Below are 57,076 nucleotides of genomic sequence, written 5' to 3' on the forward strand. Positions count from 1 at the left end.
GGCTTGGGAGCAGATCGAACACACCGTGCTGAAAGGCCTGCCCATCTTGCGCGTGCTGGTGACCCACATGCACCCGGATCACATGGGCTTGGCCCATTGGCTGTGCGAGCGCTGGCAAGCGCCTTTGTGGATGAGCACCAGCGAATACCAGTCAGCCCTGTTGGCAAGCAGTGGCTTGTCCAATTTTGGGGGCGAGCCCACGGTGAAGTTTTTCGCCGCTCACGGATGGAACAAAGCCGAAGATCTGGCGGTGGTCGGGTCTCGTGTGGGTTATTACCCCAGCATGGTGCCCAAGGTGCCACGTGCTTATGTGCGATTGATGGCGGGCGCACAAGTGCGCATTGGCGATCGCCTTTGGCAATGCATCAGCGGCTATGGGCACTCACCCGAACACATGGCCTTGCATGATGTACAGGGCCAGCTGATGATCAGCGGCGACATGCTGCTGCCCTCGATTTCGACCAATGTCAGTGTCTATGCGATGGAGCCCGATGGCAACCCTTTGCAGCATTTTTTGGACTCGTTGGACAAGATGCAGCGCCTTCCCGACGACACCTTGATCTTGCCCTCGCATGGACGGCCTTTTCAGGGGGCAGCCGCCCGCATTGCCCAGCTGCGCAGCCACCATGCCGAGCGCTTGGACGAATTGGTACTCGCTTGCAGCGCACAAGCCTTGTGCGCCCACGACGCACTGCCCTTGATCTTCAAACGCGCGCTGGACGTGCACCAAACCACCTTTGCCATGGGCGAAGCCGTGGCCCATCTGAACTTGCTGTGGCTCATGGGCCGGCTCTCGCGCGAACAAGATGCCACCGGCATTTACCGGTTCAAAGGCCGCTGACCTCAGTCATCGGCCAAACCCAGCGGGGATTGACGCAAAGCTTTGCGTCGCTGCGCGTAATCGGGCATGACCTCGCCCACAGTTTCCCAAAAGCGGGGGCTGTGGTTCATTTCGCGCAAGTGGGCCAGCTCGTGCACCACCACATAGTCGATTTGGCTGATGGGCAAATGGATGAGCCGCCAATTCAGTCGAATGTGGCCATCCGTGCGGGCGCTGCCCCAGCGCGTGCTGGCGCTCGACAAACTCAGCTTTTGCCAGCGCACGCCAAGCAAGGGCGCAAAGTGGTGCAGTCGCTGTTCAAACAAGGCCTTGGCTTGCTTTTTGAGCCACACTTGCGCGGCATCGCGCACCTGCGTGACCGATGCGCCGGGCGGCACCGTGACCGGCAAGACCTCGTCAGGCGACAGGTCTTGTCCCAGCACGCGCCCTAAACCCCGCTCCAGCACGCACAACTGCACCGTGCGACCCAAAAAAGGCACTTCGGCCCCGTGCCGCCACTCGATGGCTTTTTGAAACTGCTCGGTCTGCCGCTCTTTGAACTGCTGCAGCTTGGCCACAATCCAAGCGCTTTTTTCTTGCACAGTGGCATCCACCTCGCGCAGCGTCACCCAATTGGGGGCGCGCACCACAAGGCCATCGGCCCCTACCAAAAAGCCAATGCTTTTGCGGCGCGAACGCTCAAACCGAAACGACACCATCACGCCTTGCAGCTGTGCATGGCGGTTGGCGCCAGCATGGACGAAGCCAGCGCTTGGGGGCGGCGCTGCATCTGGGGCCAAGGTAGGCACCCGGCCGATGGGATCGGAAGCCGGTGCCGGTACCCGTGATGGTGCTTGGCTTGAAGCTTGCGCCGATGACGGCGCCGAGGTGGGCACCACCGGGTCTCCACCGGTGAAAAAATCGAGCACAAACTGCAAAGGCGCCCGCATGACTGGCCTCTGTAGAGATCAGTTCCCGGCCAAGGCGGGGTAAGCCTCAGGGTCCAGCCGGTGCATCTCGGATTCGATCCATGTCTCAACCTCGAGCATCAACTCATCGGCGCTGCGCCCTTCGCTGGAGATGGCAGGGCCGATCGAAATGTCCACCACACCCGGTACTTTGACAAAGGCTTTGGTCGGCCAGCAACGCGCTGAAGTGACCGCAATCGGAATAACGGGCACACCCGCAGCAATGGCCAAGCGGGCACCGCCGCTTTTGTATTCGCCTTTTTGACCCCGCGGGATGCGCGTGCCTTCGGGAAACATGATGACCCACACGCCATCGTCCATCAGACGACGGCCCTGCTGCACCACCTTGGCAAAGGCGCGCGAGCGCTGCTTGCGGTCAATGTGGATCATGTCCAAACGGCCCATGGCCCAGCCAAAAAACGGCACATGCAGCAGCTCTTTCTTGAACACATAAGCCAAGGGGTGCGGCATGATGACGGGCATCACAAAAGTCTCCCAAGTGGACTGGTGCTTGACCAACAAAACCGCCGGGTCCTTGCTGCCCAGAGGCAAATTCTCCATGCCCTGAATGCGGTTTTCAATGCCCAAAATCCTGGTACCACTGTTCACCGCCAAGCGCAGCCAACCTACACACAGCCAATACAAGCGCGTGCTGCTGACAAAGTAAGAAACCACCACGACAAACAGTGCCCAAGGCACCACCGTGATGGCCATCCAAAGCACATGGGCCAGTGAGCGAATGAAGTTCATGCAGAAGGCGCTCTGGTGGATTTCAAGGGTTGACCGTCGAGGTCGTGCTGTGCCAAGGCGTCGAAGCCTGGCCCAAAAAATGGTCGACAAAGGCTGCCAAGTCGGCGTGGACTTGGGTCTCGGGCGGGAATCCTGCTGGCAACATGTTGACATCCCCACGGGCGTGGCGTCCGCTCAGCACCCAATGCGGTTCACAACCTGCTGCCTTTGCCGCCTGCATGTCACGCAGCCTGTCGCCGACATAAGGCACGCCCGCCAGGGCAATACCATAGCGCTCTTCAATTTGCAGCAGCAATCCGGGCGCAGGTTTGCGGCAGGTACAGCTCTCATCGGGCGCATGGGGGCAATAAAAAATGGCATCGATACGGCCACCCAAAGCGGCCAGCGACTTGAGCATGAAGGCATGCACCGCATTGAGCGCGGCCATGTCTAAAAGTCCGCGACCTAAACCCGATTGGTTGGTGGCCAACACCACATGGAACCCGGCATGGTTCAGGCGACTGATGGCCTCCAACGCGCCGGGCAGGGGGTGCCACTCCTCGGGCGATTTGACGAACTCTTCACTGGCCCGGTTGATGGTGCCATCGCGGTCCAAAATGACGAGTTTGGTGTGCATGGGCGCTTTCAGTTCAGGTGGCCAGGCGCGACAAATCGGCCACGCGGTTCATGGCCGCATGCAGTGATTTGAGCAGACCCTGTCGGTTCAGGCGCAGGTCCATTTCTTCGGCATTGACCATCACATCGTCAAAGAAGGCATCCACCGGGGCGCGCAACGCAGCCAAGGTTTGCAGGCTGGCTGTGTAGTCACCCGCCTTGAACAGCGCCTCGGACTCGGGCAACAACTTTTGCATGGCGGCGTACAGGCCTTTTTCAGCGTCTTCTTGCAGCAGCGCGGGGTTGACGTGGGCATCCACCTCACCGGCTTTCTTGAGGATGTTGCCGATGCGCTTGTTGGCGGCAGCCAGCGCGGGGCTTTCGGGCAAGGACGCAAAAGCGCGTACAGCTGTCAAGAACAGGTTGACTTGACCCAGACGGGCGGGTCGCAGGGCCATGACGGCATCGACCTCTTGCGCGGTGAACCCTTGCTCGCGCAAGCTACCGGACAGGCGGTCGTAAAAAAACTCGATGAGCGCGTCCGATGTGCCCACGATCTTGTCGCCGAACACCGGGGCAGACAAAGCCAACAATTCGGGCAAGCCCAACGCCAGATCTTTCTCAACCAGCATCCGAATCACGCCCAAAGCGTGGCGGCGCAGCGCAAACGGGTCTTTGTCACCTGTGGGCAGATTGCCAATGCCGAACATGCCCACCAGAGTTTCGAGCTTGTCGGCCAGGGCCACCACCAAGCCGACCGGGTTGCTGGGCAGGTGATCGCCGGCGAAGCGGGGGCAATAGTGGTCGGAGATGGCACTGGCAATTTCTTCGCTCAGACCATCATGGCGAGCGTAATAGTTGCCCATGATGCCTTGCAACTCAGGGAACTCGCCGACCATATCGGTAAGCAGATCGGTCTTAGCAAGCCGCGCAGCAAGCACGGCCTTTTCGGCCAGCTCGGCGCCGCCGATTTGCTCACCGATTGCGCGGGCAATGGCGCACACCCGTGCCATGCGATCGCCCTGGCTGCCCAGCTTGTTGTGATAGACCACCTTGGACAGGCCTTCGACGCGCGACTCGAGCGTCTTTTTGCGGTCCTGGTCGAAGAAGAATTTGGCGTCGGCCAGACGGGGGCGCACCACCCGCTCATTGCCTTGAATCACGGCAGACGCATCATCGGGGGTGATGTTGCTCACCACCAAAAACTGGTGGGTCAGCTTGCCGGCCGCATCGAGCAGCGGAAAGTACTTTTGATTGGCCTTCATCGTCAAGATGAGGCATTCCTGCGGCACATCGAGAAACTGCTTCTCAAACTCGCACACCAGCACATTGGGCCGCTCGACCAGGGCCGTGACTTCGTCGAGCAAAGCCTCATCTTCAATCGGACGCACACCCCCGCCCACCCGGGCCGCAGCGGCCTGCAATTGGCGCAAGATTTCAGCACGGCGATCGGCAAAGCTGGCAATTACCGCACCATCGTTCCTCAGTGTCTCGGCGTACTGGTCGGCATGCTGCAAGACCACGGGTGAGATCTTGGCCTCAAAGCGGTGACCTTGGGTGCTGTTGCCCGCCGTCAGGCCCAGCGCCTTGACCGGCACCACCGCGCTGCCATGCAGGGCGATCAGGCTGTGCGCTGGCCGCACAAAATTGACGCTGCTCCAGCCGGGCAACTCGCAATCGGTTTCCAGCTGGTACTGCATGACTTTGGGAATCGGCAGCTTGGCCAGCGCTTCTTCCAGCGCCTTTTGTAAGCCCGCTTGCAGCGATGCGCCTTTGACGATGCTGTCGTAAAACAAGGCGTCCGCTTTGCCATCGGGCGCGCGCTTGAGCGCGGCCACAGCGGCAGCCGGATCGCTCACGTCGGCCCCAAGGGCCTGCATTTTTTTCAGCAAGGCAGGTGTGGCTTGGCCTGTCGCGTCCAGGCCCACGGCCACGGGCATCAGCTTTTGCTGCACCGCCTTGTCGGCGGCTTGCGCGGCCACGCCCGTCACATGCGCGGCCAGGCGGCGGGGCGAGGCAAAAGCCGTCACCACCGCGTCGGCGGGGGCCAGGCCCTGGGCCTTGAGTTGTTCGGCCAGCACGCCCGCGAAAGCAGCACCAAGTTTGTTGAGCGCCTTGGGCGGCAGTTCTTCCACAAACAGTTCCACCAGCAAGTTTTGTGTCGTCATGTTGTTCTCCCTCACGCGGCTTTCTTGGGCATTTGGGCCACCCATTCACGCGGGGCCATCGGGAAGTCCAGACGTTCGCGGCTTTCGTAATAACTCTGGGCCACGCTGCGGGCCAGGTTGCGGATGCGGCCGATGTAAGCAGCGCGCTCGGTCACGCTGATCGCGCCACGCGCGTCCAGCAGGTTGAAGGTGTGCGCGGCCTTGAGCACCTGCTCATAGGCGGGCAGCGCCAGCTGCTGCACGATCAGGTTTTGCGCCTGTTTTTCGTGCGCACCAAAGGCGGTGAACAAGAAATCGGCATCGCTGTGCTCGAAGTTGTAGGTGGACTGCTCCACCTCATTCTGGTGATACACGTCGCCATAGCTCAAAGTGTCGGTCCACTTGAGGTTGTAAACGTTGTCCACGCCCTGCAAATACATGGCCAAGCGCTCCAGGCCGTAGGTGATCTCGCCGGTGATCGGCTTGCAGTCGATGCCGCCGACTTGCTGGAAGTAGGTGAACTGCGTGACTTCCATGCCGTTGAGCCAGACTTCCCAGCCCAAACCCCAAGCGCCAAGGGTGGGGTTTTCCCAATCGTCTTCGACAAAGCGGATGTCGTTTTTCTTCAGGTCAAAACCCAGCGCTTCGAGCGAGCCCAGGTACAGCTCCAGGATGTTGCTGGGTGCGGGCTTCAAAACCACTTGGTACTGGTAATAGTGCTGCAGGCGGTTGGGGTTCTCGCCGTAGCGGCCATCCTTGGGGCGGCGGCTGGGTTGCACATAGGCGGCTTTCCACGGCTCTGGACCAATGGCCCGCAAAAACGTGGCGGTGTGGCTGGTGCCCGCGCCGACTTCCATGTCGTAGGGCTGGAGCAAGGCGCAGCCCTGGGCGTCCCAGTACTGCTGTAATTTGAGAATGATCTGTTGGAAGGTCAACATGGCCTGAGCAAGGCCAGCAGCGAGCTGGCCAAAGTTAGAGGGTGCGCAAGCTTGGCGCGAACCCATGATTTTACGGGCTTTGAACCTCCGCCAAGCTTGGCAAAAGACATCGGGGTGTGCGCCGCCTTAGGCAAGCCTGCATGACGCTAGGCCTTGAAAAAATCCACCACCCCAGAGAAAGTCACGAACGCCGCCACCGTGGTCACCATGATGATCCGTGCGATGCGTCCGTTGTCGGCGCCCAAGCGCTCGGCCAACAAAGACACATTGCTGGCACTGGGCAGGGCCGCCACCAAGACCATGACCTGCAGGGCAAAGGGCTCCAGCGGCACCCCCCACTGAATCGCAGACAAGCCCACCAGCAAGACCAGCAGGGGGTGCACGACCAGCTTGATCACAGCAATCGGCAGGTAGTCGATGGCACGCAAGGGGCCATCGGGGCGCTCATGCGACAGCATGACCGAACGGGCCAAAACCGCTCCGATCGTGAACAAGGCCACGGGAGAGGCCGCATCGGCCAGCAAACCCACGGTTTTGTTCACAGGGCCAATCAGCTCCAGATTCCAGAATGAAAACGCTGCCCCCGCACAGATGGCCCAAGGCATCGGATTGCGCAAAACCCCGCCCAAAGCCTTGCGTGCAGCCACCAGCGCGCCATGCTGCCCTGCGGCATCCATGCGCGACAAGGCCACACACAACGAAGACGTGATCACCAGATCCACCAAGATCGTCACGATCGCAGGGCCCACGGCCTGCGCCCCCAACAAAGCGACCAGCAAAGGCACGCCCATGAAGCCCGTGTTGGGAAAAGCCGCCACCAAGGCACCCAAGGACGCATCGTTCCAGCGCACACGCCGGTTCAAGCTGATGCCAATGCTCAGGGCCACGATGAGCAAAGCACACAACAGGTAAGTGAAAAACACGCCAGCATCCAGAAGCTGGGCAATCGGGGTGTCGGCACCAAACCTGAACAGCATGCAAGGCAAAGCAAAAAACAGGACAAACCCATTCAAGCCAGGAATGGCCTCCAAAGGCAAAAAACGCAGCCTTGCCGCCAGGTAGCCGCACAAAACCAGCGCAAAAAACGGAAAAGTGACGCGGAAAATTTCAAGCATGCCCCGATTGTCGGGGTAAACCATGAAGCCAAAGCCGCAAACAAAGTCTCTGAGTCGACATGTTGATGGACTGCCGTTTGAAAAAAGCGACCGTGGCAAACCGCTATCATGGCCCGCTTTGCCAAGCTTGCTTGTATTCCACAGATCTCCCCCATGTCAGCCGGACTCAACAACGCCCAACTCGAAGCCGTGAACTTTGTCTCCGGCCCTTGCTTGGTGTTGGCCGGGGCGGGTTCGGGCAAAACGCGGGTGATCACGCACAAGATCGGACGCCTGATCGAAGCCGGGCTGGAGCCCCAACGCATCGCCGCCATCACCTTCACCAACAAGGCCGCTGCCGAGATGCGCGAGCGGGCCAAGCAATTGATCGGCAAGGCTGCCAAGGATGTTTTGATCTGCACCTTCCACGCCCTGGGCGTGCGCATCATGCGCGAAGACGGTGCGGTGCTGGGGCTCAAACCGCAGTTCAGCATCATGGACGCGGACGATGTGACCAGCATCTTGAAAGATTGCGGGGGCACCACCGATGCGGCCACCGCACGCCAATGGCAATGGACCATCAGCCTGTGGAAAAACATGGGGCTCAATGCCGAGCAAGCGGCCGCTCAAGCGCCCGACGACAACGCCCGGGTGATCGCCCGCATCATGGCGCTGTACCAGGAGCGGCTGACGGCTTACCAGAGCGTGGACTTTGACGACTTGATCGGCCTGCCCCTGAAGTTGCTGGCCGAGTTTCCAGTGGTGCGCGAACGCTGGCAGGCCAAGATGGGTCATGTGCTGGTGGACGAATACCAAGACACCAACGCCACGCAATACGAGTTGCTGAAACACCTGGTGGGCGAGCGCGCGCGCTTCACGGCAGTGGGTGACGACGACCAGTCGATCTACGGTTGGCGCGGTGCCACACTGGACAACCTGAAGCGCCTGCCGGTGGATTTTCCGAAGCTCAAAGTCATCAAGCTCGAGCAAAACTACCGCTCCACCAGCGCCATCTTGCGCGCCGCCAACCACGTGATCCAGCCCAACCCCAAGCTGTATCCCAAAACCTTGTTTTCGGAGCTGGGTGAAGGTGAACCGGTGCGTGTGGTCGATGCCGTGAACGAGGAACACGAGGCCGACCGGGCGATTGCCCGCATCCAGTCGATCCGCAGCGGGCATTCGCTCGAATCCAAACACCGCGAGTTCAAGGACTTTGCTGTTCTGTACCGCGCCAACCACATGGCCCGCCCGTTTGAACAAGCCTTGCGCCGCGCCAACATCCCTTACAAGGTGTCGGGCGGGCAGAGCTTTTTTGACAAGGCCGAGATCAAGGACCTGTGTGCCTGGTTTCGGCTGTGGATCAACAACGACGACGACCCGGCTTTTTTGCGCGCCATCACCAGCCCGAAACGCGGCATTGGCCACCAGTCGCTGGGCCAGTTGGGCACCTTTGCCACGCAGTACAAGCTGAGCCTGTTCGAAGCCCTTTTTGCTGGCAGCCTGCCCAGTGCGGTGAACGCCCGCGCCGTGACGGGCCTGCACGAGTTTGGTCGCTACATCAACGACCTGGAATTCCGCGCTCGACAGACCTTGGGCAAAGAGGCGGCGCTGGCCTTCTTGTTGGAGTGGTTGAAAGAGATTGGCTACGAGTCGCACCTGTACGAGGGCGAGGACAACGAAAAAGTGGCCTCGGCCCGCTGGACCAACGTGCTGGAGTTTTGCGACTGGATGGCCGGACGCTGCGGCGGCGAGATCGAAGACGCCACAGGAACGGATGCCACCGAATCGAAAAACCTGCTGGAGGTGGCACAAACCATCTCGCTGATCTCCACCCTGAGCGAACGCGAGAAAGACCAGAACGTGGTGACCTTGTCGACCTTGCACGCCTCCAAGGGTTTGGAGTGGCCCCATGTGATGCTGGTGGGCGTGAACGAGGGCCTGTTGCCTTTCAAGTTGGGTGACGACAACACGACTGAAGGGGCCAGCCAAGAGGGCATCTTGCTGCGCCTGCAAGAAGAGCGCCGCCTGATGTACGTGGGCATCACCCGCGCCCAGCGCAGCTTGGCCGTGAGCTGGACCCGACGACGCAAAAAAGGCCGTGAAACCATGGCCGCGCTGCCCAGCCGATTCATTGCCGAGATGCGGCTGGACGAGAACACCATCAAAGAAGACCCGCGCGAAAAGCTCAAGGCGCTTCGGGCTGAATTTGCGCAACGCGCAGCCGATGCGGCGGCAGAGGGCAAACCATGAAAATCATTTTGAACAGGCTCAATGGGCTCAGCGCTGCTCTGCTGTTGGTCCTGGCATTGAGCGGATGCCATCTGCCCCTGCAAACGCCAGATTGCCCGCCAGGACAATCGCTGAGTGCTGACCAGTTGGTCGGCAAATGGACTGTGCAAATGGCAGGTTCAGCCAAGCCATGGACCCTGAACTTGTCCCCACACCCGGAACACTTGGGCAGTCTGCGCGGTGAACTTCGACAAGGCGACCAAGGCTACTGGGTGGTGGCCGATCTGGAAGGCCGCGAGTTCACGATGGAGGAATCGCACGACGGACAACGCATTGCAGCCACATGGTTGGGCACTGCGGTACACGGCCATTGCGGTCGATGGTTAGAGGGAGAGCGGCTCGCCACAGGCCAAGCCGCAGAGGGCTTTGCCATGCGGCGCGCCCCGTAACAAAGTCTGGGTCAGTGTCTTTGCATCCCATAGGGCCAAAATCCGTGCTTTTCACGCAAAATACAGCCGAACACAGCCTTGGCAATCCTTCATGCAGTCCGCTTCTTTCCAACTGACCCGCCCCAAGCGCCCGCTGGCAGGTTGGGTTTGGGTGCTTGTTCTGCATGCCCTGCTGTTTTGGGCTGTGCATGTGGGCTTGACGCGCGACGTGGTGCAAAAAATGCCGACGGTGGTTCAAGCGCTCTTGCTCACCGACACCCGTCCTGCAACACCTCCGCCTTTGGCACCACCACCAACACCCTCACCGCCCCCCCCCACGCCCCAGCCTGTCAAGTCAGCACCGATACCAGCCCCCGTTACACCGCCAGTGACACAAGCGCCGGCCATCGAGATACCAGCCATCAGCACACCCCTCCCAACCCCAACGGGCTTGACAGCGCCATTGCCTGCGGCTGCCCCTGCACCACCGGCCGCCGCGCCTGTCGCCACGCCCGTGACAGCAGCGCCCACCCGAGCCACGGCCCCCACCCCTGCCCCCGCTCCTGCACCTACGCGCACTGCAGCAGGCGTGAATGTCAATCAATGTGAAAAACCGGAATATCCCAATGCGTCCCGCCGTCTTGAAGAAGAGGGCACAGTGGCCTTGCGCTTCTTGGTGGGCGTAGATGGCAAAGTGCTTCAATCTGAGATCGAAAAAAGCTCTGGCTTCAAGCGGCTCGACGAAGCCGCCAGAGCTGGTTTGTCCAAATGCCAATTCCGTCCCGCTTTGGTCGATGGCAAACCCGAACAAGCCTGGGCCAGCATGAAATACACCTGGCGCCTCGAATGAACCCCCGTCCGCTTCCACAACTTCACACACAGCCACCCCAAACTCGGCCACCCCACACCCCATGTCAAAGTCACAAAGACCCGCTCGCATGCTCAAGCATTTCAGAACCACTCTGACCCACCTGCTGCTGGGTCTGGGCGTGCTGATGACCCACACCTGCTGGGCATCCAATCCCAGCGCTGCCACGATGACACCCTCTGCCACACCGGACAACCCCTATGGCTTGGGCGCTTTGTGGGCACAAGGCGATGCAGTGGCCAAGATCACCTTGCTGATTTTGGTCATCATGAGCATGGGCAGCTGGTTCGTGATCGTGACCAAATACCTTGAACAGTCCAAACTGCTCAAATTGGCAGCGGCCACACAAAACAGCTTCAAACAAGCCGCATCGGTGCGGCAAGCCGCCGATGCACTCGACGCATCCAGCCCGTTTCGCTTCATTGCAGAAAAAGGCTTGGAAGGCGCGGCCCAACACCAAGGCTTGCCCGACAGCGTGGATTTCAACGCCTGGGTGGTGATGTGCCTGCAACGTGCCATGAGCACGGTGCAAAGCCGCCTGCAAGACGGGCTTGCCGTGCTGGCCACCGTCGGCTCTACAGCGCCCTTTGTTGGTTTGTTCGGCACGGTGTGGGGCATCTACCATGCGCTGGTCAAAATCGGCATGTCGGGCCAAGCCAGCATCGACAAAGTCGCAGGTCCCGTCGGTGAGGCACTCATCATGACAGCCATTGGCTTGGCCGTAGCCGTGCCTGCGGTCTTGGGCTACAACTGGTTGGTGCGTCGCAACAAGGCGGTGATGGAAGAAATCAACGCCTTCGGTGCAGATGTTCACGCGGCCTTGCTCGCTTCGGCCCAACGCTGATGGCCATGCAACTCGGCCCCAGCGTGGGGACTGGCCCCGACGACGAGGTGATGGGCAGCATCAACACCACGCCCTTGGTGGACGTGATGCTGGTCTTGCTGATCATCTTCCTGATCACCATTCCCGTCGTGACCACGTCCATTCAGGTGGACTTGCCCAAAGAGCGCCATGAGGTGCGTCAAGCACGGCCTGAAACCGTGATTGTCTCGGTGAACAAATCAGGTCAGGTTTTTGTGTACGACACCCCCATCCAAAACCAGAACGACTTGCAAGAGCGCTTGAAAAAAATCGCCGCCATGAAACCCCAACCCGACGTTCAGATTCGGGGCGATGCGCAAAGTGCCTTTGAATCGGTCGGCAGGGTCATGCACGCCCTGCAGCAGGCCGGCATTGCCCAAGTGGGCTTTGTCATTGACCCCGGCCCCTGAACATCAAGGACAACTTATGGCCATGCATTTGGGCACAGACCACAGCGATGAAGACGGCTTGATGATGGACATCAACACCACGCCCTTGATTGACGTGATGCTGGTCTTGATCATCATGCTCATCATCACCATTCCGGCTCAACTGCACGCGGTCAACATGGACATGCCCAAGGCAAGCCCCGCTGCGCCCAAAGAACCGGTGGTGGTTCGCATCGACATCAATGCGCAATCACAGTGGCGCTGGAACGGCCAAACCATCGACAACCGCGACGATTTGCAAATGCAGCTGACGCAAGCGGCCGCCATGCAGCCCCAACCCGAGTTGCACATCCGCTCTCATGGGCAAGCCAGGTACGAGGCCACGATCACCGTGCTGACCGCTGCGCAACGCGCCGGCTTGACCAAAGTCGGTATCGTGGGCAGCGAGCAATTTGCCAACTGATTTTTGAGACGAAAAAAAGCCGCTCCTAGAGCGGCTTTGGGTTTGGCGCAGACCAGAATCAGTCGGCGTATTTGCCAGCAGCGTCCACAGCGGCCTTGATCTTGATCATTTCGGCAGCCACAAACTTCTTGTGCTCTTCGGGCTCAACGCGCTTGTCGTTGACCACCAAAGCGCCCAAGGCTTCGTTCTTTTTGATGAAATCAGGGTCCTTCAGTGACTTCTTCAGGGCTTCATTCAAGGTCTTGGTGATGGCTGCAGGTGTGCCTTTGGGGGCGTACAAACCGTGCCAGATGGTCAGATTAAAGCCCTTCATGCCCATTTCCTGCAAGGTGGGGTAGTGCTTGAGGACAGGGTGGCCACTCAGGGGTTGGGCCGTGGTGACCGCAAACGCCTTGATACGACCGCCTTCGATCTGGGCCGTGGTGTTGGTGGTCTGGTCGCACATCATGTCCACCTGACCGCCGATCAAGGCCGTCATGGCAGGGGCAGTGCCGCCAAACGGGATGGTGGTCATGACTTCCTTGGTCTTCATGTTGGTCTGCCAGAGCAAGCCGCAAATGTGCGAGGCAGAACCCAGACCCGCGTGCGCAATGTTCAGCTTGCCTGCATTGGCGCGGATGTAGTTCTCAAAGTCGCGGTAGGTGTTGGCTGGCAGCTGGGGCTTGCCCACCAAGGTCATGGGCACGTCGTTGACCATGCCCAAGAACTCGAAATCCTCGAGGGGCTTGTAACCCAGTTTGCGGTACAGGGCTGGCGTTGCGGCCATGCCGATATGGAACAACAGCAAGGTGTGGCCGTCCGGAGCGGCCTTGGCCACTTTGGTCGCGCCAATGGTGCCACCGGCACCCGCAGCGTTTTCCACCACGAAGTTACTGCCGGGAACGTGCTTGCGCATCACTTCGGCCAGGTCACGGGCGACGCGGTCGGTGGGGCCGCCTGCGGCGAAAGGCACCACGATGGAAATCGGCTTGTTGCCCGGAAAGGCTTGGGCGTAAGAGCCCAATGAGACGGCTGCCAGTGCGGCCAATGCAATCCACTGCTTCATGAACAAACTCCTTAAAAGTGATGCGATTGTAAAACCACAGCATTGTCATGAAAACGCGGGAAATACTTAGCGACCCCGCTTTGATTGCCCTTGATTCAATTGAGGATTCTGATAAAAAATCTGCGATTCATCAAAAGCATCATCGGTAGCTGCGGGCATCCTCGATGACTTTGCCATCATTGGCCAGACTGCCTGGTGCCACCAAATGCACCTCGCCGCGCAACTTGGTCACATCGCGCACCGCCTCGGACACGCGGCTTTTGAGCGAATCGTCAGACAGCAGCGCTGTTTCAACGTGCAAAGCCATTTGGTCGTTGGCCATCTCACCGGTGACCACCAAACGGGCTTTGGTCAACTCCGGAAAGCGTTTCACGATCTCGGCCACCTGACCAGGATGCACAAACATGCCGCGGATCTTGGTGGTCTGGTCGGCGCGTCCCATCCAGCCCTTGATGCGCTGCCCGGTGCGGCCGGTGGGGCAGGTACCGGGCAGGATGGCGGACAAATCGCCTGTGCCGAAACGGATCAAGGGGTAATCGGGGTTGAGCACCGTGACCACCACTTCACCGACTTCGCCGTCTGCCACAGGGTCTCCGGTACCGGGTCGAACGATCTCGACGATCACGCCCTCGTCAATCACCAAACCCTCGCGCGCAGAAGTTTCATAGGCAATCAAGCCCACATCGGCGGTGGCATAGCACTGGTAGGCCGCCACACCCTGCTGGGTAAACCAGTCGCGCAAGGATGGTGGGCAGGCTTCGCCCGACACCAAGGCTTTGGTGATCGACAGCTTTTGGCCAGCCTCTGTGGCTTTTTCGATCAAGATTTTCAGGAAACTGGGCGTGCCCGAATAGGCCACAGGACGCAGGTCAGCGACCGCCGCCAATTGCTGTTCGGTGTTGCCCACGCCACCGGGAATCACCGCACAGCCCAGCGCATGGGCACCGCTTTCCATGATCCATGCCCCGGGGGTCAGGTGGTAACTGAAGCAGTTGTGGACCAGATCACCGGCCTCAAAACCAGCAGCCGCCATGGCCCGGGCTGCTCGCCAGTAGTCGGGGGCATGGCCTTCGGGTTCATAGATCGGGCCGGGTGACTGGTATACCCTGCGCACACCGGCAGAGCGGACCATCCCCTTCCAGCCAATGGTTGAAAAACCACCAAAGGGGTCTTGCGCCCGCTGGGCTTGTTGACGCGCCAGCAACTCGTACTTGCGCGTGACAGGCAGTTGGGCCAGAGCGGCACGGCTGGTCACCTGGGCTGCATCGATGCCCTTGAGGATTTCAGACAAAGCGGCGCTGTTTTTCTGGGCATTGGCGATTTGCCCCGGCAAGGCCGCCATCAGCGCTGCTTCGCGTGCTTCAGGGGCGCGGGTTTCCAACGCATCAAGGTGATGGGCCATGGGATTCTTTCGGGAGACGGGCGATGATGGATGGCTCGATGGATGCACAAGGCATCAGGCCAGCCAGCGCTTGCGGCGCTTGTAACTCTTGACGTCCTTGAAGCTCTTGCGTTCACCGCCGCCCATGCCGAGGTAAAACTCTTTCACATCCTCGTTGGTGCGAAGATCTGCAGCCTCACCGTCCATGACGATGCGGCCCGACTCCATGATGTAGCCGTAGTCCGAGTACTTGAGCGCCATGTTGGTGTTTTGCTCGGCAATCAGGAAAGTGACCTTTTCCTTGTCGTTCAAGTCCTTGACGATGTTGAACACCTCTTCAACGATCTGAGGGGCCAGGCCCATCGAAGGTTCATCCAGCAGCATCACGCTGGGGTTGGTCATCAGGGCGCGACCGATGGCACACATCTGCTGCTCACCACCGGATGTATAGGCCGCTTGTGAAGTGCGACGGGTTTTCAGACGCGGGAAGTAGGTGTAGACCTTGTCCAGGTTGGCCGCAATCTCGCCTTTGTCGGTACGGGTGTAACTGCCGGTCAGCAAGTTTTCCTCGATCGACAGGTGGGCAAAGCAATGACGCCCTTCCATGACCTGCACCACACCCCGATTGACCAGGTCAGCGGGTGTGAGATTTTCGATGCGTTCGCCACGCAGCTCGATGCTGCCTTTGGTCACATCGCCACGCTCGCCTTTGAGCAAGTTGGAGATGGCGCGCAAGGTGGTGGTCTTGCCTGCCCCGTTACCACCCAGCAAGGAAACGATGCCCTGCTCCGGCACTTGCAGGGACACGCCCTTGAGCACCAAGATGACGTGGTTGTAGATGACTTCGATGCCGTTGACGTTCAGAACAATGTTTTTGTCACTCATGGACTGTGCCTTTTAAGGATTTGGAGGTTCAAGCCAAATGGAACCGCTGCACGCAAGGGTTTCATTTGGCAGCTGCGGGCAAGCTCACGCCTGCTGCAGCCGACAAGCTGCCGCTTGCGCGGCAGCTGGACTCAGATCAAGACTGGCAATCCGCAGGAGTGCGGCGTGTGATCTTCTTCTCGGCAGCGTACTTGTCGGCAGATGCTTTGACCAAAGGCTTGATGATCTGCTCATCAGCCTGCAGCCAATCAGATGCCCAGACAAACTTGCTGCCGTCCCAGGTGTGAACACGAGCCCATGCAGAGCCCATGTGATCGGAACATGAAGTGGAGACAGGACGCATGACACCCTTGAAGCCCAACGCATCCAATTTGGCCTGCGTCAAGTTCAAATTCTCATATCCCCAGCGAGCTTGCTCACCGGTCATGACTTTGCCTTTTCCAAACCGCTCCTGCGCTTGGCGAACGCCTTCAACAGCCAACATGGCACCCACGACACCGCGCATGTAAAGCACTTCGCCCACTTCGGCCTTGGGTCCGGTGCCCTGACCTTTGTCATGCACTTTCGCCAAAATTTCCTTAGCGACTGCAGAACCTGGCTCCGCGCCGTGCTGCATCATCACTGCGTTATAGCCCTTGGCTGCAGCGCCGATGTCCTTGAGATCGGGTTCAGCACCAGACCACCATGTACCAAACATTTTTTCACGCGGATAGCCTGTGGCAACAGCTTCCTTGATCGATGTCGCCGTCATAACACCCCAGGTTTGGAGCATCACGTAGTCGGGGCGCTGCTGACGGATTTGCAACCAAATTGCTTTTTGTTCCACGCCTGGCGCAGGAATCGGCAACAACTGCAAGGTGAAACCGTGCATGGCAGCACGCTCTTGCACGATGGGCAGCAACTCTTTACCAAACGGACTGTCATGGTATGCGACAGCAATTCTCTTGCCCTTGAGGTTATCCCAACCACCGGCCTGCTTGGCGATATGCTGCAACAAAACGTCGCCAGCAACCCAGTAGTGGCCAATCAATGGGAAGTTCCACTTGAACACACCACCATCGGCAGAGTCACTGCGGCCATAACCAGAAGTGATCATGGGGATTTTGTCAGCCGGGATTTTCTCGGTCAGCGCAAATGTGATGCCTGTGGACAAGGGTTGGAACACGGTAGCCCCACCATGTTTGCCCTTAAGGCGTTCATAGCACTCAACACCACGGTCTGTCGCATAAGCGGTTTCACACTCTTCAACCAAGGTTTTGACACCGTTGATACCGCCCCGAATATTGACCAGCTTCATGTAATCGGCGAAGCCGTTTGCAAAAGGCGTGGCATTGGGCGCAACGGGACCTGTACGGCCCGTCAAGCTTGGGAAAAACTGCACTTTTTCTTGCGCCATCACAGCAGTGGTGGTGACCACCGCCGACAAGCCTGCGCAAGCCAACGTGGCCAACATGGCTAACTTTTTGAGCTTCATGTAACTGTCTCCTTCAATCGTGTGAAAAATATCAATGGACCCATCATTCAAGTTTCAATGGTGGATTGACCGCGCACATAAAAATCGCTTGCCAACTCACCCTGTCACTCAGTGCGGGAAGGGCCACAACCGCAACTTCTGCTTGGCAATGCTCCAAAGCTTGGCTAAGCCATGAGGCTCGGCAATCAAGAACCAGACAATCAAAGCGCCAAAAATCATGTACTCGACGTGGGAGACCAAGGCGGTGGAGATTTCGACTCCGAAAAGCGCACCCAAAGCCGGCAAGAACTGATTCAGGAAAATCGGCAAGATCACAATGAAAGCTGCACCAAAAAAGCTTCCCATGATGGAGCCCATGCCGCCGATGATGACCATGAACAGCAACTGGAAAGAGCGGTCAATGGAAAACGCCGCAGGCTCCCAAGAGCCCAGGTGCACGAAGCCCCAAAGGCCGCCAGCCACGCCGATGATGAAAGAGCTCACCGCGAAGGCACTCAGCTTTGCGTACATGGGACGTATGCCAATCACAGAGGCCGCAACGTCCATGTCGCGTATAGCCATCCACTCCCGACCAATCGCAGAACGAACCAGGTTTTTGGCAAGCAAGCCAAAGACCACCAAGAAGCTCAAGGCAAAAAGGTATTTATCGACCGGTGAATCAATCACCCAACCGAAAACTTGAAGATCTGAGACAGCCACAGATCCGGAAGAACTGTCGTTGGTAAACCAATCGATACGGCTAAACGCCCAATCACAAAAGAATTGAGCCGCCAATGTCGCTACAGCCAGATAAAGACCCTTGACCCGCAAGCTGGGAATGCCAAAAACAATGCCCACCAATGTGGCAAAAATGCCACCAGAGAGCAAGGCCAAAATGACCGGCATCCCGTCAATTCGCACATAGGTGTTGTAGGCCATATAGGCGCCCACAGCCATGAAGGCGCCCGAGCCCAAGGAGATCTGACCGCAATAACCTACCAGAATATTCACCCCCAAAGCGGCCAAAGCCAAAATCAGGAACGGAATAAGGATCGCACGGAACAAGTACTCATCGGCAATGAGGGGCACACCGATGAAGGCGAAGGCGATGATTGCCAGGATGACCCAGCGGTCTTGCGCGATGGCAAAAATCTGCTGGTCGCTGCGGTAAGAGGTCTTGAACTGACCGTTTTCTCTGTAAAACATGTTTTTCTCTCCTTACACGCGGTCGATGATCTTTTCGCCGAACAAGCCTTGTGGACGGAACAACAAAAAGACGAGAGCCAGCATGTACGCAAACCAAATTTCAATGCCGCCGCCCACAAACGGGCCCAAATAAACCTCGGACAACTTCTCGCCTACACCAATGATCAAGCCCCCGATGATGGCGCCCGGCACCGAAGTCAATCCACCCAAAATGATCACAGGCAATGCACGCAAGGCCACGGTGGTCAGGGAGAACTGAACACCCAATTTGGAGCCCCAGATGATGCCGGCCACCAAGGCAGTGATACCCGCGACAAACCACACAATGACCCAGATGCGGTTGAGCGGAATGCCGATCGACTGCGCGGCCTGGTGGTCATCCGCCACCGCGCGCAAGGCCCGACCAGTTCCGGTCTTCTGGAAGAACAGCGACAAGACCACCACCAACAAAGCAGCAATGCAAGCCGCGTAAACATCTTCTAGGCTGATCAACACACCACCAGGGAATAGCGACTCGAAAAGAAAAACGGGTTCTTTCGGCATGCCCACATCGATTTTGTAAATGGCACTGCCAAAAATCGTCTGACCCAAGCCATCGAGGAAGTAGGTGATGCCCAAAGTGGCCATCAGCAAGGTCACACCCTCTTGGTTCACAAGATGTCGCAACACCCATCGCTCGATCAACCAAGCCAGCACATACATCAATGCTGCAGCCAGCACAAAAGCGATCAAGTTACCCAGAAACTTGTTTTCAAGCCCCAGCCAACCCGGCACCCATTCGGCAAAACGGGCCATGGCCAAGGCGGCGAACAGCACCATCGCACCTTGCGCAAAGTTGAAGACACCCGAGGCCTTGAAGATCAAGACGAAGCCCAGGGCAACGAGGGAATAAAGCATGCCGGCCATGAGGCCGCCAAAAAGAGCTTCCAGGAAAAATGCCATGTCTTATTCTCCTCAGTGGCTGGTGCCCAGATAGGCACTGATCACTTCTTCGTTGTTGCGCACTTCTTCGGGTGTTCCGTCGCCGATTTTTTTGCCGTAGTCGAGCACGACCACACGGTCCGAAATATCCATCACCACACCCATGTCGTGCTCGATCAGCACGATGGTTGAGCCGAACTCGTCGTTCACATCCAGAATGAAGCGGCACATGTCCTGCTTTTCTTCCATGTTCATGCCGGCCATCGGCTCATCCAGCAACAGCACTTGGGGTTCCATCGCCAAGGCGCGGCCCAGATCGACCCGCTTTTGCAAGCCGTAAGGCAACTGACCCACAGGCGTCTTGCGGAAAGCCTGGATCTCCAAGAAGTCAATGATGTGCTCCACAAATTCGCGGTGCTCTTCTTCCTCGCGCTGGGCAGGGCCGAGGCGCAAAGCCTGCATGAACAGGTTGCTTTTGATGCGCAGGTTGCGGCCGGTCATGATGTTGTCGATCACGCTCATGCCCTTGAACAAAGCCAGGTTCTGGAACGTGCGGGCGATGCCCATTTCGGCCACCTGGCGGCTGTTCATGTGACTGAACTTTTGGCCACGGAAGGTGATGCTGCCCTCTTGCGGCGTGTAAACGCCGTTGATGCAGTTGAGCATCGAGCTTTTGCCCGCGCCATTGGGGCCAATGATGGCGCGCACTTCGTGCTCGCGCACATTGAACGAAATGTCCGTGAGCGCCTTCACGCCACCGAATCGCAAACTGATGTTATTGACGTCCAGGATGACGTCGCCGATTTTCTTGGTCATTTGACCCCCACGCTTATCATTTCATGTACTGCGCTGCCCCCCAAGGGGGTCTTCGCAACTTGGAGCGGTCCGGCCTTGCTCATGCTGCTGCCTTCACGGGTGTGAATGTTTTGGCGTCGGAAATTTTGAGCGTGGCGCTGACGCTGCCAGTGCGGCCGTCTTCAAACTTGACCACGGTTTCGATGAACTGCTCGGTCTTACCGCCATACAGGCCATCGACCAATGGTTTGTATTTGTCGGCAATGAAACCGCGACGGACCTTGTTGGTACGGGTCAATTCACCGTCATCGGCATCCAACTCTTTGTGCAAGATCAAAAAGCGCGAGACCTGGCTGCCCGCCAGCATGGCGTCCTCGGCCAGATCGGCATTGACCTTCTCCACGCATTCCTGAATCAGCTGGTACACCTCGGACTTTTGCGCCAAATCGCCGTAGCCGGCATAAGGCAGGTTGCGGCGCTCGGCCCAATTGCCCACCGCATCAAAGTCGATGTTGATCATCACGCACACTTTTTCGCGCTGGTCGCCATAGGCCACCACCTCTTTGATGTGCGGGAAGAACTTGAGTTTGTTCTCGACGTATTTGGGCGCAAACATCGCGCCATCGTTGGCGCCACCCTGGATGCGGCCCACGTCTTTCACACGGTCAATGATCTTGAGGTGGCCATGGCTGTCAATGAAACCTGCGTCGCTGGTGTGGTACCAGCCGTCGGCGGTGAGCACCTCTTCAGTGGCCTTCTGATTCTTGTAATAGCCCTTGAGCAGCCCAGGCGACTTGACCATGATCTCGCCGTTGTCAGCCACCTTGATTTCCACGCCCTTGCAGGGCACGCCCACGGTGTCTGCGCGCGCTTCGTTGTCGGGCTGCAGGCACACAAACACGGCAGTTTCGGTGGACCCATAGAGCTGCTTGATGTTGACGCCGATCGAACGGAAGAAAGTGAACAAGTCGGGGCCAATCGCCTCACCCGCGGTGTAGGCCACGCGCACGCGACTGAAACCCATGTTGTTGCGCAGCGGGCCGTAAACCATCAGATTGCCCAGGGCATACACCAGACGATCGGCCAGGCCAACCGATTGGCCGTCCATCAAGGCCGGGCCCACTTTTTTGGCCACACCCATGAAGTAGTGGAACAGCTTGCGCTTGAAGTTGCCAGCGTCTTCCATGCGAATCATCACGCTGGTGAGCATGCCCTCAAACACGCGGGGCGGCGCGAAGTAATAAGTGGGGCCAATCTCTTTGAGGTCGATGGTCACGGTGGCCGATGACTCAGGGCAATTGACCACATAGCCACAGGCCAACCACTGCGCGTAGCTGAAGATGTTCTGTCCAATCCAGGCCGGAGGCATGTAGGCCAGCACATCTTCTGCGTTGGTCAGCTTGTCAAACTCGGCCCCCGCTTCGGCGCGGTCAATCAGCGAGCTGTGCGTGTGCACCACGCCCTTGGGATTGCCCGTCGTGCCGGACGTGAAGAACATGGCCGCCACATCCGTCCAGCTCGCCTTCTCGACCTCTTCGCTGAAAAACTGGGGGTGCTGCTTCGAAAACACGCCACCGGCTGCAATCAATTCTTCGAGCGAGCCCAGACCGTCTTCGGTGTACTTGCGAAGGCCACGCGGATTGTCGTAATAAATATGCGTCAACTGCGGGCACTGCTCGCGCACTTCCAGCATCTTGTCGACCTGCTCTTGGTCTTCCACCACGGCAAAGCGCACTTCGGCATTGGTGATGGGGAATACACATTCAGAAGCAGCGGCATCCTGGTACAGCGGTACGGGGATCGCACCGAGCGACTGCGCAGCCAGCATGGTGGCGTAAAGCCGTGGGCGGTTGGAGCCGACCACGATCAAGTGCTCACCGCGCTGCAAGCCGGCCTGATGCAAACCACAGGCCACGGACTGAACCAGCCCGGCCAAATCAGACCAGGTGATGATCTGCCAAATGCCATATTCTTTTTCGCGCAATGCAGGTGCCGAGGGGCGCTCGGCAGCGTGCTTGAGCATCAAACGGGGAAACGTTGTTTGCATGACCTGACCTGTCTCCAATAACGGTGCATCGAACGCAATGCGACTTGAACTGAAATGAATCGTAAGCAGTCATTTGACGTCGAGTTGTCGTTTGGACGACAATTCAGGGAAGACCCTTAGCGCAACTGACCTCATCCTGACAACCCATCTCCTCCGCATGGCCAAAGAAAACAGCGTTCACCAAAGGCGAAGGGCTCCCACCGATGCAGAACTCCAAGAAATCCCTTGGTTGGGCCTGTTGACGCCGGATGAGCAAGCTCAAATCGTGCCGCAGCTGGTGGTGAGCGACCCACAAACGGGTGACTACGTGTGTCGCGTAGGCAGGCCTGTGACCTATTGGTTTGGCGTGATCTCGGGGCTGTTGAAAATGAGCACCGACAACGAAAGCGGTCAAACCATGACCTTCACAGGCGTACCACCCGGCGGCTGGTTTGGTGAGGGCACCGCGATCAAGCGGGAAATTTACCGCTACAACATTCAGGCTTTGCGACCCAGTGTTGTCGCTGGCATGCCTCTGGACAGCTTTCACTGGCTGATCGATCACTCGCTGGGCTTCAACCGCTTCATCATGCACCAGCTCAACGAACGATTGGGGCAATTCATCGCCGCGCGAGAAATGGACCGCATGACCAACCCCGAACTGCGCCTGGCCAGACACCTGGCCGCACTGTTCAACCCGGTGTTGTTTTCAGGGGTTGGCGAGGTGCTGCGCATCACCCAGCAAGAGCTGGCCTATCTGGTGGGCCTGTCGCGGCAACGGGTCAATGAGGCACTGCGGGTACTGGAGGCCAGGCATCTGATTCGGGTCGAATACGGTGGACTGCGAATCCTGGACTTGGAGGGGCTGCGGACAACACAATTTGTGTAGGCCAGCGGCTCAAGTCGAAGGCTTACCCACCCCACGCGCTGTCGCCATAAAAAACAGCGGACAATTGGGCAACCTTTTTTAGCCATCAGAACCCATGACCCAGCCCCCGGTATTCCAACGCGCCCCTCGCCCCGAAGGCAAAGGCGACACTGCTGCGCCCGGGGGCACGTCGCGCCTGAACAAGCGCATGGCCGAGCTGCGCATGTGTTCGCGCCGCGAAGCGGACGCCTGGATTGAGCAAGGCTGGGTCAAAGTCAACGGCCTGCCCGCCAGCATGGGCCAGCAGGTCACGCTGTCAGACCGCATCACCATTGACAAAGCCGCCGAGCAGCAACAAGACCGCCAAGTCACCATCTTGCTGCACAAACCCATGGGCTACGTGAGCGGCCAGGCCGAAGACGGGCACGAACCAGCCATCACCCTCATCAACCCTCGCAGCCACTGGGGCGGTGACCCGTCCAAACTGCGCTTCACCCCGCCGCACTTGCGCGGCTTGGCCCCAGCCGGACGGCTGGACATCGACTCCACAGGTCTGCTGGTGCTGACACAAGACGGCCGCGTAGCGCGTCAGCTGATCGGCGAAGACTCGGAGATGGAAAAAGAGTATCTGGTGCGCGTGGCCTATACCGGCCACGAAAACACCGCTGCGGCATCGACCGCATCGGCCACCTATGGCGGCAAAGCCAACCAGCTCACAGCCATTGGCGACTTCGACCGGGTCAGCGCCAACGTGCAAGCCGTGTTCCCCAAAGACCAGCTGGAGCGCCTGCGCCACGGACTGAGCCTGGACGGCAAGCCTCTCAAGCCGGCCAAAGTCGACTGGCAAAACCCCGAGCAATTGCGCTTTGTGCTGACCGAAGGCAAAAAGCGCCAAATCCGACGCATGTGCGAACAGGTGGGCCTGAAAGTGGTCGGCCTCAAGCGCATCCGCATGGGCGGCGTACAGCTGGGACAAATGCCACCGGGCCAGTGGCGCTACCTGGGTCCGAACGAATCATTCTGACCCCTTGAAACGCCGCCTGACGCCCCAAGCTAAGGGGCGTTTTGGTTTTTTGATCTTCTGTTTTTTACCTCTTGAATCGATATGAGCAAGCAAACCCATGCCTTTCAGGCCGAAGTCGCACAACTGCTGCACCTGGTCACCCACTCGCTGTACTCCAACCAGGAAATCTTTCTGCGCGAGCTGATCTCGAATGCCTCGGACGCCTGCGACAAGCTGCGCTTTGAAGCACTGAACAACAACGCCCTGTACGAAGACGCGCCCGACTTGCGGGTGCACTTGTCTTTCGACAAAGCCGCGAAAACCCTGACCATCACCGACAACGGCATCGGCATGACAGCGCAAGAAGCGATTGACCACCTGGGTACCATCGCCAAAAGCGGCACCAAGGACTTCATGAGCAAGTTGAGCGGCGACCAGAAGTCGGACGCCCAGCTGATCGGCCAGTTCGGCGTGGGCTTTTATTCAGGCTTCATCGTGGCCGACAAGATCACCGTGGAAACCCGACGCGCCGGTGCCAAGCCTGAAGAAGGTGTGCGCTGGATCAGCGGCGGCACGGGCGACTTCGAGGTCGAAACAATCACCCGTACCGAGCGTGGCACCAGCGTGATCCTGCACCTGCGCGAAGACGCGCTGGAATACGCGAACACTTGGAAGCTCAAGGAAATCGTCGGCAAATATTCCGACCACATCAGTCTGCCCATCTTGATGGAAAAGGAAGAGTGGAAAGACGGCGAGCTGATCGACCCCAAAGACGAAAACGGTGGCCGTCAACCTGGCGCCATGGTCAAGACCGGCGAGTGGGAAACGATCAACAAGGCCAGCGCCTTGTGGACCCGGCCCAAGAAAGACATCACCGACGAGCAATACGCCGACTTCTACAAACAAATCAGCCGCGACTTTGAAGCGCCACTGACCTGGACCCACAACCGCGTGGAAGGCAGCACCGAATACACACAGTTGCTCTACATTCCCGGCAAAGCGCCGCACGATCTGTGGAACCGCGACAAGAAGGCCGGCATCAAGCTCTACGTCAAACGCGTCTTCATCATGGACGATGCCGAAGCGCTGATGCCCAGTTACTTGCGCTTTGTGAAAGGTGTGGTGGACTCGGCCGACTTGCCCCTGAACGTCAGCCGTGAGCTGCTGCAGGAAAGCCGCGATGTGAAAGCCATCCGCGAGGGCTGCACCAAGCGTGTGCTGTCCATGCTGGAGGACTTGGCCAAGCACGACAAGGCGCCTGAGAGTACAGACGGTGTCACCGATGTCCTGAGTGACGAAGACAAAGCCAAGTTGGGCCAGTACACCAAGTTCTACGCCGAGTTCGGCGCAGTGCTGAAAGAGGGCCTGGGCGAAGACTTTGGCAACAAAGACCGCCTGTCCAAACTGCTGCGCTTTGCATCCACCACCAGCGACACCGTGAGCGTCAGCTTTGCCGAATACAAAGCCCGCATGAAGGAAGGCCAGGACGCGATCTACTACATCACCGCCGATACCCTGGCCGCTGCCAAGAACAGTCCTCAGCTCGAAGTCTTCAAGAAAAAAGGCATCGAGGTTTTGCTGATGACCGACCGTGTGGATGAGTGGGCGCTGAACTTTGTGCATGAGTTCGACGGCACCCCGTTGCAAAGCGTGGCCAAGGGCGCGTTTGATCTGGGCAAACTGCAAGACGAAGAAGAAAAGAAAGCCGCCGAGGACGCGGCCGAAACCTTCAAGCCCGTGCTGGCCAAGCTCAAAGAAGCGCTCAAAGACAAAGCCGAAGACGTGCGCGTGACCAGCCGCCTGGTGGACAGCCCTGCCTGCCTGGTGGTGACCGACGACGGCATGAGCATGCAACTGGCCCGCATGCTCAAACAAGCCGGCCAACAAGCGCCCGAAGTCAAGCCTGTGCTGGAGGTCAACCCCGAGCACGCGCTGGTCAAAAAGCTCGACGGCTCGGTCCACTTCCACGACCTGGCCCACATCCTGTTTGACCAAGCCCTGCTGGCCGAAGGCGGCTTGCCTGCTGACCCCGCGGCTTATGTGAAGCGGGTCAACGCCTTGCTGAGCTGATCGACACTGACCCAGCAAAAAGCCCCGCCGGACTCGCGTCTGGCGGGGCTTTTTTCATGGGTCACACGACCACTCGATCGATGGTGAGACCTACATGACTCAAACCACCAGCGGCGCTTCCTGCATTTGCTCAACCTGCTCTTGCAGCATCAGCACTTGGCCGCGCCAGTAGTCGGGTGTGCCGAACCACGGAAAGTTGACCGGGAAAATCGGGTCTTCCCAGCGCCGTGCCAACCAAGCGCTGTAGTGGATCAAACGCAGTGTGCGCAGCGGCTCGATGAGCTGAAGCTCGGCGCGGTCAAAGTCGCGCACTTGCTCATAACCATCGAGCAAAACCGACAGTTGCTGCGTGCGCTGCGCCCGGTCGCCCGACAGCAGCATCCACAGGTCTTGCATGGCCGGGCCCATACGGGCGTCGTCCAGGTCCACAAAGTGCGGACCGCCGCCGGGCAACTCAGTGGGCGTCCACAAAATGTTGCCCGGGTGGCAGTCGCCGTGCAGGCGAATCAAGCGGCGGTCTGCTGCGCACATCGCCATTTTTTCTTGCACCAAGGCCAGCGCTGCGGCAAAGGCCTCACGCCATTCGCGCTCGACTTCCAGCGGAATCATCTGGTGCTTTTGCAGCCACTCGGCGGGCTCGAGCGCAAAGGTCTGCACATCGAGCGTGGGGCGCTGCGCAAAAGGCTTGGCCGCGCCCACGGTGTGGATGCGAGCCAGAAAACGGCCGACCCATTCAAGCACTTCAAAATCGTCCAGCTCGGGCGTGCGACCGCCACGCAAGGGGCTGACCGAAAAATCAAAGCCAGCACTTTGGTGCAGGGTCTGGCCGTTCAGCACCAAGGGCGCGACCACGGGCACTTCGTCCCCCAGCAGTTCGGCCGCGAAATCGTGTTCTTCCTGAATCTGCTCTCGGCTCCACCGCCCTGGCCGGTAAAACTTGAGCACCACCGCCGAGCTGCCTTGCACGGGTTCATCCAAGTGCGCACGGTACACGCGGTTTTCGTAAGAGCTGAGCGCCAGCAAACGGCCGTCGGGCCACAGGCCCAGATCGGTCAGGGCGTCCATCACCCGGTCGGGGGTGAGTTCGGCGTAGGGGTGCAAGGCGTTCGAGTCGGTCATGCGCCGATTGTGGCGCACGCCTGACGCTCACTGACCGCTAAAGCGTGCGGCTCGTTTTTCGACAAAGGAGCGCACGCCCTCGGCTGCGTCTTCGCTGCGCGACAAGCGCTGCTGCACCGGCAAAAAGTCGTGCATGGCCACCAGCGGGCCGTGCTCCACCGCTTTGAGCACGTTTTGCCGTGTGGCCACCACCGCCAGCGGGGCCTGGGCTGCGATCAGTGTGGCAATGCGCATGGCCTCGGCCAACAGGCCCACAGCAGGCACCACCTTTTGCACAAAGTTCAGGCGCAAGGCTTCGGTGCTGTCGAACACATCGCCGGTGAGCAAATGCAAAAGCGCATGGCCCGTGCCCGCCCGTTCGGCCATGCGCAGCGTGGCCCCGCCCGTGGCCATGATGCCGCGCTGCACCTCCAGTTGTGAAAACCGGCAGTCGTCGGCCGCGACCACGATGTCAGCCGCCAGCATCAATTCGATGCCAAGCGTGTAGGTGATGCCCTGCACCGCCACCACCATGGGTTTAACGCGGCGACGGTAGCCGTCCATCCCGAGGTTGAGCGGGTCCACCAAGCCCAGCGGCACGGCTTTTTCGCCACGCTGCATGAGCGGCGCAATGGTGGGCAAGTCCAGACCGGCCGTGAAATGGTCGCCCGCCGCACACAGCACACCCACGCGCAAGGCGGGGTCGTCGTCCAGCCGGGTGTAGGCCTCGCCCAGCTCGCGGAACATCTTGGGCGTGAAGCCGTTGCGCTTGGCCGGGCGGTTGATGCAAATTTGCAGGACTGCGCCGTGCACGCTGCAGTCGATCTGGCCTTCGGGGTGGGAGGTGGTGTTCATGGTGGGGATGTTAGGCCGTCCATCACCCTGCACACGTTCACACAAGTGACAAGCTCAGTACTTGTAAACACCCTGCCCGGTCTTGCGACCCAAACGGCCTGCAGCCACCATTTCCTTCAGCAGCGGGCTGGGGCGGTATTTGCTGTCGCCGAACTCCTTGAGGTAGACCTCCATCACGGCCAAGCACACATCGAGGCCGATCATGTCGGCCAGCGCCAGCGGGCCAATGGGCTGGTTGCAGCCGAGCTTCATGCCCGCGTCGATGGCTTCGGCTTCGGCCAAGCCCTCGCCCAGCACAAAGAAAGCTTCATTGATCATGGGCACCAGGATGCGGTTGACCACAAAGCCAGGGGCGTTCTTCACGGTGATGGGCGTCTTGCCAAGCGCAAGCGCCATGTCGTGCACCGCGTCGTGCGTGGCGTCGCTGGTCTGCAGGCCGCGAATGATTTCAACCAGCGCCATCATGGGCACGGGGTTGAAGAAGTGCATGCCAATGAAGCGGTCCGCACGCTGCGTGGCAGCGGCCAGTTGCGTGATCGAGATCGACGAGGTGTTGGACGCGATGATCACATTCGGGGCCAGCAGGCCGTCGAGCTGCTGCAAGATCTTGACCTTGAGCTCGTGGTTTTCGGTAGCAGCCTCGATGACCAGCTGCGTACCCTTGAGGTCGTCGTAGCTGGTCGAGCCTTGAATGCGGGCCAGCGCTGCGGCCTTGTCGGCCTCGCTGATCTTTTCTTTGTTGACCAAGCGGTCCAGGCTTTTGCCCACCGTGGCCACGCCCTTGGCCACAGCCGCGTCCGAGATGTCGACCATCACCACCTGGATGCCCGACACCGCACACGCCTGTGCGATGCCATTGCCCATGGTGCCTGCGCCAATGATGCCTACGGTCTGGATGCTCATGTTCGATCTTTCAATGAATGTATGGAGACAAAGGATTTATCTTAGCGGGTGAGCAGGGGCAGATTTCTGACGTCAATGCCTGAACCGCTTCCTCGTCAAGGCCAACGCAATCCAGAACGACACCCCTGCAAATATCGCCAGCACCCCCACCAGCCGCACAGGCTCGTCAGGCCAACGGTCCATGAACATGGGCCGCACCAGATCCACCGCCACCGACAGCGGCAACCAATCGGCGATCACGCGCACGAAGGCGGGCAGTTGCTCACGCGGAAAGAAGATGCCCGAGAGGAACATCATGGGCGTGAGAAACAGGGTGAAGTAGTAGGTGAAGAAGTCATAGCCTTTGGCCAACGCGTTGAAGATCAACGCCATGCAACTGAAGGTGATGCCCACGCCCAGCAGCACCGGCCAGGCCACCAGCAGCTTCCAGCTGTGGCTGATGCCCAAAGCGAGCATCACCACCAAAATGGCCGTGACGCTGAACAGCGCCTTGAAAGCGGCCCAGAGCATTTCGGCCAGCACCACGTCATCGAGGCGCACCGGGGCGTTCATGATGCCGTCCCAGGTTTTTTGCACATGCATGCGCGAAAACGCTGAATACAGCGCTTCAAAGGTGGCCGCGTTCATGGCGCTCATGCAGATGCTGCCGCTGGCCAAAAACAAGATGTAGGGCACCTTCTCGCCGCCCATCTCGACCTGCCCGATGAGCGCGCCCATGCCATAGCCAAAGGCCACAAGCCACATGAGCGGCTCGGCGATGTTGCCCACCAAGCTGGGGATGGCCAGCTTTTTCCAAACCAGCCAGTTGCGCAAAAACACAGGCCACCAGCGCATGGACAGGCGGGGCGCGGCCCAAATGTTGTTTTGGATTTGACTCATGGTCAGCCTTCCTCTCGGATCTGCCGTCCGGTCAACTTCAAGAACAGGTCTTCCAGATTGGAAGGGCGGTGCAAAGTGCGCAGGGCGGGCCAAGCTTGCAGCGCCTGTATCAGCCCACGGCTGTCCAGGGTATAAAAGAACACAGTCTCGCCGCTGACTTCGACACGCCCAGCCAGCGCTTTCAATGCGGGCTCTTCCGCCAAGGCCACAGCGCCTTGACCAAACACCTCGACCACTTCGGGCTCCAGGTGCTCAGCGATCAAATCGCGGGGCTTGCCCTCGGCGATCTTGCGCCCATGGTCCAGCACCAAGAGGCGACCACACAGGCGCTCGGCCTCGTCCATGAAGTGGGTGGTGAGCAAGATGGACTTGCCTTCTTGCAGCAGCACCTGGAGCCGCTCCCACATGAGGTGACGCGCCTGAGGGTCCAGGCCTGTGGTGGGCTCGTCCAGCATCAAGAGCTGCGGCTGGTTGATGAGCGCACGCGACAAACTCAAGCGCCGCTTCATGCCGCCCGACAACTCGCCGGGCTTGGCCTTGGCTTTGTGGCTCAGAGCCCCAAATTCGAGCAGCTGCGGAATGCGCTCGCGGATCACGGCGTCGGGCAGGCCAAAGTAGCGACCAAAGACCAGCAGGTTTTCTTCCGCCGTGAAATCCGGGTCCAACGTGTCCATCTGCGCGACTACGCCCAAGCGGGCCTTGATGGACAAGGCGTCTTGGGGCATTTGCAATCCGTCGAAATAGCGGATGGCGCCACCATCGGGCTGAGACAAACCCAGGCACATGCGCAGCGTGGTGGTTTTGCCCGCCCCGTTGGGGCCGATCACGCCCAGACATTCGCCAGGCTCGATGTGGAAGGACAGGTCATTGACCACCGTGGCATCGCCGTAGCGTTTGACCAGGTGTTCGACCGAAAGCAATGGGGTATTCATGTCGGAATTGTGCCTGTGGCCGCTTGCCCGAGCGCCGTGACGGGTGACCGATAAAATCACGACCTTGTCTTGATCCGCCCCAGCGGCCCTCTCATGTCCCCTTCTTTTTCTGACCGCTTGGCGGTTTTGCCGCAATACCTGATCCCCAAACAAGCCCTGACCGCTTTTGCAGGCTGGGTGGCGGGCAGCCAATGGGGCAGCGCCACCACTGGCATCATCAATTGGTTTGTCAAGCGTTACAACGTGAACATGCTGGAGGCCGCCAACCCGGACACGGCCAGCTACAAGAGCTTCAACGAATTCTTCACCCGCCCGCTCAAGGCCAGCGCACGCCCCTTGGCTGCCGCTGCCTATGTCAGCCCGGTGGACGGGGCCATCAGCCAATGCGGCCCGATTGAAGGCGACCAGGTGTTTCAGGCCAAGGGGCACAGCTACAGCACCCGCGCCCTGGTGGGTGGCGATGCGGCGCTGGCCGCGCAGTTTCAAGACGGCAAATTTGCCACGCTGTACCTGAGTCCGCGCGACTACCACCGCATCCACATGCCTTGTGCGGGGCGCCTGACGCGCATGATTTATGTGCCGGGTGATTTGTTCTCGGTCAACCCGACCACGGCCCGCGGCGTGCCGGGTTTGTTTGCCCGCAACGAGCGCGTGGTGTGCGTGTTTGAAGGGCTACACGGTCCGTTCGTGATGGTGTTGGTGGGCGCGACCATTGTGGGCAGCATGGCCACGGTGTGGCACGGCGTGGTCAACCCACCACGCCCCGGTACAGTGCGTGAATGGACTTATGAGATGGGCAGCATCAGTTTGACGCAGGGTGAAGAAATGGGGCGCTTCTTGCTCGGCTCTACCGTGGTGATGTTGTTCCCCAAGGGTGTGATGCAATTCAACCCCGGCTGGGCACCGACGCGACCCATCGTCATGGGCGAGGGGATGGGCAAGGAAAGAGGCTAAGCCAGGCCGCTGGCCAATTTCAAGCTTGCGCCACTTTGAGCGCCAACACCAGATCGGCCCAAGCTTTGGCCTTGTCAGCCGGCGTGCGCAGCAAATTCGTGGGGTGGTAAGTCACCACCACGGGCACCCCTTGGAAATCGTGCACCGTGCCCCGCAGTTTGCCCATGGGCTCGGTGCTGCCCAAGAGGCTCTGGATGGCAAAACGGCCCATGGCCAAAATCACCTTGGGTTGGGCCAGTGCCACTTGGCGTGACAAATAGCCGGCACACACCGCCAACTCGGTGGCTTCGGGGTTGCGCCCGGCAGGCGGGCGACATTTGACAGCGCAGGTCAGGTAGGCCTCGACCCAAGGCGCTTGGCCCTGCGCAGGCGGCAGACCTTGGCGGCGCACGCCCACGGCTTTGAGCATGTTGTCGAGCAACACCCCCTCTGGGCCGGTGAAAGGCAAACCCTGTTGATCGTCCTCTGGCAAGGGCAAATCGCCCACCACCATCCAGTCGGCCTGTGCTGCAGCAGCGCCCCACACGGGGGTCTGGCGAGCAGCGCTCAAAGCACAAGACTGGCACGCTTTGACCGCAGCCTGCAAGCTATCCCAGTCCATGTTTGACACGCCCTCTGGCAAGGGCTTGGATGCCACGCCGGACGGTGTCGCAGCCGTGGCCTTCTGCTCGCTGGATGTGGCGCTGGCCGCTGGCCGCTGGGGCCGGGGTACTGAGGGCGCCTGAGTCATTGCCGGGGTCTGGACAGGCTCGGCTTGAACCGATTCATGGGCGGTTGGCGGCCACCACACGCGCACGCCCATTTCGGCCAGCATGGCGCGTTGGCGGTCGTCCAGGTCAAATCGGGTGGGGTCGCTCATGTGGGGCTCACAGTTTCAAACTCATCACCACAGCGTGTTCACGCTGCAGCCGGCCTGCAGGATAGTAATCCTTGCGGATGCTGATCTGCTTAAAGCCATACCGCTCATAAACCTGCAAAGCACGCAGGTTGCTTTGGCGTACTTCCAGCCAAAGCCACAAAGCACCCTCTTGGCGCGACATGAGGGACAAGGCGTCCAGCATCATGTGTCCCCAGCCCAGCCCTTGGTGTGCAGGCGCCACCGTGATGTTGAGCAAGTGCATTTCTTCCACGCCGCGCATGGCCAAAAAATAACCCAACAATTCACCGTCCAGCCACAGGCATTGGGCGTCAAACAGCGGGTTGAGAGAGTCCCGAAAATTGCCCAGCGTCCAAGGGTGGCTGTAAGCGGTTTGCTCGATGGCGATGACCTTGTCCAAGTCGCTCTGTGTCATGGGGACCAAAGTGACGCGGTTGCGCGTTGCTTCGGTCGGCCGATGACGGCTCAAAGCTTTGTCGAGTTTCATGCCCGAGCTCATGACTGCGCTGTGGCTTGGCCCTGATGGGCTTGCAAAGCCAAGGCCTTCAGAGCTTCTCGCTCGGCGGTGGTGTTGGCCACCTTGTCGCGGATGTACAGCGGCATGGCCTGCTCAGCGGGCACGGCCAGTCCCTGCGCCCACAAAGCAGGCGCCAGGCGCAGCAAAGCCGAAGCGGTGGGGAAGGCCTCACACCGCAGGGCTTGGGCCAATGCAGAGGGCAAGCGCTCGCCATAGGCCGCAAATGCATTGCCGGCCAAGTACAGCGCTGGATCCATTGGCAGCACTTGAACTTTTTCGGGGGCCGACACTTGCAAGGGCGAAGCTTCGCGCCATTGCCCATGCTGCTGCTCAGGCAGCCGCTGCCAGGTGTACGCGGCGCTGTACACCTCGTCCATGCGGGCGTCCAGCAGCGCCAGCACAGTCAACTCGTTGATCTCGCCTGGCGATGGGGATGCAGCGTCATAGAAGCCTGCCTGCAGCCGAGCCCAGCGGGCCTCTTCGGCCACCGCCATCAAGGTGTCTACGGGCAAAACCGGCACATCCACGCCAAAAGCCAAACCCTGGGCCACGGCACAGGCGGTGCGCAAACCCGTGAACGAGCCTGGCCCCCGACCAAAAACGATGGCCTCCAGCGAAGCCAGCGGCATCTCGGCCTCGGCCAGCATGGCCAACACCGCGGGAATCAAGTTGCTCGAGGCCTGTGCGCCGCCGGGCAAGGTTTGCGTCCAAATTTGGTCTCCGCGTGCCACGCCCAAAGACAAGACATCGGTGCTGGTGTCAAAAGCCAGCCAACGGCGCTCCGATGCCACACTCATGGCTGACCTCCGGTCTGCGGCGGTGCGCTTACGTGGGCAGGGGCAGGGCTGGTGTCGGATTTTTTGGCCTGCCTCACACCGAACAAGATACCGCCGGTCACCAACGCCAGCCCGGCCAGCAAATTCCAGTGCATGGGCTCACCCAAAAACCAAACCGCCCCCAGCGCCGACAAGCCCGGCACCAGCGCCGTGATCATGGTTGAGCGCACCGGACCGTAATAGCGGACCATCTGCGTGAAGGTGATGCCTGAAATGACAACCGAGCCCACGCCTTGAAACACCGCCTGGAACAGGATTTCGGACCATGGCGCTTGGTGCAGTTGCGTGGGCAAGATGGACAAACCCACCAACACGGCAAACAAGGGCACAAAACACACAAAGGCAAAGGCCGTGATGGCCATGGTGGCGCGCACCGCATCAAAACCATGGCGTCGCACCAGCACGCTGTAGCTGGCCCAGCACATGGCGGCGGTCATGAACAGCAAGTCACCCTTCCAGACCTCACCGCCATCAAAAGCCATGAGCAAACTCGCACCCCCCACCAGCACATCGCCCAGCACGATGAAGCCCAGGCCCAAGGCACGAGTAGCGGCCACTTTTTCGCGCAAAAACAGCCAGGCCAACAAGGTGGTCCACAAAGGCAAGCTGCCGGGCATGAGCACCGACGCGTGCGAGGCTGGTGCATAAAAGAAACCGGTGTAAGCCAAGATGGCGTACAAAAACCCACCCAAGAAACCGGTTTGCACCGTTTGGCGCAAAGGCAGGGGCGACAAGCCCCACAAAGAACCCACCTGTTCACCCGCCCGACGAGCCGGACGCATCAGCCACCAAGCCCAAGGCAGCAGCACCGCGCTGGCCCCCAAGATGCGGGCCAGCGCAATGTCCAGGGGCAGCAAACCCCGCGATGCAGACGCTCGCGCAATGACAATGAAACCGGTCCAGATGAGCACCGTGATGACCGCAGAAGCCAGCCCCACGGTTTTTGAAGAAAATCGCATGGCCCGAATCATAGTGCCCCGAGGGCGACACCCCGGTCCACGGGTAGGGGCGGGTTAGACTCACCCGATGACTTTGACCCGTCCCCCTCACCCTTGGACAACGCTCAAGCCATGGGGCTTCGGGGTTTTGCTGCTGGCCGCTTTGGGCGCATCCCAGGCCGCGTCTGCAACGGCCGCCACCAAGGCCACGGCATCCGAAGAAAGCGCAGCTTCAACGGGCCGTGCACCCCAAGCCGATCTGCCCCCCGGTATTTTGAAAATCTTGCGCCAAGCGCAGGTGCCCCCATCGGCATTGAGTGTGTTGATCGCGCCTTTGCTTGCCGACGCCAAAGCATCGCAAGCGGCGGCACCGCGTTTGTCCCACCACGCCCAAAGCAGCGTCAACCCGGCATCGGTCATGAAGCTGTTCACCACCTACGCAGGCCTGAGCCTGCTCGGGCCTGAGCACACTTGGCGCAACCGCATCTACACCGATGGCCCTGTACGGGACGGTGTGTTGCAAGGCAACCTGATTGTGCGAGGCAGCGGCGACCCCAAGTTGGTGGTCGAGCGCCTGCAAGATTTGCTCAAGCAAGTGCAAGCTGCGGGCGTTCGGGAGGTGCGGGGTGACATCGTGCTCGACCGCAGCGTGTTTGATGTGCGCGAGCGCAGCGAACCTTTTGACGACGAGCCCCTGCGCCCCTACAACGTGGGACCCGATGGCTTGCTGCTCAATTTCAAAGCCGTGATTTACACTTTCACACCCGACCCGGCCAACGGCCAGGTGCAGGTGCGTTTTGAGCCCCCGTTGGCGGGTCTGTCGGTCACCAGCAAACTGCCTTTGACCTCATCCCCTTGCACCGACTGGCGACGCCAGTTGCAGGCTGACTTCAGCCAACCGCTGCAGGTTCGGTTTGCCGGAGGCTACCCCGCCAGTTGTGGCGAGCGGGAATGGCCCGTGGCTTTTCCGGACCCCGCCCAATACGCCCCGCGTGTGTTGCAGGCCCTGTGGGCTGGCGCGGGCGGACAACTGAGCGGACAGGTGCGCTACGGTGCACGCCCAGCCCAGGCCCGTTTGCTGGTGGATGCACCCTCCTTGCCGCTGTCGGAAGTGATCAAGGACATCAACAAGTTCTCCAACAACGTGATGGCCCAGCAGCTGTACCTCTCGCTGTCGAGCGAACTGGGAGCGCCCGGGCGCTTTGAAGCCTCACGCCTGCGCATGTCCCAGTGGTGGCGGCATGGCTTTCCCGCGCAAAGCGAACCGGTGCTGGACAACGGCTCCGGCCTGTCGCGCACCGAGCGCAGCACGGCGCAAGCTTTGACCGCCTTGTTGCAGGCAGCCCACGCGGGGCCTCATGCCCAGGCCTTCACCGACTCCTTGGCGGTGGCGGGCGTGGATGGCACGGCCGCTCGCCTGAAAGAGCGCAACCCCCAATCGCCTGTGATCGGCAATGCCTGGCTGAAAACCGGCTCGCTGCGCGATGTGGCTTCGGTGGCCGGCTATGTGCAAGGCCAAAGTGGCCAGCGCTACACCCTGGTCGCGGTGCTGCACCACCCCAACGCCCACCAAGCGCGGGCCGCGCTCGACCAGTTGCTGGAATGGACGGTGCGCGACCTGGATTCGACCACGGCCAGCCGCCGCGCCCGCTCAAGCCATGACCGCAACGCCGCACCAAGCGGCACGACGCGATAAGACCCCAAAGACAGATCTCTCCTAAGGACTTGGACCATGAATTTGATCGACTGGGTGGGCTCTGTGGCCGCCTTTCTCACCACGGCCAGCTTCATACCGCAGGCTTGGCAAACTTTTCGCACCCGCGACGTGAGCGGCATCTCGCTGGGCATGTACAGCCTGTTCACCTCAGGGGTGGCGCTGTGGCTGGTCTACGGCATCTTGATGGTGGCCTGGCCCATCATCATCGCCAACGTCATCACCACCAGCCTGGCGCTGATGATTTTGGTGATGAAGCTGCGGTACCGCTGAGCTTCAAGGGATACCGGTAAATGGGTATTAACCCCATGGCTCACAAGGGATACAAGCCTTAGGATTTATCGAAATCGCACGGTCGTTCGATTTTACAAATCAAAAGGAGACTCCCATATGGCATCTTTCAAACTCAGTCTTTCCCTCATCAGCGCTGCTGCACTTCTTGCCGCTTGCGGTGGCTCCGATCCGGTCAACGGCTCACTGATTGACGCGCCGTCAACTTTGGCAACATTGACCAAAGCCCAACTTGATGCAAGTGGGTTGATCGCCCTGAGCGGCCCCGCAAAATGCGATGTCAAGCTCGTCAGTCTCAATTACGTGACGCCCGGTGCCAAAGGCGAATCGTCCAACGCATCCGGTGTTTTGCTATTGCCTACGGGGGCAGGTTGCACGGCTGCAGCCCCACTGGTGGCCTACGCAAAAGGGACAGATGTGCAAAAACCACGCACACTGGCCAATCCGCTCGATGGAGAAACTGGCCTATTGGCCGCCATGTACGCAGGCCAAGGCTACGCCGTCGTGGCCACCGACTACCTGGGCTTTGCCAAGTCCAACTACAGCTACCACCCTTATTTGCACGCTGACTCCCAAGCAACCTCCGTCATCGATTCCATCCGTGCTGCACGCAACGCCGTGTCGTCCCAAGGTGGCAGCCTCAATGGCAAAGTCATGCTGACGGGTTACTCTCAGGGCGGTCATGCTTCCATGGCAGCACACCGTGCCATAGAAAAAGACCTGGCCTCCGAAATCAATGTGGTCGCTGGCGCCCACTTGGCAGGTCCTTACAACTTGTCTGGCTCCATGAAACTGCCCGATGCCATTGCGGGTTACCAGTTCTTTGTGCCTTACCTTGTCACCGCCTGGCAAAAGATTTATGGCAATTTGTACAGCGATGTCAAAACCGCCTTCAAAGCACCTTATGCCGAGTGGGTTGAAAGCCTTTTACCCAACCCGACCCTCAACTACACCACCTTGGTGACCACTGGCAAATTGCCTGGCATCAATGGCGAGACGCCCAATCAGGCCCGTGACGCCTTGTTTCAGCCTGCATTCACCAGCGACATCTTGACCAACCCCAACAACCCCACTTTCTTGGCGGCCAAAAAGAACGACCTGCTGGATTGGTCTCCAAAGTCTCAAACCATGCTCTGCAGCGGCAGTGGTGACCCCACTGTGCCCCAGGCCATCCACCAAAACGTCATGAAAGCCGCGTTTGACGCCAAGGGGCTGACGAACGTGTCCTCGGTCGATGTTCACCCGCTCATTGTTCAAACTTATGGGCCCATCACCATGGCCAACATCGCCAACTACCACGGCACTTATGCCCCACCGTTTTGCCACGCAGCGGCCAAATCGCTGTTTGACGCGATGAAGTAATCGCTCAAACACCGCCACAAGGCCCGCGTCATGCGGGCCTTGTTTTTTCAAACTGGCGAAAGACTCAAGCCGCAGCCCGCTGCAACCTGTCCCGCACGCCTTCCCACTCGGGCGTGTCGGGCGGCAGTTGCACCCATATTTGCGTCACAGCTCTGGCGTCCAGATCGCGCAGTACGCCAAACAAATCGTGCGCTGCCTGCTCGGCGCTGTTCGGCTGAGCACGCCACAACACACCAGCACCGTCGCTGCCACTCGGTCGCTCGTTGGACCACAACCCTAGGTTGTTCGCGTGAGGGCCCAAGGCCTGCAGTTTGGCGGTGATGTCTTGCGTCGACATCAGGCGCACCTTGGCACGCGGTGCGTAGTGCGATTCGAGCGTGCCCGAGGCGCGCGGCGCGGCCTGGCCGCTCACATCCTGTGGGGCATCCTTACCCCGAACAGCACGACCACATGCAGCCTCGACCTGCGCCCGCGTGATCTGCCCCGGCCGCAGCAAAACGGGTTCACCCCGCGTGCAGTCGATGATGGTGGACTCGATGCCGACCTCGCAGTCACCGCCGTCCAGAATCAACAAGTCGGAGCCCAGCTCGGACTGCACATGCGCGGCGCTGGTGGGGCTCACGCGGCCAAAGCGGTTGGCGCTGGGGGCCGAGACACCCAACACGCCCAGCGGCAAGCAGGCTTGCAACAAAGCTTGTGCCACGGGGTGGGAGGGGCAACGCAAACCAATCGAGTCTTGCCCACCTGCCGAAGCCGTGGCCACGCCGGGCTGGCGCGGGAGGATCAAGGTGAGTGGGCCGGGCCAAAAAGCGGCCATGAGCTCTTGCGCAAAGTCGGGCACTTGCGCGGCAAACAGCGGCACTTGGTCCCGGCTGACCACATGCACGATCAGCGGGTGGTCGGCCGGGCGGCCCTTGGCCACAAAGATTTTGGCCACCGCCGCGTCGTCGCTCGCGTTCGCGGCCAGGCCGTAAACCGTCTCGGTGGGCAGGCCGACCAACTGGCCGTCACGCAGGGCTTGTGCAGCCTGCGCGATGGCGGCGTCTGAAGCACTCAGGATCATGGTGGTCTTTAAAACGCTTCGATGCCGAGCAAGGCCGCCGCTTGCAAAGCCGTGGCGCGTACGGCCTCAGGCGTAGCACCCGTGATGTTCAGGTGCCCCATCTTGCGACCAGGACGGGCCGACAACTTGCCGTAAAGGTGCAAGTGCGTGCCGGGCAGCGCCAGCACTTGGCCCCAAGCGGGGCTGGTCGGTCCCTTGCCTGTGGGCGTGACTTCGGGCCACAGATCGCCCAGCAGGTTGAGCATGATGGCGCTCGAATGCTGACGCGGCTGGGTGAGCGGCAAACCCGCCAAGGTGCGCACCTGCAGCTCGAACTGCGACTGGTCGCAGGCGTTCATGGTGTAGTGGCCGCTGTTGTGCGGGCGCGGTGCCATCTCGTTCACGACCAGCTGGCCGCCTTCGAGCAAGAAGAATTCCACGCAGAGCACGCCCACGTAGTGAAGGCCTTCGGCAATGGCGCGGGTCGCGGCCACCGCTTGCGCGGCCACGTCGGCCGGCACGGCACCTTCGTACACGCTGGTCACGGCCAAAATGCCATCGCGGTGCAGATTCAGTTGCACCGGAAAATTCACCATCTGCCCGTCGGCGCCACGCGCCACGATGACCGAGCACTCAGCCTGCAGCGGCAGCATTTTTTCGAGCACGCAAGGCACCCCCTTCAACTCGGCCCAAGCCTGTGCCAGTTCTTCACGGGTCTTGACGCGGATCTGGCCCTTGCCGTCGTAACCCATGCGGGCTGTTTTCAAAATACCGGGCAGTAAATCCTCGCCCACCGCAGCCAACTGCGCGGCCGTCTCGATGACGGCATGCGGGGCCACCGACACACCGCAGCGCACAAAGTGGGCTTTTTCGGCGGCGCGGTCTTGCGCAATCGCCACCGACTCGGAGGCTGGCGCCACCGGGCGGTGTGCGCCCAAGGTCAGCAGGGCCGGTGCAGGCACGTTTTCAAACTCGGTGGTGATGGCCGCGCAGCGTTGCATCAGCTGTGCCAGGCCTTGCTCGTCCAGATAATCGGTCTGGATGTGGTGGTGACTCACCCGCCCGGCGGGACTGGCCGCATCGGGGTCGAGCACTGCGGTGAAGTAGCCCATGGCTTGGGCCGCGTGCACGAACATGCGGCCCAGCTGGCCACCGCCCATCACGCCCAGCGTGGCCATTTGGCCATTGACCATGGAGCCCGGCAATATGGCGCGGCTCATGCAGCACCTGTGGGTGAAACGGGCGGCAGTGTCATGGCGCGGGCCATGGCGGTTTGCTCGTCGCGGAAAACCTCGAGCTTGGCGCGCAGAGCCGGGTCGTTGTTGGCCAGCATGGCCACTGCAAACAGGGCCGCGTTGGCCGCACCTGCAGCGCCAATCGCAAAAGTGGCCACCGGCACGCCCTTGGGCATTTGCACAATGCTGTGCAGCGAGTCCACGCCCGACAGGGCCTTGGTCTGCACCGGCACACCCAACACCGGCACCACGGTTTTGGCCGCGATCATGCCCGGCAGGTGGGCCGCGCCGCCAGCGCCAGCGATGATGGCCTTCAGGCCCCGCTTGGCCGCGCTCTGTGCATAAGCAAACATATCGTCCGGCATTCTGTGGGCCGAAACCACGCGGGCATCGTGAGGGATGCCAAACTGTTGGAGAATCTGGACTGCGTGCTGCATGGTGTCCCAGTCGGAGCTGGAACCCATGACGACGCCGATGAGCGCTTGAGTCATTGGGTGCTTTTCGTGATCAATCTCGAATTTTAAGGTTTCGCTCCGCCCGGAGCCGAAACACAACCCGGAACACTGCCCGCCATGATGGACGTCACGATACAAAACTTTGAAGCCGAGGTCATCGAAGCCTCCATGACCACGCCCGTGCTGGTGGACTTTTGGGCCCCATGGTGCGGCCCTTGCAAGTCGCTGGGACCTGTCCTCGAAAAAGTCGAAGCCGCTTACGAAGGCCGCTTCAAGCTGGTCAAGATCGACTCGGACCAAGAGCAGCAACTGGCTCAGGCCTTTGGCATCAAAAGCATCCCCACCTGTGTGTTGCTGAAAAACGGCCAGCCCGTCGATGGTTTCATGGGCGCTTTGCCCGAAGGCCAGGTCAAGCAGTTCCTGGACAAACACCTGCCCGCCGAAGACGAGTTGCAAGCCCAAGCCGCCGCCCAAGAAGCCCAAGAGCACCTGCAAGCCGGTGACGCTGACAGTGCCCGCACTGCACTGGAGCAAGCCCTGGCCACCGACCCCGGTAACGACGACGCGCGTTTTGACCTGGTCAAACTGCTGATTGGCTTGGGCGAGTTGGCCGAAGCCGCCGCCTTGCTGGCCCCCACCATGAGCCGCATCCCGGTGCCGCTGCGCTTTGAGGCGCAAACCCAGTGGCTCAACGCGCTGGAATTTGTGACCACCGATCCCCGTGGTCAGTGGGACCTGGACCAGTTTGACGCCTTGATCGCCCAGAACAAGCGCGATTTTGAAACCCGCTTTGCCAAAAGCCGCCTGCTGATCGCGATCGGCCAATGGGAAGCGGCGATGGACGAATTGCTGGAAATCATCATGCGCGACAAGAAGTGGGACGACGAAGCCCCACGCAAAACCTTTGTTGCCCTGCTGGAGCTGATGACACCGCCCAAGCCCAAAACGCAAGACGCAACCGGCAAGTCAGCCGGCGGCATCGAGCTGATGGGCAAAGCCGCCATGCAAGAAGACCCCCATATGGCCATGATCTCCAGCTACCGGCGCAAGCTGAGCATGGCGCTCAACTGAGTTCGGCTCAGCCCAAAGCCCGGCCCAGCTGCTGCGCTGCAGTCTGGCCGGGCTTTTTCACATCTGCGCCGCCAAGCGTCTCAGCGCGTTGCCCCTGCCTGGCGCTCGATGTCCATGTGCATGCGCTGCAGCAACCCGGCCCACATGAGCACCTCACCCACCACAAACATCGGGCCCACCAACAAGCCCACCAAGTCGTCCACAAAAGCCGGTTTGCGGCCCTCGAAATAGTGGCCGATGAACTGGATGAGCCAGCCGATGAAGAACAAGCCCAAACCCGCTTGCCACACCGCCATTCCCAAGGCTTGTGCCAGAGGTGGTACTTCATGGGCTGCCGCTATCAGCACGCCATTGACCACCGATGTGGCCACGCCCAGCAACAGATCGCCGCGGCTCAGGTACCACAAGCTGGTGAGTGCCCACATGGCCCAGGCCAGCGTCAGCGTGTGACCCGCCACAGACCAGGTCGGGCCCAGCATCAAGACGCCGATGGACAGAAAAATGAGCGGAATGCCCAGCAAATGGGTGGCGATGTTGCGGCGATCACGATGGTAATGGGCGTACTGCACCATCAAAGTGCTCGCAGGGCGAAAAAGTGTCATTCAATCTCCTCGTTCTGGCGATCAAAACGCCCAATGTAATACTTGTTGTTACAGACATTTACCGGTTTCAGACCCTGAGCCGGGCTAAGTCAGCGCTTTTGCAAGCCGTTGCAACCTAGAATTTAACCATCACTTTTGAACTCATTTTCAAACCATGTCACGCGCCGAGCCCCTGATCACCCCTGAAGAGCTGCAATGCCTGCTCGGCGGTGCGCCTGTGCGCTCGAGTTCACCCAAGCGCACGCTGCTGGCGCAACTGCCGTCCCTGCATTGGGGGGCTGCACTTTGGCTGGTCAAAGGCATTTTCCTCTATGCCGTGCTCATGAGCCCCGATGCCGCCAACCTGGTGGCCAGCAGCCGCTACCTGTGGATGCGCGGCAGTCTGGAGCTGGTTTGCCTGGCAGTGTTCTGGGGCGCATCCCTGCACCCACGCGGCCATACACTCGCTTGGGCCAGCTTGCTGGTGGCCAGCACCACCTTGCTGCTCGATGCCATGACGCTGCTGGCGTTCACCAGCTGAATTCCGAATCTCCAAGCAAAAGGCGCTGCCATGCAGCGCCTTTTTGGTACCCAACCTGTCGTGGTGCTCAGGCCATCAACTTATTCATGGCCTCTTCGTATTTGGCAGCCGTGTTCTCGATCACCTCGCGCGGCAGACGCGGAGCAGGCGGGGTCTTGTCCCAGGGCTTGCCGTTGATCTGGGCGCTTTCGAGCCAGTCGCGCAAAAACTGTTTGTCGTAGCTGGGCGGGTTGGCACCCTCTGCATAACTTTCGGCGGGCCAGTAACGCGATGAATCGGGCGTCAACACCTCGTCCATCAGCACCAACGTGCCATCGGCGTCCAAACCAAACTCGAACTTGGTGTCGGCAATGATGATGCCTTTGGCCGCCGCAATATCGCGCGCGGCTTTGTACAGCTGGATGCTGATGTCGCGGATGCGGGTGGCCAGGTCGGTCCCGATCATCTCCACCGTGCGCTCGAAGGTGATGTTTTCGTCGTGCTCACCCACCGCCGCTTTGGCTGCGGGCGTGTAGATGGGCTCGGGCAAGCGACTGGCGTTTTTCAGGCCTGCGGGCAGCTGCACACCGCACACGGCCTGGTTGTCTTGGTACTCTTTCCAGCCGCTACCGGCCAGATAACCGCGCACCACCGCCTCGACCGGGATGGGCTTCAAGCGCTTGACCAGCATGGAGCGGCCTGTGACCTGAGGCACCTCTTCGGCGCTCACCACGCTCTCGGGGGCTTCGCCCGTCAGGTGGATCGGGCAGATGTTCAACCCCTTGGGGCCGAGTTGGTCAAACCAGAACAGGGCCATTTGCGTGAGCAACACCCCTTTGCCGGGAATCGGCTCACCCATGATCACGTCGAAGGCGCTGATGCGGTCCGACGCCACCATCAAGATGCGGTCGTCACCCACCGCGTAGTTGTCGCGCACCTTGCCACGCGCCAGCAGGGGCAAAGAAGTCAGGGCCGAGGTGTGGAGGGCAGAAGAAGCAGTCATGAGATCGGTAGCTCTTTGATGAAGTTACGTTTAGCCTTGTATTGTGAACGCAAGCTGGCCAACCAAAGCGCTCTGTCATCGGCATGCATGCGATCGAGTGCCAAACGCACCAGATTCAAAACCTCCGAATAGGGCGTACTGGCTCGGGGCATGGTGCTTTCAAACAAGCGCAACAACAGGACCCTGGCCTGAACATCTTGCGATTTGGGTAGATTTTTGGCCAGCTCCAACAGCAACCGACCATCGCATTGCACCCCCTGCTGCATGACCAAAGCGAGCGCCGCACGCTGGTCTTTTTCCACCTCCACAAGCCACCGCACACGAACAGACACATCCACGATGGTTCGACCTTGTTGACTGCCTACAACCCGCTCGCTGCGCTGCTCCTGTGACGCTGCCCAATCGAACAGCGATTGCCGATAAGTCGGCACATCGTAGCCTGCTCGCTGAGCCGCTTTGAGAACAGCTTGGTAGTGTTCACTGCTGGGCTGGCGCTCCAGCCATTGACGCCATATGGCCAAAGCCTCCTCGCTGTACCCATCGCGCTCATACGCCCTCAACAGCGCAGCTTCAATGCGCCGATCCGTGGGGTGTTGTTTGTACGCCTTTTTCGACAGCACCATGGCATCGGGCCAACGCTGACGGTCTTCGCACCACTGAACCAGCTCAGCCCATTCTGCTGCGGTGTCGGCCGTGCTGCTCATCACCGAAAAAGTGGATGCATCGTCACCTTGCCGCTTCAAATCCTCCAAATAAGCGCTGCGCTTTTGGTGGCGCTCACGGTCCCAATGGCCTTGCGCTTTGGGGTGCTTCGCATGCCATTCATGCCAATCTTTCTCAACCTGGATGCTGTAGGCCTTTTGTACAGCGGGGCCAGCGACTGCGATCACCTCCGAGCTGGGGCTCAACCCCCAGGGGTCTTGACGGACCAAAACCAACCAGGTTTTGAGCCAACTGGCAGGCGGTGGGTCGGCCAGCAAGCAACGCTTGAGAAGGTCTGTGGTGCGGGGAATCAATTCGCTGAACTCACCGCCCCACGAGTCATCGGCCGTCTCACCCACCTTGTACAAGCGATTGAGCGCGTCTTCGCACAACACCCTGGCCTGCTCTGGCGAATATTCAAAGACGGTTTCAATGATCGGGAAAATTTGCTCCGCACGGCGCAAATAGGGCCCGCAATCTCGCGGGTCCAAATAGCCTTTGGGGTTCTTGAGCAGCTCACGAATGGCCTCTTGCGCAGCGCGGACATCGCCTCGGCCCACCCCGCTCTTGATTGCACTCTGCGCTTGCCAGGCTTTGAGGCGGGCCATCACCTCTTTGTCCCCATCGGCCAGATGCCACAACAAGGCCGCCAGATCCTCGGCCTTTTGCGCAAAAACAAACTGACGCAGGGTTTCGATGTTGTTGGCCCGCGTTTGCGCACGCTGGGCAGCGGCCTGCACCTTCTTGACTGCGGCCGGGTCTGGCACGACGGAGCCACCTCTCAAACTGGCTCGCCACACCAAAGCCAAGGCCACTTGGTGTTTGCAAAACAAACCCTCTTGCCCCTGCGGGCAGTCGCAGTCGCCATTCAAGTCGTCGTCGGGTAACCACCAAATTTCAGTGCGGTAGGCCTCACTACCGTGCACCGTGGCCTGCACGCCCATCAGATGGTCTGGCGTGGGCGGCAAATCCTCCACGTCTTGCACCGCACCCATGGCGGCGTAGGTTTTTCCTCGGGCAAACACCTTATCGCCCGAGAAGTCGCTCAACGTTTCATCGCTGAGGTCTTGAAAGAGTTGATGGGCCTGCGCTTGAACAGTGGCCGACGGATCTCCCGTTCGCTCAGTCACAACACCATCACCTTGGTGCTCTCCTCACCAAACTGGCTGATCACGCGCACCGCCAGCTTGCGGCCCTTGGTGGCAGGCACCGGGTGCGAGACAAAACCGTACAGGCGGTCAAAGGCTTCATCGTCCAGCTCGATCTTGAGGGTTTGTTCGGCGGCTTTTTTGGTTGAGGCCACGGCCAGCGACTGCAAGCCTTTTTTGAATTTGGCGAACTCGTCCTTGTCACCACCGCAAAAGAAAATTTGGCTGGGCATAAAGTTGGAGCCGTCGTACTGGTCGTCGAGCATCCAGTAAGAAATATCGGCCACGCTGCGGCCCTTGACCTCGTCTTTCACCGGGTCGTAAATGTCCAAGCCCTTGATCTCGATCTGTACGCTGCCCGCGGTGCGGATCAAGCCAATGTCGGGCTCGCCAATGGTCACAAAGCTGGCGGCTTTTTTGTCTTTTTTGATCAAACCCTCTTGCATCAAATCGTCGTGCATGCGGGCCTTGGTCACCTCAAAGCTGCCGATCTTGCGCGTCACGCTGCGGTTGTCGATGTCGCTCTCAAAAGCAAATCCCAAAATCACCAGCCAGTCGACATCGGCCCGGCGGCTGCATGCCTTCACTGCCGCGTTGACGGCTGCCTTGCTGACGCTGCCAAATTGCGGGCCGATCACCAAATAGGCCTTGCGTTCGCCCTGGGCCGTGTCGTACCAGCCCTCGGCGTGCAAAGCGCCTTCGGCGTCGTTGATGATGTCCACCCGGCTGAACACCGCGGTTTCGTTGCGGTCGCCGTTTTTGATGCCGGCGGTTTTGAGGTGCTCAAAAATCCGGTCGGTAAAGCGCTGCACGTTGTCCATGTCGGCATTGGCCGCGGTCAGCTGATCAGGTGCCAGGGGCTCAAAGCTTTGCAGCGTCTCGACCGTGAAGGGGCCAGCGACGCGCAACTTTTTCTTGTCCACCTTAGGTAAGTCAAAGAGCGCAACTGCTTCTTCTGGCACATCATTGGCAATAGAACTGATGGATGTTTGCTTGACCTGTTCGTAGACAAAGCCATGACGGATATCACCAGCTGCTGTATCGGCCAATTGGTACCAAGGATAGGTAGCGGTCATGATTCGCGTTTTGGCGATGTTGAGCGCAATCCGGCTTGTATCTGTCGTGATCCACCGGCGGCCCCACTGCTCGGCCACATGCGCCGTGGTGCCGCTGCCGCAGGTGGGGTCCAGTACGAGGTCGCCGGGGTCGGTGGTCATAAGAATGCAACGCTTGATGAGGTCGGCACCTGTTTGAACCACATACACCTTCGGATCAGAACGGCTTTGCACAGTACCACCGACATCTGACCAAATGTTATTCAGTGGTTGGTATGGAAAGTCGTCAAAGTACCGGACGAAACCAAGGCCCACGCCTGTTTTGCATATCCGATTCGCTTTTTTCAGCGCCTCCATCCCATGGGGGTAACGCGCGGTCCAGTGGCGGCCTTTGGGCGGATGATAGACAGTACCTTCGAACTCAAAGGGTGTTGGCTCTTTAGGTGGATCTTGACTGGAAATATCGCCAACTCGAAAAATTCTGGCGTGCGCTGGCAAAGGCAAGACACCTCGTTTTTCATCCAACGTCATGGCTCGACGCGTGCCGTCTGGCAACTCCACTTGATCGTATTTGGACGATTCATCTCGTCGTGGGTCTTCTTTGGCTTTGTACAGGTCTCGGTACTTGAGTTGCTCTTTTGCTTTGGCGTACCACAGCAGGTAGTCACATGCCGAGTTCATGTATTTGGAGGTCAGGCCACTGGTTGTGCTGTAAGTGATCTGACTAACAAAATTCTCACTCCCAAACACCTCGTCCATCAAACACCGAACCAGGTGCACGTTCTCGTCGCTGATCTGCACAAAGCACGAACCTGAATTGCTCAGCAGCTCCTTGGCCACCAGCAGGCGGTCGCGCAGGTAGCTCAGGTAACTGTGGATGCCCAGCTCCCAGGTATCGCGAAAGGCCTTGATCACTTCGGGCTCGCCGCTCAGGTGGTCGTCGGCGCCGTCTTTCACGTTGCGGTCGTTCAGGCGCATTTGCCAGTTGCTGCCGTACTTGATGCCGTAGGGTGGGTCCATGTAGATGCATTGCACCTGACCGGCCATACCCTCGCGCTCCAACAAGCTGGTCATGGTCAGCAGGCTGTCACCCTGGATCAAGCGGTTTTGCCACTTGTCGGGGTGGCGGTAATAGGCCCCCGGCTTGTCCAGCTCGTCCATGGCCAAGGGGTTGCCATGCAACTCGTTGGTGAAGAGTTCGTTTTGCGCGTCGTCTCGGCTTTTGAAGCTGTAGAGCCGGGCAATGATTTTTTCGGGCGCAATGTGTTCATGCCGGTACAGGCTGCGGATGTCCACGTTCAGCGCGCTTTGCTGATCGGACTCGCCATATTTGTGCAGCCAATACAACTCGGGGTCTTGGCCCCGGTGCGTCACGGGGTTCAGGGGCACGGCTTTGATGGTGGGCAGTCCTTGCACGGCGTCGGCCTCCAGGCCTGCTTCTTCGCGGCTGGGGATGAACATGCGTTTGGGGCTGGCCGCGTCTTGGGCGTCAAAGGCGTGCTCGATGGCGGCCACGGGTTTGAGGCTGCCTTTGGCGGTGTCGCCCGCTTGCGATTTGGGGGGTGTTTTTTTGGTGGCCATGTGTAACGGTGATGGGTCAGCAGCAGTTCAGGACAGGGCACAACACACCCAGCGTGTTGCGTACGATGTCGGGTTTGACTTGGCCGATGTTGCGCTTGACGATGCTTGTGTGAAAGGTAAACAGTTTGTCGGCGCGAATGAAACTGTCTTTCTTCAGAGTGCCTGCAACCATATCGGCATTGGACAGCGGCAAACTGCTCTTGTGTCCCGCTTGGCTGGTCACAGCGGCAGCGATGAAATCACCATCACGATCAGGGTGCGTCATGAGCACAGCGGGACGCAGTTTATTGCTGCTCAAATCGGTGTAAGGGAACACTATCATCACCACATCTCCCACGTTGAATGTTGGTTTAGAGGTCATTCCAAATCTCATCTTCTTCGTTGTCCCAAATGCCTTGAAGGCTTCGCATTTGTGCGTTCATAAAAAACTGTCGCTCTGCAGCTGCATCAACTTCGGTGCTGATGCGGGTGATTTCTTCAGTCAGCGTATTTTTGATGCGCTCGATGTCGGTGATTTCGCAAAAGTACCAAGGCAAGCCACCGGCCAAGCCCAGTTGGGCGCGCTGCGCGTTGACGGCGGGCAGCCAGCGCTGGATGGTGAAGTAGCGCTTGAGTTCTTTGTCTTTGGCAAAGCCGGTGATTTCGACGATCAGGTTGTACTGCTCACCTTCAGGGGTTTGCACGCGGCACAAAAAATCAGGGTGGTATTGACGCTCAATGCCTTGTTTGTCCACATACGGTATGGCAAAACCCAAAAAGGCGTTCTTCACGTAGCTTTGCACCTCGGACATTTGCTCAAAGGTCTTGGCGGCAATTTGCTCCCAGCTGTCGGTGTCGGCCACGACAAAGTTCACATGACTTTTCTTAGTCGGGTAAACCGGCTTGGTGGTGGCACCGTGCACATAGGCCGAGCTGGAGCGTGGGTTGTAGTGGTTGAGCAGGGGCAAAATTTGCGGTGCACGCTCGGCTCCAGCGTCCAGGTGTTTTTGCAGGGCTGCCGCTTCAACGCCCAAATACACGGAACGGGCCACGGCCTTGGGGTCTTCCACACGGATCAGGCGCTTGTAGCGCGTGTCGGTTTCCCCCACCAGCTCGATCTTGTGGTCAAACCACTGCTGCGCAATTCGGCGGATGTCGGTGAATTTTTCGAGCTGGGGGCGGCCTTGGTCATCGCGGTAGTAGCGGCTCATGACTTCTTTGGCAATCCAGTACACCACCTCTTGGTCGCGCATGCTGTCTACATCGGTGATCAGCTCTTGTTCTTCAGACGAAAAGGCACTGCCCATGGTGGTTTGGGTCGGGCGCTCGTTGAGGTTGAGTACGTGCAGGGGTGTGCTCGAAAAATCGGCGCGCACGCCTTCTAGATCGTGGCTGATTTTGTAGCCAAGCAGGTTGGGGAACTCGATGGCCAGCTCGGCGCGCTCGGGCATGGCGCGCAGTTGCTGGATGTCTTGCGGGGTAGGCGGGGTGGTTTCACCGCCTTTGAAGAACTTGAAGGGCACGCCGATGATGTGGGCGTATTCGGGCGGAAATTTGCCTGTTTTGGGGTCCAGAAAATACTGCCTGCGCCGCAGGGCACGCCCGGCCACTTGTTCGCACAACAGTTGCGATCCAAAGGCACGCACACCCACGATGTGCGTGACGGTGTTGGCATCCCAGCCCTCGGTGAGCATGCCCACACTGACCACACAGCGGATGTGCTCACCCAGCTTGCCGGGACGCCCCACGGTGTTGACGACTTCTCGCAACAAGTCCCCATCGGTCAGCGCTTCCACCGATTTGTCCGGGTAGCTCAAGCGGTACTCCCGTTTGAAGGCATCGATTTCAGGGGCGAACACCCGTTTGAATTCGTCATTGACCTGGCCTGAATTTTCCAGGGCCTCGGAGTCGATCAGCAAGGTCGGGGGCTTGCGGCGGCGCTGACGGGTATGGGGTTCGTAGTTCGAAAACAAAGGCAACAAGCCTTCCACCGCAAAGGGGTTGCCCTCATCGTCCACGGTTTCATAACCCGCGATGTGTTTGTAAACCTCCTTGGACACGGTCGTGTTGCTGCACACCACAATGAACACGGGCGGCGACGTCAGCAGGTCTTTGCCACGCTCACCGGATTCGCGCAGGCCTTGCTCGTACTTTTCGTAATGCTCATAAAACTGCCGCAGGGCGGTTTTGAGCAAGCCAGGTAACTCAGGCGGGCGCTCCAAGGCTGCGTTGTCTTTGGTGCCTGATTTACCCACACCTTCGGCTTTGTCGCTCTTGCGTTGCCCACGTTGACCCTTCTTGAAGAGTTCGTCTTTGCAGTGGTCGTAAAGATTACGCAGCTTGGGTTCGTCCAACTCTTGCGAGGTGTCATCCACAGGCAAAAACGGAATTTTGACCAAGCCTGCCTCAATGGCTTCGATCAAGCCAAAGTCGCTGACCACCCAGGGGAAATAGGAATACGCTGGCCAGCCAGAGCCAGACAGGTAATAAGGCGTTGCAGACAAGTCATAGACCGCGCCAAGTTGCCAACGTTTGGCCATTTCACGCAAGCCGCTGAACCATACTGCCGCACGCTCGTTTTCGGTGGCGCTGTTGTCCTCTTCGGTGTCTTTGCCTTTGGCTCTGGGCAAGTAACAGTGGTGCGCTTCGTCGTTGATGACGGCCATGCGCCTTCCGGGTTTGAAGTGGCTCAGCACCCGTTTGAGCATTTGCGAGACATCCTCTCGAGCCTGCACTTTTTGACCGTCTGCACCGATTTTGCCGTCCAAGGGGCTTCGCTTGTTGCCACCAATGAGCCGAGGTTCAAACGCATGGAAGTTGGTGATGCTCAGCTTAGCGTTCAATCCGGCCAATAAGCCCGCATAGGCTGCAGGCACCAATTGACGTTCGCGGTAGTAGTCCTGTGCTTCGTTGTCGCTTTGCGCGTGGGTGTCGACTCGCAAAACGTTCAAACGGTCGCGAATGGTTATGCCAGGTGCCACCAAAAGAAAATAGTCCACGTAGCGCGGATCGTTTCGGTATTGGCTGCGGTTCAAATAGTGATACAGGATCAAACAAGCCATGACCACCGTCTTGCCTGTGCCTGTGGCCATTTTGAAGGCGATGCGCGGCAGCACGCTGGCAGGGTCTTCCACGCTTTCATTGGCCAAACGCAGTTGGTCCAGCACATGGGTGCCCACATTGGATTTGTATGCCACCTCATTGAGCCAAATGGCGGTTTCCACCGCCTCTTGCTGCGCAAAGAACAAACGCTTCCAGTCGGGGCGCTCAGGGTTCAAAAACCAAAACTGCAACAAGTCTCTGGTGACGCGACTGGTGACATCGGGGTAACCAGACTGCCGCCACAGTGATACTTGATCGCGCAGCAAATTAACCAAAAGAGTTTGGTAATTGGCCGCATGGTCGTTCAGGTCATAAAGACTGGTTTGGGCTTGCTGCCCCAAAGGCACTTGCGGGGTTTGCGGTGAAAAGATGCGACGCCCTGGTCGAACATCGTTGTAATTGAGTTCACCCTCTACAGTTGTAGCGTAGTGATGGCGGGGGGCATCGTAGGGGCTGTTGAGGATGGGCGAGTCAGCTGCCACTTGTTCCTTTTTCCCGGGTTTGTCGATCTTTTTGACCATGGCTCAATGCAGTGTTCACCGGAAAATTGAATGACCGTGTATTAAAACAAAAAACCGCCATCAAAGGCGGTTTTCAGTGGAATAGACTCGAAGAACTTCAGTTCACCACTTGCGCCAATTCACCCCGGGCATAACGGGCGGCCACCACCTGCAGGTTGTCGCCCTTGATCTTGGGCGCTTGGCCTTCGCAACCGAACTCCAGGTAGCGCTGCTTGCAGATTTGTTTGGCCGCTTCGCGGGCGGGCTTGAGCCATTCGCGGGCGTCGAACTTGTCAGGGTTTTCAAACAAAAATTTGCGCACCGCCGCTGTCATGGCCAGGCGGATGTCCGTGTCGATGTTGATCTTGCGTACGCCGTGCTGAATGGCTTCCTGGATTTCTTCGACCGGCACGCCGTAAGTTTCTTTCATCTTGCCGCCGTACTGGTTGATCATGGCCAGCAGCTCTTGCGGCACGCTGGACGAGCCGTGCATCACCAAATGGGTGTTGGGAATGCGCTGGTGGATTTCCTTGACGCGGCTGATGGCCAAAATATCGCCCGTGGGCTTGCGGCTGAACTTGTAAGCGCCGTGGCTGGTGCCAATCGCAATGGCCAGTGCGTCCAGGCCCGTGGCTTTGACGAACTGGGCGGCTTCTTCGGGGTCGGTCAGCATTTGGCTGTGGTCCAGCTTGCCTTCGGCGCCAATGCCGTCTTCTTCACCGGCTTCGCCGGTTTCCAAGTTGCCAAGGCACCCCAATTCACCTTCCACCGAGACGCCCAACTTGTGGGCCATGTCCACCACCCGGCGTGTCACGTCGACGTTGTAAGCAAAGTCGGCCGGGGTCTTGCCGTCTTCGAGCAAGGAGCCGTCCATCATCACCGACGAGAAACCCAGGTTGATCGCGCCTTGGCAGATGGCAGGGCTTTGGCCGTGGTCCTGGTGCATGACCAGCGGTATGTGTGGCCATTGCTCGGTGGCTGCCTGGATCAGGTGCTTGATGAACGGCTCACCCGCATATTTACGGGCACCTGCGCTGGCCTGGAGGATGACCGGGGCACCGACTTCGTCGGCCGCCGTCATGACGGCTTGGACTTGCTCGAGGTTGTTGACGTTGAAAGCTGGAATGCCGTAACCGTTGACGGCTGCGTGATCCAGCAGCTCGCGCATAGAAACGAGTGCCATGGTGGTGATGTCCCGGGAAGTTTGAAAATATGAATGCACCGGGAGGTCGCCCGGCCAAAGATCGACCCAGATTTTATAGGTTTCAGTTCGTCACGGTCCTGTACCACCTCCTGAATCGGGTGGCAGGTTCCAACATAAGCATGCGTCTTTCTCAGACCACTTTGCAAATTTTCAGCATATTGGTGCCACCGGGCGAACCCATGGGCTCGCCGCAGGTGATGGCGTACACATCGCCTGAACTCACAATACCGCGGTTTTTCAGGTGGTTTTCAGCCTCGACCAAAGCCGTGTCGCGGTCAGCACTGGTGTCCATCAACAATGGGCGCACGTTGCGAAACAAAGCCATCTTGCGCTGAGAGGACAGCTTGGTGGTCAACGCATAGATCGGAATGTGGACACGGCGACGGCTCATCCACAGGGCTGTGGATCCCGATTCGGTCATGGCCACAATGGCTTTGGCACCCAAATGGCTGGCTGTAAACAAAGCCCCCATGGCAATCGACTGGTCGATGCGGCTGAAGGTCTGACCTTTGAAGTCGGCATCGATTTCCACGTCTTCAGCACCCTCAGCGGCCAAACAAATCTTGGCCATCTCTTCTACCGTCTCCAGCGGGTATTTGCCTGCAGCCGTCTCCGCACTGAGCATGACCGCATCGGTGCCGTCCAGCACGGCATTGGCCACGTCCGAGACCTCGGCGCGGGTGGGCACCGGGTTGGTGATCATGCTTTCCATCATCTGGGTGGCTGTGATGACGACCTTGTCGTGCACTTTGGCCAGCTTGATCATGCGTTTTTGCAGAGCGGGCACGGCGGCGTTACCGACTTCGACAGCCAAATCACCCCGAGCCACCATGATGCCGTCGCTGGCGATCAGGATGCTCTCAAGGTGTGGAATGGCCTCAGCGCGCTCGATCTTGGCAATCAGGCCTGGCTTATGACCGAACTCGGCACCCGCCACATTGCACAGTTGGCGGGCCATTTCCATGTCGGTGGCATTTTTCGGAAAGCTCACCGCCACATAGTCTGCACGCAGGCTCATGGCGGTTTTGATGTCTTCCATGTCCTTGGCGGTCAAGGCGGGTGCCGTGAGGCCGCCGCCTTGCTTGTTGATGCCTTTGTTGTTGGACAACTCGCCACCCAGCTTGACGGTGGTGTGCACTTGCTCACCTTTGACGGACACCACATTGAGCACAATCAGACCATCGTTGAGGAGCAGGACGTCACCGGCTTTCACATCGCGAGGCAATTCCTTGTAATCGAGACCCACACCTTGCAAATCACCGGGTTCGGCGCGTGAGGCATCCAGCACAAAAGCAGCACCAGACTCCAGCATCACTTTGCCTTCTGCAAACTTGCCCACGCGGATCTTGGGACCCTGCAGATCGGCCATGATCGCCACCTCCCGGCCCGCACGTTGCGAAGCCTCGCGCACCAAGCGCGCACGGTCCACGTGGTCTTGTGCCTTGCCATGGCTGAAATTGAGGCGAACCACATTCACGCCAGCCCGAATCATGGCCTCAAGCAGCGCAGGGTCACTGGAAGCAGGGCCTAAAGTGGCAACAATCTTGGTGGCGCGACGGGACATTCAGCGATCTCCATTTGTAAGTTTTCAATTCTCACACGAAAAAGTGATCACTCTGACACTTTCGTAGGTTTGCGCGACTGCGGCAGCTTACCCCCAAGCAAAGCCCTTGAATTGATCTCAGTCAGGCCACTGAAACAGCTTGCCACTAAACTCCATGTCGACCGATTTACTTTTGAGCGTCATGACTGCCTTACACACCCCGCCCGTCGATCAACCCATTGCCCTGGACCAAGCCTTGCCTCACCGTAAGACTTTACGCGAGTGGCTGGTCCCTTTGTCACAGCGCAGCACCATGCGAGCCTTGGTGCTGCTGGCCTTTGACTACGCCTTGTTTTTTGCATTGATCGCCGCCACTGTGGCTTTCGAGGCCATCTGGCTCAAATTGCTGTGTGGCGCCATTGCAGGCTTCGTGATTGGCCGCCTGTTTGTGATCGGCCACGATGCCTGCCACCAAAGCCTCACCCCCCACCGCGAACTGAACAAGGTGCTGGGCCGCATCGCGTTCTTGCCTTCCCTGACCCCCTACAGCCTGTGGGACACCGGCCACAACGTGGTGCACCACGGCTACACCAATCTCAAAGGCGTGGACTTTGTCTGGACACCTTTGACGGCCGAAGAATTTGCCGCGCTGAGCCCTGTGGAGCGCTTGCTTCAACGCGCCTACCGCAGCGGCTGGGCGCCCGGTCTTTATTACATGATCGAAATTTGGTGGAAGCGCGAACTCTTCCCGAACAAAACCCACATGCCTACCCGCCGCCCCATCTTCTTCAAAGACAGCCTGCTGGTGAGTCTGTTTGGTGTTTTTTGGCTGGCAACCGTCGCCGCAGCCGCGGCTTATACGGGTCAGTCGGTTTGGTTGTCCTTGCTGATGGGTGTTTTGATCCCCTTCTTTTGCTGGAACACCATGATCGGATTCGTGGTCTACGTGCACCATACCCATGTGAAGGTCTCTTGGCATGACAACAAGGCAGCTTGGACCAAAGCGGCACCCTTTGTTTCAACCACCGTCCACCTGACTTTTCCGTTCAACATCGGCGGCATGATGCACCACATCATGGAACACACGGCCCACCATGTGGACATGAGCATCCCGCTGTACCGATTGAAGCAGGCGCAAGCCAAACTCGAAGAAATGCTGCCGGGCCGCATCATCGTCCAAGCCTTCAGCTGGAAGTGGTACTTTGAAACCGCCAAAAACTGCAAGATGTACGACTTTGGCCGTGAATGCTGGACCGACTTTCAGGGCAACATGACGAGTCCGGTCCGTGGCAATCTGCCCCCTGCCGCACAAGCCTGATCGGGACTTGGCCCGAAACCACAAAAAAACCCCGCCATGCGGGGTTTTTTTGTGGGTGGGAATGCGTCAACCGGCAGCGCGCTTGGCCAGGATCTCGAAGGCGGGCAAGGTCTTGCCCTCCAAAATTTCAAGAAATGCACCGCCGCCCGTAGAGATGTAACCCACTTGCTTTTCGATGCCGTACTTGGCAATTGCGGCCAAGGTGTCGCCCCCGCCTGCGATGCTGAATGCCTTGGACTCGGCAATCGCGTGCGCAATCACCTGGGTGCCATGTTCAAAAGCCGCAAACTCAAAAACGCCCACGGGCCCATTCCACACGATGGTGCCTGCCTGTTTGAGTTGCTGAGCCAGCTTGGCGGCGGTCTCAGGGCCAATGTCCAAAATCAAATCGTCATCGGCAACTTCGGTGGCTTTCTTCACCGTCGCCAGCGCGTCGGCGGCAAAGGTTTTGGCGGTCACCACATCGGTGGGGATCGGCACTTCTGCGCCACGCGCCTTCATGGCGTCGATCACGGCTTTGGCCTCGTCCACCAAGTCGGCTTCGGCCAGGCTCTTGCCGATCTTCAGGCCCGCCGCCAGCATGAAGGTGTTGGCGATACCGCCACCCACGATCAACTGGTCCACGTTTTGCGACAGACTCTTCAAAATGGTCAGTTTCGTGCTGACCTTGGAGCCCGC

The 57,076-nt window shown here is 59.3% G+C and carries 52 protein-coding genes (1 of these 52 cut by a window edge); 17 read left to right on the plus strand and 35 right to left on the minus strand.

The genetic code is table 11. From position 1 onward, the window contains the following. A partial coding sequence (locus tag ABWQ00_RS08720; protein ID WP_353238279.1) for an MBL fold metallo-hydrolase occupies window positions 1–841 on the plus strand: 841 nt, incomplete at its 5' end. Window positions 842–843: 2 nt separating this feature from the next. On the opposite strand, the gene ABWQ00_RS08725 is transcribed toward ABWQ00_RS08720, so the two are convergent. From ABWQ00_RS08725 to ABWQ00_RS08750, 6 genes are all read right to left on the minus strand, one after another. After that, a complete protein-coding gene (locus ABWQ00_RS08725; RefSeq protein WP_353238280.1) occupies window positions 844–1,770 on the minus strand; it encodes a M48 family metallopeptidase in 927 nt (308 codons plus the stop codon). Between the two features lie 18 nt (window positions 1,771–1,788). Next, window positions 1,789–2,538, minus strand: a complete 750-nt coding sequence (locus tag ABWQ00_RS08730) for a lysophospholipid acyltransferase family protein (RefSeq protein WP_353238281.1) — start codon at window positions 2,536–2,538, stop codon at window positions 1,789–1,791. Window positions 2,539–2,560: 22 nt separating this feature from the next. Continuing rightward, window positions 2,561–3,154 carry a D-glycero-beta-D-manno-heptose 1,7-bisphosphate 7-phosphatase gene (gmhB, locus tag ABWQ00_RS08735; RefSeq protein WP_353238282.1) on the minus strand — a complete coding sequence of 198 codons (594 nt, stop codon included), beginning with the start codon at window positions 3,152–3,154 and terminating at the stop codon, window positions 2,561–2,563. Between the two features lie 13 nt (window positions 3,155–3,167). Then, window positions 3,168–5,300 (minus strand): glycine--tRNA ligase subunit beta, encoded by a 2,133-nt coding sequence (gene glyS / locus ABWQ00_RS08740; RefSeq protein ID WP_353238283.1) that lies wholly within the window; start codon window positions 5,298–5,300, stop codon window positions 3,168–3,170. 11 nt (window positions 5,301–5,311) lie between these two features. Continuing rightward, window positions 5,312–6,217 (minus strand): glycine--tRNA ligase subunit alpha, encoded by a 906-nt coding sequence (gene glyQ, locus ABWQ00_RS08745; RefSeq protein ID WP_353238364.1) that lies wholly within the window; start codon window positions 6,215–6,217, stop codon window positions 5,312–5,314. 146 nt (window positions 6,218–6,363) lie between these two features. Then, window positions 6,364–7,332 carry an AEC family transporter gene (locus ABWQ00_RS08750; protein ID WP_353238284.1) on the minus strand — a complete coding sequence of 323 codons (969 nt, stop codon included), beginning with the start codon at window positions 7,330–7,332 and terminating at the stop codon, window positions 6,364–6,366. Between the two features lie 153 nt (window positions 7,333–7,485). Between ABWQ00_RS08750 and ABWQ00_RS08755 the strand changes: the two genes are divergently transcribed. The 6 genes from ABWQ00_RS08755 to ABWQ00_RS08780 all read left to right on the plus strand — a co-directional run bounded on the left by ABWQ00_RS08755 (window position 7,486) and on the right by ABWQ00_RS08780 (window position 12,550). Further along, window positions 7,486–9,561, plus strand: coding sequence for an ATP-dependent helicase (locus ABWQ00_RS08755; protein ID WP_353238285.1), 2,076 nt, complete (start codon window positions 7,486–7,488; stop codon window positions 9,559–9,561). Further along, window positions 9,558–9,989, plus strand: coding sequence for a hypothetical protein (locus ABWQ00_RS08760; protein ID WP_353238286.1), 432 nt, complete (start codon window positions 9,558–9,560; stop codon window positions 9,987–9,989). Before ABWQ00_RS08755 ends, ABWQ00_RS08760 begins: the two co-directional genes overlap by 4 nt. 91 nt (window positions 9,990–10,080) lie before the next feature. After that, window positions 10,081–10,818: an energy transducer TonB gene (locus ABWQ00_RS08765; protein ID WP_353238287.1), complete on the plus strand. Its 738-nt coding sequence runs from the start codon at window positions 10,081–10,083 to the stop codon at window positions 10,816–10,818. 145 nt (window positions 10,819–10,963) lie between these two features. Continuing rightward, entirely contained in the window at window positions 10,964–11,680 is a 717-nt protein-coding gene (locus ABWQ00_RS08770; protein WP_502908106.1) for a MotA/TolQ/ExbB proton channel family protein, read from the plus strand. Beyond that, a complete protein-coding gene (locus ABWQ00_RS08775) occupies window positions 11,680–12,108 on the plus strand; it encodes an ExbD/TolR family protein (protein WP_353238289.1) in 429 nt (142 codons plus the stop codon). Before ABWQ00_RS08770 ends, ABWQ00_RS08775 begins: the two co-directional genes overlap by 1 nt. A 16-nt stretch (window positions 12,109–12,124) precedes the next feature. Next, window positions 12,125–12,550, plus strand: coding sequence for an ExbD/TolR family protein (locus tag ABWQ00_RS08780; protein WP_353238290.1), 426 nt, complete (start codon window positions 12,125–12,127; stop codon window positions 12,548–12,550). 58 nt (window positions 12,551–12,608) lie between these two features. Here ABWQ00_RS08780 and ABWQ00_RS08785 read toward each other — a convergent pair whose 3' ends face one another. The 8 genes from ABWQ00_RS08785 to ABWQ00_RS08820 all read right to left on the minus strand — a co-directional run bounded on the left by ABWQ00_RS08785 (window position 12,609) and on the right by ABWQ00_RS08820 (window position 22,283). Further along, entirely contained in the window at window positions 12,609–13,595 is a 987-nt protein-coding gene (locus tag ABWQ00_RS08785) for a tripartite tricarboxylate transporter substrate-binding protein (protein WP_353238291.1), read from the minus strand. 139 nt (window positions 13,596–13,734) lie between these two features. Then, window positions 13,735–14,997 (minus strand): phenylacetate--CoA ligase family protein, encoded by a 1,263-nt coding sequence (locus ABWQ00_RS08790; protein WP_353238292.1) that lies wholly within the window; start codon window positions 14,995–14,997, stop codon window positions 13,735–13,737. 54 nt (window positions 14,998–15,051) lie between these two features. Continuing rightward, complete coding sequence (locus ABWQ00_RS08795) at window positions 15,052–15,861, minus strand: ABC transporter ATP-binding protein (RefSeq protein ID WP_353238293.1); 810 nt, start codon at window positions 15,859–15,861, stop codon at window positions 15,052–15,054. A gap of 136 nt (window positions 15,862–15,997) precedes the next feature. Continuing rightward, entirely contained in the window at window positions 15,998–17,335 is a 1,338-nt protein-coding gene (locus ABWQ00_RS08800; RefSeq protein WP_353238294.1) for an ABC transporter substrate-binding protein, read from the minus strand. 108 nt (window positions 17,336–17,443) lie between these two features. Continuing rightward, window positions 17,444–18,520, minus strand: coding sequence for a branched-chain amino acid ABC transporter permease (locus ABWQ00_RS08805; protein WP_353238295.1), 1,077 nt, complete (start codon window positions 18,518–18,520; stop codon window positions 17,444–17,446). 12 nt (window positions 18,521–18,532) lie between these two features. Next, complete coding sequence (locus ABWQ00_RS08810) at window positions 18,533–19,462, minus strand: branched-chain amino acid ABC transporter permease (protein WP_353238296.1); 930 nt, start codon at window positions 19,460–19,462, stop codon at window positions 18,533–18,535. Window positions 19,463–19,474: 12 nt separating this feature from the next. After that, on the minus strand, window positions 19,475–20,257 hold the full coding sequence (locus tag ABWQ00_RS08815) for an ABC transporter ATP-binding protein (protein WP_353238297.1): 783 nt from the start codon (window positions 20,255–20,257) through the stop codon (window positions 19,475–19,477). A 79-nt stretch (window positions 20,258–20,336) separates the two neighbouring features. Further along, complete coding sequence (locus ABWQ00_RS08820; protein WP_353238298.1) at window positions 20,337–22,283, minus strand: AMP-dependent synthetase/ligase; 1,947 nt, start codon at window positions 22,281–22,283, stop codon at window positions 20,337–20,339. 157 nt (window positions 22,284–22,440) lie between these two features. Between ABWQ00_RS08820 and ABWQ00_RS08825 the strand changes: the two genes are divergently transcribed. The 3 genes from ABWQ00_RS08825 (at window position 22,441) to htpG (ending at window position 26,203) form a co-directional block, all read left to right on the plus strand. Beyond that, entirely contained in the window at window positions 22,441–23,151 is a 711-nt protein-coding gene (locus ABWQ00_RS08825; protein WP_353238299.1) for a Crp/Fnr family transcriptional regulator, read from the plus strand. 94 nt (window positions 23,152–23,245) lie between these two features. Continuing rightward, window positions 23,246–24,154 carry a pseudouridine synthase gene (locus ABWQ00_RS08830; RefSeq protein WP_353238300.1) on the plus strand — a complete coding sequence of 303 codons (909 nt, stop codon included), beginning with the start codon at window positions 23,246–23,248 and terminating at the stop codon, window positions 24,152–24,154. Window positions 24,155–24,235: 81 nt separating this feature from the next. Then, a complete protein-coding gene (htpG, locus tag ABWQ00_RS08835; protein WP_353238301.1) occupies window positions 24,236–26,203 on the plus strand; it encodes a molecular chaperone HtpG in 1,968 nt (655 codons plus the stop codon). A gap of 99 nt (window positions 26,204–26,302) precedes the next feature. Here htpG and ABWQ00_RS08840 read toward each other — a convergent pair whose 3' ends face one another. From ABWQ00_RS08840 to ABWQ00_RS08860, 5 genes are all read right to left on the minus strand, one after another. Then, window positions 26,303–27,322 carry a serine/threonine protein kinase gene (locus tag ABWQ00_RS08840; RefSeq protein ID WP_353238302.1) on the minus strand — a complete coding sequence of 340 codons (1,020 nt, stop codon included), beginning with the start codon at window positions 27,320–27,322 and terminating at the stop codon, window positions 26,303–26,305. Window positions 27,323–27,349: 27 nt separating this feature from the next. Beyond that, a complete protein-coding gene (locus ABWQ00_RS08845; protein WP_353238303.1) occupies window positions 27,350–28,156 on the minus strand; it encodes a crotonase/enoyl-CoA hydratase family protein in 807 nt (268 codons plus the stop codon). A 54-nt stretch (window positions 28,157–28,210) separates the two neighbouring features. Next, the gene (locus ABWQ00_RS08850) at window positions 28,211–29,059 is read right to left on the minus strand and encodes a 3-hydroxybutyryl-CoA dehydrogenase (RefSeq protein ID WP_353238304.1); all 849 of its coding nucleotides are present in this window, start codon (window positions 29,057–29,059) and stop codon (window positions 28,211–28,213) included. Window positions 29,060–29,131: 72 nt separating this feature from the next. After that, entirely contained in the window at window positions 29,132–29,938 is an 807-nt protein-coding gene (locus tag ABWQ00_RS08855; protein WP_353238305.1) for an ABC transporter permease, read from the minus strand. Between the two features lie 2 nt (window positions 29,939–29,940). Next, window positions 29,941–30,870 carry an ATP-binding cassette domain-containing protein gene (locus ABWQ00_RS08860; protein ID WP_353238306.1) on the minus strand — a complete coding sequence of 310 codons (930 nt, stop codon included), beginning with the start codon at window positions 30,868–30,870 and terminating at the stop codon, window positions 29,941–29,943. A 93-nt stretch (window positions 30,871–30,963) separates the two neighbouring features. Here ABWQ00_RS08860 and asd point away from each other — a divergent pair, with 93 nt between their 5' ends. Next, window positions 30,964–31,824: an archaetidylserine decarboxylase gene (gene asd, locus ABWQ00_RS08865; protein ID WP_353238307.1), complete on the plus strand. Its 861-nt coding sequence runs from the start codon at window positions 30,964–30,966 to the stop codon at window positions 31,822–31,824. Between the two features lie 19 nt (window positions 31,825–31,843). Here the strand turns inward: asd and ABWQ00_RS08870 are convergent, their stop codons facing one another. The 4 genes from ABWQ00_RS08870 to ABWQ00_RS08885 are packed head-to-tail and all read right to left on the minus strand — an operon-like array spanning window position 31,844 to window position 35,013. Continuing rightward, window positions 31,844–32,683, minus strand: coding sequence for a uracil-DNA glycosylase (locus tag ABWQ00_RS08870; protein WP_353238308.1), 840 nt, complete (start codon window positions 32,681–32,683; stop codon window positions 31,844–31,846). Window positions 32,684–32,690: 7 nt separating this feature from the next. Continuing rightward, complete coding sequence (gene rimI / locus ABWQ00_RS08875; RefSeq protein WP_353238309.1) at window positions 32,691–33,188, minus strand: ribosomal protein S18-alanine N-acetyltransferase; 498 nt, start codon at window positions 33,186–33,188, stop codon at window positions 32,691–32,693. An 8-nt stretch (window positions 33,189–33,196) separates the two neighbouring features. Then, window positions 33,197–34,015 carry a tRNA (adenosine(37)-N6)-threonylcarbamoyltransferase complex dimerization subunit type 1 TsaB gene (tsaB, locus tag ABWQ00_RS08880; protein WP_353238310.1) on the minus strand — a complete coding sequence of 273 codons (819 nt, stop codon included), beginning with the start codon at window positions 34,013–34,015 and terminating at the stop codon, window positions 33,197–33,199. Beyond that, entirely contained in the window at window positions 34,012–35,013 is a 1,002-nt protein-coding gene (locus tag ABWQ00_RS08885; protein ID WP_353238311.1) for a DMT family transporter, read from the minus strand. Before ABWQ00_RS08885 ends, tsaB begins: the two co-directional genes overlap by 4 nt. Before the next feature lie 67 nt (window positions 35,014–35,080). Between ABWQ00_RS08885 and dacB the strand changes: the two genes are divergently transcribed. From dacB to ABWQ00_RS08900, 3 genes are all read left to right on the plus strand, one after another. Continuing rightward, the gene (gene dacB / locus ABWQ00_RS08890; RefSeq protein ID WP_353238312.1) at window positions 35,081–36,688 is read left to right on the plus strand and encodes a D-alanyl-D-alanine carboxypeptidase/D-alanyl-D-alanine endopeptidase; all 1,608 of its coding nucleotides are present in this window, start codon (window positions 35,081–35,083) and stop codon (window positions 36,686–36,688) included. A gap of 36 nt (window positions 36,689–36,724) precedes the next feature. Then, complete coding sequence (locus ABWQ00_RS08895) at window positions 36,725–36,979, plus strand: SemiSWEET transporter (RefSeq protein WP_019426757.1); 255 nt, start codon at window positions 36,725–36,727, stop codon at window positions 36,977–36,979. Between the two features lie 117 nt (window positions 36,980–37,096). After that, window positions 37,097–38,359 carry a lipase family protein gene (locus ABWQ00_RS08900; RefSeq protein WP_353238313.1) on the plus strand — a complete coding sequence of 421 codons (1,263 nt, stop codon included), beginning with the start codon at window positions 37,097–37,099 and terminating at the stop codon, window positions 38,357–38,359. Between the two features lie 64 nt (window positions 38,360–38,423). Here ABWQ00_RS08900 and ABWQ00_RS08905 read toward each other — a convergent pair whose 3' ends face one another. The 3 genes from ABWQ00_RS08905 to purE are packed head-to-tail and all read right to left on the minus strand — an operon-like array spanning window position 38,424 to window position 41,127. Further along, window positions 38,424–39,422 carry an L-threonylcarbamoyladenylate synthase gene (locus tag ABWQ00_RS08905; protein WP_353238314.1) on the minus strand — a complete coding sequence of 333 codons (999 nt, stop codon included), beginning with the start codon at window positions 39,420–39,422 and terminating at the stop codon, window positions 38,424–38,426. An 8-nt stretch (window positions 39,423–39,430) separates the two neighbouring features. Continuing rightward, window positions 39,431–40,621: a 5-(carboxyamino)imidazole ribonucleotide synthase gene (locus tag ABWQ00_RS08910; RefSeq protein WP_353238315.1), complete on the minus strand. Its 1,191-nt coding sequence runs from the start codon at window positions 40,619–40,621 to the stop codon at window positions 39,431–39,433. Next, window positions 40,618–41,127, minus strand: a complete 510-nt coding sequence (gene purE / locus ABWQ00_RS08915) for a 5-(carboxyamino)imidazole ribonucleotide mutase (RefSeq protein ID WP_353238316.1) — start codon at window positions 41,125–41,127, stop codon at window positions 40,618–40,620. Before purE ends, ABWQ00_RS08910 begins: the two co-directional genes overlap by 4 nt. An 81-nt stretch (window positions 41,128–41,208) precedes the next feature. Here purE and trxA point away from each other — a divergent pair, with 81 nt between their 5' ends. Beyond that, window positions 41,209–42,162, plus strand: coding sequence for a thioredoxin (gene trxA, locus ABWQ00_RS08920; RefSeq protein ID WP_353238317.1), 954 nt, complete (start codon window positions 41,209–41,211; stop codon window positions 42,160–42,162). An 80-nt stretch (window positions 42,163–42,242) separates the two neighbouring features. Here the strand turns inward: trxA and ABWQ00_RS08925 are convergent, their stop codons facing one another. Beyond that, on the minus strand, window positions 42,243–42,764 hold the full coding sequence (locus ABWQ00_RS08925) for an Mpo1 family 2-hydroxy fatty acid dioxygenase (protein ID WP_353238318.1): 522 nt from the start codon (window positions 42,762–42,764) through the stop codon (window positions 42,243–42,245). A gap of 154 nt (window positions 42,765–42,918) precedes the next feature. Here ABWQ00_RS08925 and ABWQ00_RS08930 point away from each other — a divergent pair, with 154 nt between their 5' ends. Further along, the gene (locus ABWQ00_RS08930) at window positions 42,919–43,284 is read left to right on the plus strand and encodes a hypothetical protein (RefSeq protein ID WP_353238319.1); all 366 of its coding nucleotides are present in this window, start codon (window positions 42,919–42,921) and stop codon (window positions 43,282–43,284) included. Between the two features lie 67 nt (window positions 43,285–43,351). Here the strand turns inward: ABWQ00_RS08930 and ABWQ00_RS08935 are convergent, their stop codons facing one another. From ABWQ00_RS08935 to pyk, 7 genes are all read right to left on the minus strand, one after another. Next, window positions 43,352–44,266, minus strand: a complete 915-nt coding sequence (locus tag ABWQ00_RS08935; protein ID WP_353238320.1) for a phosphoribosylaminoimidazolesuccinocarboxamide synthase — start codon at window positions 44,264–44,266, stop codon at window positions 43,352–43,354. Then, window positions 44,263–46,017 carry an SWIM zinc finger family protein gene (locus tag ABWQ00_RS08940; RefSeq protein WP_353238321.1) on the minus strand — a complete coding sequence of 585 codons (1,755 nt, stop codon included), beginning with the start codon at window positions 46,015–46,017 and terminating at the stop codon, window positions 44,263–44,265. The genes ABWQ00_RS08935 and ABWQ00_RS08940 overlap by 4 nt, the downstream gene beginning before the upstream one ends. 77 nt (window positions 46,018–46,094) lie before the next feature. Beyond that, window positions 46,095–48,752: a site-specific DNA-methyltransferase gene (locus tag ABWQ00_RS08945; protein WP_353238322.1), complete on the minus strand. Its 2,658-nt coding sequence runs from the start codon at window positions 48,750–48,752 to the stop codon at window positions 46,095–46,097. A 16-nt stretch (window positions 48,753–48,768) separates the two neighbouring features. Further along, window positions 48,769–49,113, minus strand: coding sequence for a type II toxin-antitoxin system PemK/MazF family toxin (locus tag ABWQ00_RS08950; RefSeq protein WP_353238323.1), 345 nt, complete (start codon window positions 49,111–49,113; stop codon window positions 48,769–48,771). Beyond that, window positions 49,103–52,354 (minus strand): BPTD_3080 family restriction endonuclease, encoded by a 3,252-nt coding sequence (locus tag ABWQ00_RS08955; protein ID WP_353238324.1) that lies wholly within the window; start codon window positions 52,352–52,354, stop codon window positions 49,103–49,105. The genes ABWQ00_RS08950 and ABWQ00_RS08955 overlap by 11 nt, the downstream gene beginning before the upstream one ends. 97 nt (window positions 52,355–52,451) lie before the next feature. Next, window positions 52,452–53,516, minus strand: a complete 1,065-nt coding sequence (gene fba / locus ABWQ00_RS08960) for a class II fructose-bisphosphate aldolase (RefSeq protein WP_353238325.1) — start codon at window positions 53,514–53,516, stop codon at window positions 52,452–52,454. A 151-nt stretch (window positions 53,517–53,667) separates the two neighbouring features. After that, complete coding sequence (pyk, locus tag ABWQ00_RS08965) at window positions 53,668–55,101, minus strand: pyruvate kinase (protein ID WP_353238326.1); 1,434 nt, start codon at window positions 55,099–55,101, stop codon at window positions 53,668–53,670. Between the two features lie 181 nt (window positions 55,102–55,282). Here pyk and ABWQ00_RS08970 point away from each other — a divergent pair, with 181 nt between their 5' ends. Further along, entirely contained in the window at window positions 55,283–56,398 is a 1,116-nt protein-coding gene (locus ABWQ00_RS08970) for a fatty acid desaturase (protein WP_353238327.1), read from the plus strand. A gap of 66 nt (window positions 56,399–56,464) precedes the next feature. Here the strand turns inward: ABWQ00_RS08970 and ABWQ00_RS08975 are convergent, their stop codons facing one another. After that, on the minus strand, window positions 56,465–57,076 hold the 3' portion of the coding sequence (locus ABWQ00_RS08975; RefSeq protein WP_353238328.1) for a phosphoglycerate kinase. Its footprint extends 582 nt past the window's final position; only the last 612 of its 1,194 coding nucleotides appear in the window; its start codon lies beyond the right edge, outside the window; its stop codon occupies window positions 56,465–56,467.

This window comes from Limnohabitans sp., assembly GCF_040400975.1.
Lineage (GTDB): Bacteria > Pseudomonadota > Gammaproteobacteria > Burkholderiales > Burkholderiaceae_C > Limnohabitans_A.

Coding starts and splice junctions, on each gene's coding strand:
- ABWQ00_RS08725 (WP_353238280.1), bottom strand. CDS start 1,770: ATGCGGGCGCCTTTGCAGTTTGTGCTCGATTTTTTCACCGGTGGAGAC.
- ABWQ00_RS08730 (WP_353238281.1), bottom strand. CDS start 2,538: ATGAACTTCATTCGCTCACTGGCCCATGTGCTTTGGATGGCCATCACG.
- gmhB (WP_353238282.1), bottom strand. CDS start 3,154: ATGCACACCAAACTCGTCATTTTGGACCGCGATGGCACCATCAACCGG.
- glyS (WP_353238283.1), bottom strand. CDS start 5,300: ATGACGACACAAAACTTGCTGGTGGAACTGTTTGTGGAAGAACTGCCG.
- glyQ (WP_353238364.1), bottom strand. CDS start 6,217: ATGTTGACCTTCCAACAGATCATTCTCAAATTACAGCAGTACTGGGAC.
- ABWQ00_RS08750 (WP_353238284.1), bottom strand. CDS start 7,332: ATGCTTGAAATTTTCCGCGTCACTTTTCCGTTTTTTGCGCTGGTTTTG.
- ABWQ00_RS08755 (WP_353238285.1), top strand. CDS start 7,486: ATGTCAGCCGGACTCAACAACGCCCAACTCGAAGCCGTGAACTTTGTC.
- ABWQ00_RS08760 (WP_353238286.1), top strand. CDS start 9,558: ATGAAAATCATTTTGAACAGGCTCAATGGGCTCAGCGCTGCTCTGCTG.
- ABWQ00_RS08765 (WP_353238287.1), top strand. CDS start 10,081: ATGCAGTCCGCTTCTTTCCAACTGACCCGCCCCAAGCGCCCGCTGGCA.
- ABWQ00_RS08770 (WP_502908106.1), top strand. CDS start 10,964: ATGACCCACACCTGCTGGGCATCCAATCCCAGCGCTGCCACGATGACA.
- ABWQ00_RS08775 (WP_353238289.1), top strand. CDS start 11,680: ATGGCCATGCAACTCGGCCCCAGCGTGGGGACTGGCCCCGACGACGAG.
- ABWQ00_RS08780 (WP_353238290.1), top strand. CDS start 12,125: ATGGCCATGCATTTGGGCACAGACCACAGCGATGAAGACGGCTTGATG.
- ABWQ00_RS08785 (WP_353238291.1), bottom strand. CDS start 13,595: ATGAAGCAGTGGATTGCATTGGCCGCACTGGCAGCCGTCTCATTGGGC.
- ABWQ00_RS08790 (WP_353238292.1), bottom strand. CDS start 14,997: ATGGCCCATCACCTTGATGCGTTGGAAACCCGCGCCCCTGAAGCACGC.
- ABWQ00_RS08795 (WP_353238293.1), bottom strand. CDS start 15,861: ATGAGTGACAAAAACATTGTTCTGAACGTCAACGGCATCGAAGTCATC.
- ABWQ00_RS08800 (WP_353238294.1), bottom strand. CDS start 17,335: ATGAAGCTCAAAAAGTTAGCCATGTTGGCCACGTTGGCTTGCGCAGGC.
- ABWQ00_RS08805 (WP_353238295.1), bottom strand. CDS start 18,520: ATGTTTTACAGAGAAAACGGTCAGTTCAAGACCTCTTACCGCAGCGAC.
- ABWQ00_RS08810 (WP_353238296.1), bottom strand. CDS start 19,462: ATGGCATTTTTCCTGGAAGCTCTTTTTGGCGGCCTCATGGCCGGCATG.
- ABWQ00_RS08815 (WP_353238297.1), bottom strand. CDS start 20,257: ATGACCAAGAAAATCGGCGACGTCATCCTGGACGTCAATAACATCAGT.
- ABWQ00_RS08820 (WP_353238298.1), bottom strand. CDS start 22,283: ATGCAAACAACGTTTCCCCGTTTGATGCTCAAGCACGCTGCCGAGCGC.
- ABWQ00_RS08825 (WP_353238299.1), top strand. CDS start 22,441: ATGGCCAAAGAAAACAGCGTTCACCAAAGGCGAAGGGCTCCCACCGAT.
- ABWQ00_RS08830 (WP_353238300.1), top strand. CDS start 23,246: ATGACCCAGCCCCCGGTATTCCAACGCGCCCCTCGCCCCGAAGGCAAA.
- htpG (WP_353238301.1), top strand. CDS start 24,236: ATGAGCAAGCAAACCCATGCCTTTCAGGCCGAAGTCGCACAACTGCTG.
- ABWQ00_RS08840 (WP_353238302.1), bottom strand. CDS start 27,322: ATGACCGACTCGAACGCCTTGCACCCCTACGCCGAACTCACCCCCGAC.
- ABWQ00_RS08845 (WP_353238303.1), bottom strand. CDS start 28,156: ATGAACACCACCTCCCACCCCGAAGGCCAGATCGACTGCAGCGTGCAC.
- ABWQ00_RS08850 (WP_353238304.1), bottom strand. CDS start 29,059: ATGAGCATCCAGACCGTAGGCATCATTGGCGCAGGCACCATGGGCAAT.
- ABWQ00_RS08855 (WP_353238305.1), bottom strand. CDS start 29,938: ATGAGTCAAATCCAAAACAACATTTGGGCCGCGCCCCGCCTGTCCATG.
- ABWQ00_RS08860 (WP_353238306.1), bottom strand. CDS start 30,870: ATGAATACCCCATTGCTTTCGGTCGAACACCTGGTCAAACGCTACGGC.
- asd (WP_353238307.1), top strand. CDS start 30,964: ATGTCCCCTTCTTTTTCTGACCGCTTGGCGGTTTTGCCGCAATACCTG.
- ABWQ00_RS08870 (WP_353238308.1), bottom strand. CDS start 32,683: ATGAGCGACCCCACCCGATTTGACCTGGACGACCGCCAACGCGCCATG.
- rimI (WP_353238309.1), bottom strand. CDS start 33,188: ATGAAACTCGACAAAGCTTTGAGCCGTCATCGGCCGACCGAAGCAACG.
- tsaB (WP_353238310.1), bottom strand. CDS start 34,015: ATGAGTGTGGCATCGGAGCGCCGTTGGCTGGCTTTTGACACCAGCACC.
- ABWQ00_RS08885 (WP_353238311.1), bottom strand. CDS start 35,013: ATGCGATTTTCTTCAAAAACCGTGGGGCTGGCTTCTGCGGTCATCACG.
- dacB (WP_353238312.1), top strand. CDS start 35,081: ATGACTTTGACCCGTCCCCCTCACCCTTGGACAACGCTCAAGCCATGG.
- ABWQ00_RS08895 (WP_019426757.1), top strand. CDS start 36,725: ATGAATTTGATCGACTGGGTGGGCTCTGTGGCCGCCTTTCTCACCACG.
- ABWQ00_RS08900 (WP_353238313.1), top strand. CDS start 37,097: ATGGCATCTTTCAAACTCAGTCTTTCCCTCATCAGCGCTGCTGCACTT.
- ABWQ00_RS08905 (WP_353238314.1), bottom strand. CDS start 39,422: ATGATCCTGAGTGCTTCAGACGCCGCCATCGCGCAGGCTGCACAAGCC.
- ABWQ00_RS08910 (WP_353238315.1), bottom strand. CDS start 40,621: ATGAGCCGCGCCATATTGCCGGGCTCCATGGTCAATGGCCAAATGGCC.
- purE (WP_353238316.1), bottom strand. CDS start 41,127: ATGACTCAAGCGCTCATCGGCGTCGTCATGGGTTCCAGCTCCGACTGG.
- trxA (WP_353238317.1), top strand. CDS start 41,209: ATGATGGACGTCACGATACAAAACTTTGAAGCCGAGGTCATCGAAGCC.
- ABWQ00_RS08925 (WP_353238318.1), bottom strand. CDS start 42,764: ATGACACTTTTTCGCCCTGCGAGCACTTTGATGGTGCAGTACGCCCAT.
- ABWQ00_RS08930 (WP_353238319.1), top strand. CDS start 42,919: ATGTCACGCGCCGAGCCCCTGATCACCCCTGAAGAGCTGCAATGCCTG.
- ABWQ00_RS08935 (WP_353238320.1), bottom strand. CDS start 44,266: ATGACTGCTTCTTCTGCCCTCCACACCTCGGCCCTGACTTCTTTGCCC.
- ABWQ00_RS08945 (WP_353238322.1), bottom strand. CDS start 48,752: ATGGCCACCAAAAAAACACCCCCCAAATCGCAAGCGGGCGACACCGCC.
- ABWQ00_RS08950 (WP_353238323.1), bottom strand. CDS start 49,113: ATGACCTCTAAACCAACATTCAACGTGGGAGATGTGGTGATGATAGTG.
- ABWQ00_RS08955 (WP_353238324.1), bottom strand. CDS start 52,354: ATGGTCAAAAAGATCGACAAACCCGGGAAAAAGGAACAAGTGGCAGCT.
- fba (WP_353238325.1), bottom strand. CDS start 53,516: ATGGCACTCGTTTCTATGCGCGAGCTGCTGGATCACGCAGCCGTCAAC.
- pyk (WP_353238326.1), bottom strand. CDS start 55,101: ATGTCCCGTCGCGCCACCAAGATTGTTGCCACTTTAGGCCCTGCTTCC.
- ABWQ00_RS08970 (WP_353238327.1), top strand. CDS start 55,283: ATGACTGCCTTACACACCCCGCCCGTCGATCAACCCATTGCCCTGGAC.